Annotated in this window: 40 protein-coding genes, 1 tRNA gene, 1 rRNA gene and 3 pseudogenes; 31 read left to right on the top strand and 14 right to left on the bottom strand. The window is 60.5% G+C overall.

What is annotated here, in order from left to right; translation table 11 throughout:
* Nucleotides 1-137 precede the first annotated feature (137 nt).
* From rrf to ACWNZ1_RS29090, 3 genes are all read left to right on the top strand, one after another.
* Nucleotides 138-253, top strand: a 5S ribosomal RNA gene (gene rrf, locus ACWNZ1_RS29100).
* Nucleotides 254-437: 184 nt separating this feature from the next.
* Entirely contained in the window at nucleotides 438-1,073 is a 636-nt protein-coding gene (locus tag ACWNZ1_RS29095) for an NADH:ubiquinone oxidoreductase subunit N (protein ID WP_256454012.1), read from the top strand.
* A 155-nt stretch (nucleotides 1,074-1,228) separates the two neighbouring features.
* Entirely contained in the window at nucleotides 1,229-2,734 is a 1,506-nt protein-coding gene (locus tag ACWNZ1_RS29090; protein ID WP_135843077.1) for a YdgA family protein, read from the top strand.
* A gap of 65 nt (nucleotides 2,735-2,799) precedes the next feature.
* On the opposite strand, the gene ACWNZ1_RS29085 is transcribed toward ACWNZ1_RS29090, so the two are convergent.
* A complete protein-coding gene (locus tag ACWNZ1_RS29085) occupies nucleotides 2,800-4,005 on the bottom strand; it encodes an ISL3 family transposase (RefSeq protein WP_256453422.1) in 1,206 nt (401 codons plus the stop codon).
* Nucleotides 4,006-4,295: 290 nt separating this feature from the next.
* On the opposite strand from ACWNZ1_RS29085, the gene pgaA reads away from it, so the two are divergent.
* The 7 genes from pgaA (at nucleotide 4,296) to ACWNZ1_RS29050 (ending at nucleotide 13,126) form a co-directional block, all read left to right on the top strand.
* Entirely contained in the window at nucleotides 4,296-6,776 is a 2,481-nt protein-coding gene (gene pgaA, locus ACWNZ1_RS29080; RefSeq protein ID WP_265072566.1) for a poly-beta-1,6 N-acetyl-D-glucosamine export porin PgaA, read from the top strand.
* 12 nt (nucleotides 6,777-6,788) lie between these two features.
* A complete protein-coding gene (pgaB, locus tag ACWNZ1_RS29075) occupies nucleotides 6,789-8,786 on the top strand; it encodes a poly-beta-1,6-N-acetyl-D-glucosamine N-deacetylase PgaB (RefSeq protein ID WP_256454015.1) in 1,998 nt (665 codons plus the stop codon).
* Nucleotide 8,787: 1 nt separating this feature from the next.
* A complete protein-coding gene (gene pgaC / locus ACWNZ1_RS29070; protein WP_135843080.1) occupies nucleotides 8,788-10,143 on the top strand; it encodes a poly-beta-1,6-N-acetyl-D-glucosamine synthase in 1,356 nt (451 codons plus the stop codon).
* Nucleotides 10,140-10,688, top strand: coding sequence for a poly-beta-1,6-N-acetyl-D-glucosamine biosynthesis protein PgaD (gene pgaD, locus ACWNZ1_RS29065; RefSeq protein WP_456028026.1), 549 nt, complete (start codon nucleotides 10,140-10,142; stop codon nucleotides 10,686-10,688). Before pgaC ends, pgaD begins: the two co-directional genes overlap by 4 nt.
* Before the next feature lie 184 nt (nucleotides 10,689-10,872).
* Nucleotides 10,873-11,433 carry a YbhB/YbcL family Raf kinase inhibitor-like protein gene (locus ACWNZ1_RS29060; RefSeq protein ID WP_135843082.1) on the top strand — a complete coding sequence of 187 codons (561 nt, stop codon included), beginning with the start codon at nucleotides 10,873-10,875 and terminating at the stop codon, nucleotides 11,431-11,433.
* Nucleotides 11,434-11,599: 166 nt separating this feature from the next.
* On the top strand, nucleotides 11,600-11,773 hold the full coding sequence (locus tag ACWNZ1_RS29055) for a hypothetical protein (RefSeq protein ID WP_456028025.1): 174 nt from the start codon (nucleotides 11,600-11,602) through the stop codon (nucleotides 11,771-11,773).
* Nucleotides 11,774-11,812: 39 nt separating this feature from the next.
* On the top strand, nucleotides 11,813-13,126 hold the full coding sequence (locus ACWNZ1_RS29050; RefSeq protein WP_135843083.1) for an MFS transporter: 1,314 nt from the start codon (nucleotides 11,813-11,815) through the stop codon (nucleotides 13,124-13,126).
* A 9-nt stretch (nucleotides 13,127-13,135) separates the two neighbouring features.
* Here ACWNZ1_RS29050 and ACWNZ1_RS29045 read toward each other — a convergent pair whose 3' ends face one another.
* The gene (locus ACWNZ1_RS29045; RefSeq protein WP_456028027.1) at nucleotides 13,136-13,291 is read right to left on the bottom strand and encodes a hypothetical protein; all 156 of its coding nucleotides are present in this window, start codon (nucleotides 13,289-13,291) and stop codon (nucleotides 13,136-13,138) included.
* On the opposite strand from ACWNZ1_RS29045, the pseudogene ACWNZ1_RS29040 reads away from it, so the two are divergent.
* The 5 genes and pseudogenes from ACWNZ1_RS29040 to ACWNZ1_RS29020 form a co-directional block, all read left to right on the top strand.
* Nucleotides 13,220-13,452, top strand: a pseudogene (locus tag ACWNZ1_RS29040) (zinc-binding dehydrogenase); the annotation flags it as partial. The gene ACWNZ1_RS29045 and the pseudogene ACWNZ1_RS29040 sit on opposite strands and share 72 nt — an antisense overlap.
* Nucleotides 13,453-13,554: 102 nt before the next feature.
* Complete coding sequence (locus ACWNZ1_RS29035) at nucleotides 13,555-14,136, top strand: hypothetical protein (RefSeq protein ID WP_135843084.1); 582 nt, start codon at nucleotides 13,555-13,557, stop codon at nucleotides 14,134-14,136.
* A gap of 176 nt (nucleotides 14,137-14,312) precedes the next feature.
* Nucleotides 14,313-15,986, top strand: a complete 1,674-nt coding sequence (locus ACWNZ1_RS29030; RefSeq protein ID WP_256454018.1) for a vWA domain-containing protein — start codon at nucleotides 14,313-14,315, stop codon at nucleotides 15,984-15,986.
* 168 nt (nucleotides 15,987-16,154) lie between these two features.
* On the top strand, nucleotides 16,155-16,727 hold the full coding sequence (locus tag ACWNZ1_RS29025; protein ID WP_135843086.1) for an RNA polymerase sigma factor: 573 nt from the start codon (nucleotides 16,155-16,157) through the stop codon (nucleotides 16,725-16,727).
* A complete protein-coding gene (locus ACWNZ1_RS29020) occupies nucleotides 16,724-17,341 on the top strand; it encodes a hypothetical protein (protein ID WP_135843087.1) in 618 nt (205 codons plus the stop codon). The genes ACWNZ1_RS29025 and ACWNZ1_RS29020 overlap by 4 nt, the downstream gene beginning before the upstream one ends.
* 61 nt (nucleotides 17,342-17,402) lie before the next feature.
* Here the strand turns inward: ACWNZ1_RS29020 and ACWNZ1_RS29015 are convergent.
* A tRNA-Arg gene (locus tag ACWNZ1_RS29015) sits at nucleotides 17,403-17,479 on the bottom strand.
* A 349-nt stretch (nucleotides 17,480-17,828) separates the two neighbouring features.
* Between ACWNZ1_RS29015 and gabD the strand changes: the two genes are divergently transcribed.
* The 3 genes from gabD to ACWNZ1_RS29000 all read left to right on the top strand — a co-directional run bounded on the left by gabD (nucleotide 17,829) and on the right by ACWNZ1_RS29000 (nucleotide 22,082).
* On the top strand, nucleotides 17,829-19,271 hold the full coding sequence (gabD, locus tag ACWNZ1_RS29010) for an NADP-dependent succinate-semialdehyde dehydrogenase (RefSeq protein WP_135843088.1): 1,443 nt from the start codon (nucleotides 17,829-17,831) through the stop codon (nucleotides 19,269-19,271).
* Between the two features lie 171 nt (nucleotides 19,272-19,442).
* Nucleotides 19,443-20,720 carry a 4-aminobutyrate--2-oxoglutarate transaminase gene (gene gabT / locus ACWNZ1_RS29005; RefSeq protein ID WP_135843089.1) on the top strand — a complete coding sequence of 426 codons (1,278 nt, stop codon included), beginning with the start codon at nucleotides 19,443-19,445 and terminating at the stop codon, nucleotides 20,718-20,720.
* 144 nt (nucleotides 20,721-20,864) lie between these two features.
* Nucleotides 20,865-22,082, top strand: a complete 1,218-nt coding sequence (locus tag ACWNZ1_RS29000; RefSeq protein ID WP_265072574.1) for a response regulator — start codon at nucleotides 20,865-20,867, stop codon at nucleotides 22,080-22,082.
* A gap of 71 nt (nucleotides 22,083-22,153) precedes the next feature.
* Here the strand turns inward: ACWNZ1_RS29000 and ACWNZ1_RS28995 are convergent, their stop codons facing one another.
* Nucleotides 22,154-23,143, bottom strand: coding sequence for a GGDEF domain-containing protein (locus ACWNZ1_RS28995; RefSeq protein ID WP_135843091.1), 990 nt, complete (start codon nucleotides 23,141-23,143; stop codon nucleotides 22,154-22,156).
* 197 nt (nucleotides 23,144-23,340) lie between these two features.
* Nucleotides 23,341-24,525 carry a delta-9 fatty acid desaturase DesA gene (desA, locus tag ACWNZ1_RS28990; protein WP_135843092.1) on the bottom strand — a complete coding sequence of 395 codons (1,185 nt, stop codon included), beginning with the start codon at nucleotides 24,523-24,525 and terminating at the stop codon, nucleotides 23,341-23,343.
* A gap of 146 nt (nucleotides 24,526-24,671) precedes the next feature.
* Between desA and dibA the strand changes: the two genes are divergently transcribed.
* The 6 genes from dibA to ACWNZ1_RS28960 all read left to right on the top strand — a co-directional run bounded on the left by dibA (nucleotide 24,672) and on the right by ACWNZ1_RS28960 (nucleotide 31,342).
* Nucleotides 24,672-26,579, top strand: a complete 1,908-nt coding sequence (gene dibA / locus ACWNZ1_RS28985) for a phosphodiesterase DibA (protein ID WP_256454020.1) — start codon at nucleotides 24,672-24,674, stop codon at nucleotides 26,577-26,579.
* A gap of 542 nt (nucleotides 26,580-27,121) precedes the next feature.
* Nucleotides 27,122-27,304 carry a sulfur starvation response protein OscA gene (gene oscA, locus ACWNZ1_RS28980; protein ID WP_003186967.1) on the top strand — a complete coding sequence of 61 codons (183 nt, stop codon included), beginning with the start codon at nucleotides 27,122-27,124 and terminating at the stop codon, nucleotides 27,302-27,304.
* A 138-nt stretch (nucleotides 27,305-27,442) separates the two neighbouring features.
* Entirely contained in the window at nucleotides 27,443-28,456 is a 1,014-nt protein-coding gene (locus ACWNZ1_RS28975; RefSeq protein WP_456028024.1) for a sulfate ABC transporter substrate-binding protein, read from the top strand.
* Between the two features lie 192 nt (nucleotides 28,457-28,648).
* Complete coding sequence (gene cysT, locus ACWNZ1_RS28970) at nucleotides 28,649-29,467, top strand: sulfate ABC transporter permease subunit CysT (RefSeq protein WP_013692011.1); 819 nt, start codon at nucleotides 28,649-28,651, stop codon at nucleotides 29,465-29,467.
* Nucleotides 29,468-29,479: 12 nt separating this feature from the next.
* Nucleotides 29,480-30,349 carry a sulfate ABC transporter permease subunit CysW gene (gene cysW / locus ACWNZ1_RS28965; RefSeq protein ID WP_256454022.1) on the top strand — a complete coding sequence of 290 codons (870 nt, stop codon included), beginning with the start codon at nucleotides 29,480-29,482 and terminating at the stop codon, nucleotides 30,347-30,349.
* A gap of 3 nt (nucleotides 30,350-30,352) precedes the next feature.
* Nucleotides 30,353-31,342: a sulfate/molybdate ABC transporter ATP-binding protein gene (locus ACWNZ1_RS28960; protein ID WP_135843096.1), complete on the top strand. Its 990-nt coding sequence runs from the start codon at nucleotides 30,353-30,355 to the stop codon at nucleotides 31,340-31,342.
* A gap of 106 nt (nucleotides 31,343-31,448) precedes the next feature.
* Here the strand turns inward: ACWNZ1_RS28960 and ACWNZ1_RS28955 are convergent, their stop codons facing one another.
* Nucleotides 31,449-31,973, bottom strand: a complete 525-nt coding sequence (locus ACWNZ1_RS28955) for an Mpo1 family 2-hydroxy fatty acid dioxygenase (protein WP_280944592.1) — start codon at nucleotides 31,971-31,973, stop codon at nucleotides 31,449-31,451.
* Nucleotides 31,974-32,060: 87 nt separating this feature from the next.
* Here ACWNZ1_RS28955 and ACWNZ1_RS28950 point away from each other — a divergent pair, with 87 nt between their 5' ends.
* Nucleotides 32,061-32,747, top strand: coding sequence for a Crp/Fnr family transcriptional regulator (locus ACWNZ1_RS28950; RefSeq protein WP_135843098.1), 687 nt, complete (start codon nucleotides 32,061-32,063; stop codon nucleotides 32,745-32,747).
* Between the two features lie 149 nt (nucleotides 32,748-32,896).
* Here ACWNZ1_RS28950 and ACWNZ1_RS28945 read toward each other — a convergent pair whose 3' ends face one another.
* Nucleotides 32,897-33,901: an AraC family transcriptional regulator gene (locus ACWNZ1_RS28945; protein WP_135843099.1), complete on the bottom strand. Its 1,005-nt coding sequence runs from the start codon at nucleotides 33,899-33,901 to the stop codon at nucleotides 32,897-32,899.
* A 100-nt stretch (nucleotides 33,902-34,001) separates the two neighbouring features.
* Between ACWNZ1_RS28945 and ACWNZ1_RS28940 the strand changes: the two genes are divergently transcribed.
* The 3 genes and pseudogenes from ACWNZ1_RS28940 (at nucleotide 34,002) to ACWNZ1_RS28930 (ending at nucleotide 37,317) form a co-directional block, all read left to right on the top strand.
* The gene (locus tag ACWNZ1_RS28940) at nucleotides 34,002-35,075 is read left to right on the top strand and encodes a fatty acid desaturase (RefSeq protein WP_256454025.1); all 1,074 of its coding nucleotides are present in this window, start codon (nucleotides 34,002-34,004) and stop codon (nucleotides 35,073-35,075) included.
* Between the two features lie 361 nt (nucleotides 35,076-35,436).
* Nucleotides 35,437-36,414, top strand: a pseudogene (locus tag ACWNZ1_RS28935) (cache domain-containing protein); the annotation flags it as partial.
* A gap of 117 nt (nucleotides 36,415-36,531) precedes the next feature.
* Nucleotides 36,532-37,317 carry a methyl-accepting chemotaxis protein gene (locus ACWNZ1_RS28930; protein WP_406550197.1) on the top strand — a complete coding sequence of 262 codons (786 nt, stop codon included), beginning with the start codon at nucleotides 36,532-36,534 and terminating at the stop codon, nucleotides 37,315-37,317.
* 252 nt (nucleotides 37,318-37,569) lie between these two features.
* On the opposite strand, the gene ACWNZ1_RS28925 is transcribed toward ACWNZ1_RS28930, so the two are convergent.
* The 5 genes from ACWNZ1_RS28925 to ACWNZ1_RS28905 all read right to left on the bottom strand — a co-directional run bounded on the left by ACWNZ1_RS28925 (nucleotide 37,570) and on the right by ACWNZ1_RS28905 (nucleotide 44,586).
* On the bottom strand, nucleotides 37,570-38,034 hold the full coding sequence (locus tag ACWNZ1_RS28925) for an SRPBCC family protein (protein WP_456028023.1): 465 nt from the start codon (nucleotides 38,032-38,034) through the stop codon (nucleotides 37,570-37,572).
* A 32-nt stretch (nucleotides 38,035-38,066) separates the two neighbouring features.
* Entirely contained in the window at nucleotides 38,067-41,492 is a 3,426-nt protein-coding gene (locus tag ACWNZ1_RS28920) for an amino acid adenylation domain-containing protein (protein ID WP_256454027.1), read from the bottom strand.
* A gap of 10 nt (nucleotides 41,493-41,502) precedes the next feature.
* A complete protein-coding gene (locus tag ACWNZ1_RS28915; RefSeq protein ID WP_135843104.1) occupies nucleotides 41,503-42,435 on the bottom strand; it encodes a diiron oxygenase in 933 nt (310 codons plus the stop codon).
* Complete coding sequence (locus ACWNZ1_RS28910; protein ID WP_135843105.1) at nucleotides 42,432-43,208, bottom strand: DUF3050 domain-containing protein; 777 nt, start codon at nucleotides 43,206-43,208, stop codon at nucleotides 42,432-42,434. Before ACWNZ1_RS28910 ends, ACWNZ1_RS28915 begins: the two co-directional genes overlap by 4 nt.
* A gap of 685 nt (nucleotides 43,209-43,893) precedes the next feature.
* Nucleotides 43,894-44,586, bottom strand: a complete 693-nt coding sequence (locus ACWNZ1_RS28905) for a GntR family transcriptional regulator (RefSeq protein WP_135843106.1) — start codon at nucleotides 44,584-44,586, stop codon at nucleotides 43,894-43,896.
* Nucleotides 44,587-44,859: 273 nt separating this feature from the next.
* Here ACWNZ1_RS28905 and lapG point away from each other — a divergent pair, with 273 nt between their 5' ends.
* The 3 genes from lapG to ACWNZ1_RS28890 all read left to right on the top strand — a co-directional run bounded on the left by lapG (nucleotide 44,860) and on the right by ACWNZ1_RS28890 (nucleotide 48,245).
* Complete coding sequence (lapG, locus tag ACWNZ1_RS28900) at nucleotides 44,860-45,483, top strand: cysteine protease LapG (protein WP_406550198.1); 624 nt, start codon at nucleotides 44,860-44,862, stop codon at nucleotides 45,481-45,483.
* A gap of 14 nt (nucleotides 45,484-45,497) precedes the next feature.
* A complete protein-coding gene (gene lapD / locus ACWNZ1_RS28895; RefSeq protein ID WP_256454028.1) occupies nucleotides 45,498-47,444 on the top strand; it encodes a cyclic di-GMP receptor LapD in 1,947 nt (648 codons plus the stop codon).
* A 429-nt stretch (nucleotides 47,445-47,873) separates the two neighbouring features.
* Nucleotides 47,874-48,245: a DUF6124 family protein gene (locus tag ACWNZ1_RS28890; protein ID WP_135843110.1), complete on the top strand. Its 372-nt coding sequence runs from the start codon at nucleotides 47,874-47,876 to the stop codon at nucleotides 48,243-48,245.
* 190 nt (nucleotides 48,246-48,435) lie between these two features.
* Here the strand turns inward: ACWNZ1_RS28890 and ACWNZ1_RS28885 are convergent, their stop codons facing one another.
* Complete coding sequence (locus ACWNZ1_RS28885) at nucleotides 48,436-48,774, bottom strand: hypothetical protein (protein ID WP_014335964.1); 339 nt, start codon at nucleotides 48,772-48,774, stop codon at nucleotides 48,436-48,438.
* Nucleotides 48,775-48,957: 183 nt separating this feature from the next.
* A pseudogene (locus ACWNZ1_RS28880) lies at nucleotides 48,958-55,695 on the bottom strand (LapA family giant adhesin); the annotation flags it as partial.

Raw genomic sequence — 55,695 nt, 5'->3', positions numbered from 1 at the left:
CCCCATGTGAGAGTAGGTCATCGTCAAGATTAAATTCCGAAACCCCTATCTGCTGACGCAGGTAGGGGTTTTGTTTTAAGTAGAAGTTATAGATTTTCACTGGCTCGTTGCTGTTGAACGGGCTGGTCACAGAATTTCTTGACGACCATAGAGCATTGGAACCACCTGATCCCATCCCGAACTCAGCAGTGAAACGATGCATCGCCGATGGTAGTGTGGGGTTTCCCCATGTGAGAGTAGGTCATCGTCAAGATTGAATTCCCGGAACCCCTGTCTGCTGATGCAGACAGGGGTTTTGTCGTTTTGGGCCGGTAATCGGATCGGTGCATCTGATTGCTGTCGACGCCCGGCAAACCCCGAGGCCGTTGCTATGCTGTGATAGTCGGGCTCTGGTGAATAAGCGGCCCGCGACGTCACTGGTCATGGGGATTCCAATAATGAAAAACCCTTATGCTCCCGGCTTCTGGTGCGCTACTGCAGCGTTGATGCTGCTTTCAGCCACCTATTTCTACGGCGTCATGCTCACCCACCAGATCGACAAGGCGCTACTGTTCCTGGACAGCGCAGCTGCGTTGATCGGCGTGATCTCTATCGCAATCGTGGCCTGGGCATCGCTTCAGGGCCAACGCATCAAGAAAAAACACCTTGAGCAAGGCAAGACGCTGGTCCTGATCTGGGACACCAAGGTCGCGCTGCGGCGTGTCGAAACGGTGTTTGATCGTTATTTCTGGGGCAGCTACTGGCAGCCTGGCCGCACGTTCCAGGAAGTCATGGGCGAGCTCACCGGTACCCCGCTGGAAAAAAGCCTCGAAGCACTCAAGACCCAATGCGCAGCCTTGGACAAGCAAGTCACCCAAGACGGCTGGCATTGGCTCAACAACGCCCGTGAGCTCTGCGACGTCGCCAATGCCATGGCCCGGGAGCGTTACCAACTGGACTTCTGCGATTCGCGCACAGATTCATCAGGTGCAACGGTGATCAACCGCGATTTTGAAGTGCTGGTGTACACCTGGACGGCGCGGCTGAAGACGTTCGACCACCAACTCGACGAGATTGAAGTCCAATATTCGTAGACCACCTCGCAAGAATATTCTTTTCCCCCTTTAAACATTGGGCCCGCTAGGGTGCCTGATGGTAATCTCCCTCCACTTTACGGCGTCGAGCCACACCCTTTACGGTGTCAGGGAAGACGACGGCTTTCTTCAACCATGGATCGATCGGGTCACACATGAATAAATCAGCAAGCGTACTTCTTGGAATCGTTGTGGTTATCGGTGCAGTCAGTGCAGGTGGCGCCTGGTACACCGGCACGAAGCTCGAAGGAGTGCTGCAAACCACTATTGCCGATAGCAACAAACAGATGCAAACGGCCTTGGCCGGGTCCAATAGCACCTCTTCAATCGAGCTGGTTTCCCTGGATCGTGGGACTTTCAGCAGCACCGCTCATTATCGCCTCAAGGGCGAAGGCGAGATATTTGGCGCAGAGCCAATCGAGCTGCTCTTTGTCGACAGGATCGAGCACGGCCCACTGCCATTCTCGCGTCTGGTGACGCTCAAATGGCTGCCGGTCATGGCCACGAGCCACAGCGAGCTTGAGCGCAATCCGCTGACTGAAAAGTGGTTTGCCGCCGCCAAGGACAAATCGCCGCTCAAAGGTGTGGTCAACCTGGGTTACGACAAGTCCATCAATGGCAGCTACGAGTTGCTGCCGTTGGATACCAAGCTCGATGAGCAATCCCAGCTTACCTTCTCCGGTCTGAAAATCGACTTGGCCGCCAGTGCCCAGGCCCAGAAGATCAAGGCCGACGGTTACATGGACAGCTTCAAGCTGACCACCGTCGCCGAAGACCAGACTCCGGTGCAGGTTGAGGTGAACGGCCTGACGCTGGCCAGCAACCTGAGCAAAAGCTCGTACGGTTACTACATGGGTGATAACACCCTGCTGCTGAGCAGCGTCAAGAGCACCTTTGGTGAGCCAAAATCGGTGCTGGGCCTGAAGAACTTCGAGATGAAGAACAACAGCACCGAGAACGGCACCAGCGCTTCGGGACGTGCTGATTACAAGATCGGTGAGTTGTCGTTCAACGATAAGACCATCGGTTCGGCACAAATGGCAGTCAGCCTGAAGAATCTGGACATCCCTGCCACGATGTCGCTGATGCAGGTTTACCAGACCAAACTGCAGCCTTACGAGAAAGCCGCTGCCGAAGCTGCGGCAGCTGGCGAACCAGCTCCAGAGTTGAACCTGACCGAGGCTGAAGAGGCCCAGGTCAAGGCCGATCTGGAAAAACTCCTGGCTGGCGGTCCACAAGTGGCGCTGGAAAACCTGTCGTTCAATACCACCAACGGTGAAAGCCGTGCGAGCCTGGTCGTCGATTTGGCCAAGCCGCAATCGATGGATCTGCCACCTGATGAGCTGGGTCGTCAGTTGCTCGCCCTGCTGGATTTCAACCTGAAAGTGTCCAAGCCGATGCTGGTGGATCTGATGACCGTACAGGCGCAGATGGAAGGTCAGACTGACGCCAAACTGATCGCCGATCAGGCCACCGCCACCAGCGATATGTTCAGCGCCATGGCAGTGGGTACAGAGCTGGCGACACTTGAAGGCAACGATGTGGTGACCAAACTGCATTACGCCAACAATCAGGTCGATTTCAACGGCCAGAAGATGACAGTTGAGCAATTCACCGCGTTCGTCATGAGCAAGCTTGGCGGCGGCGTCGCCGTTCAGTAACTGCTCAAGTAACGCCTAAAGCCCGACCCGTGCATTGCGCACGGGCCGGGCTTTTTTTTGGTTCTTCACGGATTGCCGGGAAAGACGCTCTTGATCTTCATGAAAAAGAATTCGCTGTCCCGGTAACCGTACGCCATTCGTTTGATGACCTTTATTCGATTGTTTATTCCTTCCAACTGACCAGTGTGCATTGGCCAGCGTACCCGGCTCACGATGCCCCGCCAGTAGCCCTTTAGTCGCTTTGCGAACTGGATCAGTGCGGGTATTTCGCTTTCTTGAGCATGACGCAGCCACTGCTTCCAGGCTGATCTCCAGTCCCAGGCATCGCTCGGCGCCCAGAGCATTTTGAGCTCGGCCTTCATCAAGTAGACCGTCATTAACGATTGGTTAGCGGCCAGCAGATCCTGTAAATGAACCTGCTGTTCCGGCTTTTTCAGGTTCTCCGGGTTACGCAATAGCAACCATCGCGCTTGCTTTATGATCTTTCGAGCGGGCTTGTCATGGCGCAATCGGTTCGCCTCGTCAACGCGAACACGATCAATCACTTCTCGGCCATATTTGGCGACCACATGGAAAAGGTCATAAATCACCCGTGCTTTTGGGCAGTGTTGGCGAACCTCCAGGTCATAAGCCGTGTTCATGTCCATCGCTACCGCTTCAATTCGGGCGCACCCTTCTGGCCCCAGCTCTTCGAAAAACGGTCTGACTGCCGCTCGGCTACGGCCTTCGCCGATCCAAAGCACTCGCCGAGTATCAGCGTCCAACACCACGCTGGCGTAGCGATGACCTTTGAATAACGCGAACTCGTCCATTATCAGGCGCCGTGGCTGGGCCTTGGGTAAGGCACTCAACGCCGCTTGCAGAGCGCGCCGCTCCAGCAACCGAACGGTGTCCCAGTGCAGCCCGAACATTTGCGCAACATGCAGTGTAGGAAGGCGTTCGCAGGCTTGAATAACGGCCTCTGCCAGCCGGCGCGTCATGCGGGCATAGCGATCCAGCCAACTGACGACCTCCATGCGCTTGCCACAATCACGGCAACTAACACGCCTGAGCTGCACGTTGAGGCGGACTGCGCGACCGAGAATCGGCAAGTCACGCACGACTCGATCGCAGTACTCATGAGTTGTTGAACAGAGCTTTTGGCTGCCACCACAGGTGGGAAATCGCGTGGCCTGGGGGATCAGATCGATTTGAAGGGCATCGCCGTCAGGTTTGATCGCAACGACAGAAAAGCCCTCCCAAAAAGGAAGGAAAGTATTAATATTGCGCATAAGAACGCCGGTTTTTTAGATGTGTTTGCTCGCACGAACATCATCCATCAAATCGGCGTTCTTGTTTCTGTGTTTCCCGGGATTCCGTGAAGAACCTTTTTTTTGCCCATCGACAACCCCGTCGCCGAAATCTGTTTCGATTCTGAAGAATTGTGGCGTTCTGAAAAATGACCTGTCCGAGAGTGCAAAACTAGGCCCATTAAAGCTTGGCCGGATTCCTTTGATCCGGCTTCCTGTTTGATGGGCAAGGGGGCACTGCGACCCGGCTGGCCATGTAAGGATGCTGACGAATGCCGCGTACTGTGGGTCCTTTTGTTCAACGTGGTTTGCGCCCGTTGTTTCGCGTCGCGCTGTGCAGCCAATTGTGTTGGCCGATGCTGGCGTTTGCCGATACTGCCTATGACCAAATGGTGATCGACGCCCGTGCAGGCCATTACACGCCTGCGCTGACCGCGTTGCGCCAGGTGCCGGCCGGCCAGGCCAGTGCCGCGCAGATCAGCGACCATCTGCAGATCGCCAGTTGGGCGGGGCTCGATGCCGAAGTCGTGCAAGTCTATGAGACCCAGGGTCGCTATCGCGACTTGCCGGTTCAGGCGCTGAGCGCAACGGCTCGCGCCTATCGCAACCTCAAGCGTTGGGATGCGGCTACCGAGCTGTATCGCCAGGCGCTGGCAATCGACCCTCGCAACCCCGACTTGCAACTTGGCTTGGTCTTGACCCAGGCGGATGCCGGCAAGCCCGATGAAGCCGTCAGCCGCGCCAAGGCCTTGGTCGCCGCCAAGCCTGACGATCCAATGCGCCGACTCGCCTTGGGCTACGCCCTGACCCGTGCGAACAGCCCCCACGAGGCGCTGTTCGAGTACGACCAGGCTTTCACCCGCGCCGGCAACAAACCCGAGGTTGCGCGGGAATATGTCATCGCCCTGCAACGTGCCCAATTGCCGGAGCCGGCCCTGCGCCTGGCGCGTCTACAGCCGGGGCTGATTGACCCTGGAATGCGTCGGCGGCTGGAAGGCGACGTGGCGGCCGAACGGGTACGCCTGACCGATATGGCGAGCCGCAGCGAAACGGAACGCTTCATCATTGCAGACCGCGCCTTGGCCGATTACGACAAGCTACTCACCACCTGGAGCCCAGTGGCTGAGGCCCATGATGACGTGCTCCGTTGGCGCATCGATCGCCTGGGTGCCCTCAACGCTCGCGCCCGTCGCGCTGAAGTGATTGCCGAGTACCAGAAGCTGATCGCCGAGGGCGTGAGCATTCCAACTTATGCCCTGCGCTGGGTGGCCTCTTCCTACTTGGAACAGCGGGAGCCGGAGATCGCTGTCGATCTGTACCGCCGGGTATTGACGGCGCCCGATGCTGATCCTGCGGACCGCTTCGAAGACAGCACGGCGCTCTACTACGCGCTGCTGGAAAGTGAAAAATCCGAAGAGGCCCGTGTGCTGGCCGAAGACCTGGCAAAAGCCCAGCCACCACGCGTCGAGCTCAAGGGCCTGCCGATCGGCAACCCCAACGACGAGTGGATGGACGCCCAACAACTCGCCGCCCAGGCCGGTACATACGGCGCCGACCTGCCTTCCGCCGAAGCGCGCCTGGACACCCTGGTCAATCAAGGCCCTGGCAACATCGGCCTGCGCCTGGCCCAGGCCGATCTGTACCAGGCCCGTGACTGGCCGCGTCGTTCGGAAAGCCTGCTCAAGGAAGTCGAAGCCACGACGCCGCGCGACCGTGGCCTGGAAGTCGCCCAAGCCCGTGCCGCCATGGATTTGCAGGAGTGGCGGCAGATGGATGCTCTGGTCGATGACGTGGTCGCCCGCTACCCGGAAAACGCCCATGTCAAACGCCTGCAACGCCAGCGCGAAGTGCATGACATGGCCGAACTGCGCATCGAAGCCTATACCGGCAAGAGCTACGGCGGCGGCAGCGGTGACGCTGGCGCGGTCACTGGCAGTCGGGATTTTGGCATTGAAACGCTGCTCTACAGCCCACCCATTAACGAAGACTGGCGACTGTTCGGCGGCGCTGGCTACGCCACTGGCGATTTCGAGGAAGGCACCGGTCATCACCGTTGGCAGCGCCTTGGTGTCGAGCGCCGCACCCGTGACATGACTCTGGAAGCCGAGGTCTCCAACCACTCGTATGGTTCCGGTGACAAACAGGGCGCGCGCCTGGCCGTGGCCCGAGACATTAATGACCACTGGCAATACGGCGGTAGCCTGGATTACCTCTCGGCCGAAACCCCGTTGCGGGCGCTCAACAGCGGCATCCGTGCCAATGGCGGCAGCGGTTTTGTTCGCTGGCGTGCCAATGAAAGTCGCGAGTGGCGACTGGCTGTCAGCCCGTCCCATTTCAGCGATGGCAACAATCGTCTCGAGGCCGTGGTTACCGGTCGCGAGGGCATCTACAGCGCTCCGCGCCTGCAAGTGGAGTTGGGCCTGGAAGTGGCGACCAGCCGTAACAGCGGTTCCAACGAAGTGCCTTACTTCAATCCCAAGTCGGACTTCACCGTCATGCCGACCGTGAACGCCAACCACGTGTTGTACCGCCGCTACGAAACCACCTGGAGCCAGCAGTTCCAAGTGGGGGCCGGTACCTACAGCCAGCGCGACCACAGTACCGGCGCCATGGGTTTGCTCGGCTACGGCCAGCGTTTCATCTGGAACGACGTGCTGGAGGCAGGCGCCGCACTGAGCTGGCTCAACCGCCCTTACGACGGCGACCGCGAAAGCGACCTGCGCCTGCTTGTCGACCTCACTTACCGCTTCTAGAAGAGTTTGAAGATGCCCGTCATTTCGCGATTCATCCTTCTGCTGGGGGTCTTGCTGATCAGCGCTTGTGCCCAGCAAGCCCCGGCGTTCACATCGCCTTCGCAACGGCCGCTGGCGGCCAACGATGCTCCGTGGCCGAAGAACCATGTGCTCGGTATTGCCTACCACGATGTCGAGGACCGTGACCCGGACCAGGCGCTGGTGGCTGTGCGCACCGAACGTTTGATCGAACAGCTGGCGTGGCTGCGGGAAAATAACTATCAGCCGGTCACCGTGGACCAAATCATCACCGCTCGCAACGGCGGCCCGGAACTGCCACCGCGTGCGGTGCTGCTGAGTTTCGACGACGGTTACTCGAGCTTCTACACCCGGGTCATGCCGATTCTGCGCGCCTATAACTGGCCGGCGATATTGGCGCCGGTCGGTAGTTGGGTCGATACGCCGCTGAACCAACCGGTGGATTTTGCCGGGGTGCCGCGCAAGCGTTCCGAGTTTTTGACCTGGGAGCAGATTCGCGAGGTTTCGAAATCGGGCCTGGTAGAAATCGCCGCCCACACCGACGCCAATCACAAAGGTGTACTGGCCAACCCGCAAGGCAACCTGCAACCGGCGGCGACGACCCGGCGCTACGATCCCGCCACCGGTCGCTATGAAAGCGAAGCTGATTTCCAGGCTCGCCAGCGCAAGGACGTGGTGGCCATTTCCGAGAAAATCCGCAAGGTCGCCGGCTACAGTCCGCGGGTTTGGGTCTGGCCCTACGGTGCCGCCGATGGCACCGCGTTGCAGGTGATCGGCAGCGAAGGTTATCAAATGGCCCTGACCCTGGAAGATGGCCTGGACAGCCTCAATAACCTGATGAGCGGCCCACGTTTTCTGGTGGCCTCCGATCCGGATGGTGCGCACTTCGCCGAGAGCGTCGTCGGCGTGCAGACGATGGACCCGTTGCGGGTGGTCCATGTCGACCTGGACTACGTCTACGACCCGGACCCCGTGCAGCAAGAGGCCAACGTCGGCAAACTGGTCCAGCGCATCTACGACCTGGGCGCCAATACCGTATTCCTGCAAGCGTTCGCCGATCCGAAAGGCGACGGCCTGGTGCGCTCGCTGTATTTCCCCAACCGTCACTTGCCGGTACGGGCCGATCTGTTTGACCGAGTCGCGTGGCAGTTGAAAACCCGAGCCAACACCAAGGTTTTCGCTTGGATGCCCGTGCTCAGTTTTGCCCTCGATTCGAAGCTGCCGCGCGTACAGCGCTGGGATCCGGAAACCGGCAAGACGGGCATCGCCCCGGATCAATATGTACGTCTGTCGCCCTTCGACCCGAACGTACGGCGGGTCATCGGTGAGGTTTATGAAGACCTGGCGCGGATGAGCTCGATTGACGGCGTCCTGTACCATGACGACGCGGTGTTCTCCGACTTCGAAGATGCCGGCCCCGCCGCGTTGAAAGTCTATGCCGCCAACGGCTTGCCGACGTCCATCGCCGCCTTGCGCGATGACCCGGCGACGATGCAACGCTGGACTCGCTTCAAGAGCCGCTACCTGATCGACTTTACCCGTGAACTCACCGCCAAGGTCCGGGCGATTCGCGGTCCGCAGGTGCAAACGGCGCGCAATATCTTTGCCGAGCCGATGCTCAATCCTGAAAGCGAAGCCTGGTTCGCCCAGAACCTGGACGACTTCCTCGGCGCCTACAACTGGACGGCCCCGATGGCCATGCCGTTGATGGAAAACCAGACCCTCCAGCAATCCGGTCCCTGGCTTGAGCGCCTGGTCGCCACCGTCAAGGCCCGCCCCGGTGCCCTCAAGCGCACGGTGTTCGAATTGCAGGCCCGCGACTGGCACAGCCAACCGGCCCGCGACATCGACGGCGAACAATTGGCTGACTGGATGGGGCGTCTCAAGCGCCAGGGCGTGACCAGTTTCGGCTACTACCCGGACAACTTCATCGAAGACCAGCCCGCGGTGAAAGCCGTGCGGCCGGCGCTCTCCAACAAGTGGAATCCTTGACATGTTCGACAGACTGCTCGCCCTGCTGGTGCTGGCGATTGTCCTTGGCGTGCCCCTGGGCCTGATCTTCCTGGTCACTGGGCAATTCCTGATGGACTTCGTGTTCTTTTACCCGCTGTTCATGTCCGGGCTGTGGATCGCTGGCGGCCTGTATTTCTGGCTGCACTGGGAGCGCCATTGGCCGTGGAAGGACGACACCCTGCCGCCGCCCTTGGCCGGCGAGCCGCTGATCAGCATCCTGATTCCGTGCTTCAACGAGGGCGACAACGTCGCCGACACCATTCACGCGGCGCTGGGCCAGCATTACCCGAACATCGAAGTCATCGCCATCAACGACGGCTCAAAAGACAACACCGCCCAGATGCTCGACCAACTGGCGGCTGAAGACCCGCGCCTGCGCGTGCTGCACCTGGCGGAAAACCAGGGCAAGGCCGTGGCCCTGCGCATGGGGGCCATCGCGGCGCGCAGTGAATACCTGGTGTGCATCGATGGTGACGCGTTGCTGGCGCCCAATACCTGCGCCTACCTGGTAGCTCCGATGCTCGATAACGCCCGCCTTGGCGCGGTAACCGGCAACCCGCGCATCCGCACCCGTTCTACCCTGGTGGGCCGGGTCCAGGTCGGCGAGTTCTCCTCGATCATCGGCCTGATCAAGCGCACCCAGCGGGTCTTCGGGCGGATCTTCACCGTTTCCGGGGTGATCGTCGCGTTCCGTCGTACCGCCCTGCACCGGGTCGGCTACTGGAGCCCGGACATGATCACCGAAGACATCGACATCAGTTGGAAGCTGCAACTGGACCACTGGAGCATCTTCTACGAACCCCGCGCACTGTGCTGGATCCTCATGCCCGAAACCCTGCGCGGCCTGTGGCGGCAACGGCTGCGCTGGGCCCAGGGCGGCGCCGAGGTGCTGTTCAAGAATATCCGTGGCATCTGGCAATACCGCCACCGCTACTTGTGGCCGTTACTGTTCGAATATTGCCTGTCCACCGGTTGGGCGTTCACGTTCCTGCTGTCGGTGATTTTCTGGGGCGCTGGCAAATTCGTGGAAATGCCGGCGGCCATCGCGGTCGACCACCTCATGCCGCCGGCCTTCACCGGGTTGTTGCTGGCGGTGGTGTGCCTGCTGCAGTTCGCGGTGAGCATCCTGATTGATCGCCGCTACGAAAAAGGCCTGTGGCACATCATGTTCTGGGTGGTCTGGTACCCGTTGGTGTTCTGGTTGATCAGCCTGTTCACCACCCTGGTGAGCTTTCCAAAGGTGCTGTTCGGCCAGCACCAGCAGCGTGCGCGTTGGGTCAGCCCGGATCGCGGCATCAAACCGTTAGACGATGAAGAAGAGGAAGTGATCCGATGAAAATTATCAGGACCCGGCAAAGACCTTTTCTGGTGGTCATTGACGTTCTCTTCACTGTGCTGGCGTGGGTTGGGTTGGTGTATTTGTTGGTCAATGGCTTGTGGCCGCTGTTCGACAGTCAGGCAGGCGCGCATCTGGGGGGATCGCTGCTCGACACCCTGGGGACCTTGCAGATCTACGGCTGGATCGCCTTGGTCAACGCGGTCCTCCTGATTACTTGGGCACGTTATCAGCAGCGCAAAAGCCGCAGCTTTGCCCAGCGCCGGTTGCCGGCACCGGTGGTGGACGATCAAGGCTTGAGCGACAGTTTCAAATTGACCGACGAGCGCCTGGACACCTTGCGCCAGCCTGGTTCGAAGATCATCCACAACAATCAGGATGGCGACATCAGCCACGTCGTGGCGCATTTCCATCTGCTGAGCCCGGAGTTGCAACCGCCGCCTCTCGCTCCACTGGAGCGCCCCCGGGTGATTCACCTGCCGGCCGATCGTGGGAGCGAGCTTGCTCGCGATGGCGGAGTGTCAGCCAGCATAGATGCCGGTTGAACCGACGCCATCGCGAGCAAGCTCGCTCCCACAGTGGATTGGGGTTGTTGGACAGATTGGGGGCACATGTGGCGCTGTCGGGGAAAGTGGAGCGAAGTTCATCATAATTGTCACTGCAACCGGGTGGGTGCTGCGGCTATAGTTCGCAAGCCGTCCATGGCCTGATCCGCATAAGGTGCCCGGTATGACCCGATTGAACTCTCTCACCCCCTGGCTGGCGGCCGTCGCCCTGATGCTATGCGCACAAGGCGCTGTCCAGGCCGAGGAGCGTTTCACCCTCAGCATTCCCGGCGTGTCGGACGACCGCCTCTTCACCGCAGCGGCGGCCAGTGACGCCAACACGTGTGGTGGCAAGAACATTTCCCCGGCCCTGAGTTGGAACGCCGGCCCGCCCGGCACCCTCAGCTACGCCATTGTCATGTTGGACCCGGACGGCCAAAGGGGTCAGGGCGTCGATCACTGGGTCCATTACGGTATCAAGGCCACCACACGGCAGATTCCGACGGGTGCAGGTACCAAGCCGACGCTGGAAGGCATGAGCGGTATCAACAGCAAGAACACGCGCGGCTATATCGGCCCTTGCCCGCCCATTGGCGACAGCGCGCATCATTACCTGATTCAGCTCTTCGCCTTGGACCTGCCTCCTGAAGCGTTGCCCGCCGGCCTTACGCGCGCCCAATTGATGGAAAAGATCAACGGCCACGTGCTGCGCAACAGCAGCGTCGTGCGGCGCTACCACCGCTAAGCCAGTCATCAAAAACGCCTGTTTAGACTGGGGATATGGTCTACACCCTGTGGCGAGGGAGCTTGCTCCCGTTGGGTTGCACAGCAACCCTCCCACCACAAAATTGGCATCGCGCGCCAAAAGCGAGCACTATCGAGCCCCTGTTCACTCATGCCGGAGGATGGCGATGACGCAGAAACCCGACGGCATCGCCCGCCTCCTGAACTGCCCCACCAAGGGCGATGAGATACGCCGGGCTATCGCCCAGAGCCGCAAGGATTTCCTGCCTGCTGACAAGGCCGAAGACGCCGAGCCAGGCCAACCACCGGCTGAGCCCGTGGACAACGGTCGCGACGGCTGAGCTGTCGCCCTCTCTCAACTCCATTTTTCAAATCTGCCTATGACTGCCACCACTCATCTGCCAGGCGACCGATTCAGTCGGTCCGATTACAAAACCCTGGGCCTCGCGGCCTTGGGAGGCGCGCTGGAGATTTACGATTTCATCATCTTCGTCTTCTTCGCCCTGACCCTCAGCCAGTTGTTCTTCCCGCCGGAAATGCCCGATTGGTTGCGCTTGCTACAAAGCTTCGGGATTTTCGCCACTGGCTACCTGGCTCGGCCCTTGGGCGGCATTCTCATGGCGCATTTTGCCGATCGCCTGGGACGCAAGCGGGTGTTCAGCCTGAGCATCCTGATGATGGCCTTGCCCTGCCTGCTCATCGGCGTCATGCCGACTTACGCGCAAATCGGCTATTTCGCCCCGTTGCTGTTGCTGGCGTTGCGCATCCTGCAGGGCGCGGCGGTGGGCGGGGAGGTCCCCAGTGCCTGGGTGTTCGTGGCCGAACATGCGCCGCTGCATCATCGCGGCTACGCCCTCGGCTTCCTCCAGGCCGGCCTGACCTTCGGCTACTTGCTGGGTGCCCTGACCGCCACAGCGCTGGCACGAATCTATACGCCGACGGAAATTCTTGATTACGCCTGGCGCTTCCCATTCCTGCTGGGCGGCGTCTTCGGGGTGATTGGTGTCTGGCTGCGCCGCTGGCTGAGCGAAACGCCGATTTTCATGGCCCTGCAAGCCAATCGCGACGGCGCGGCGGAACTGCCGCTGCGCACGGTCCTGCGGGACCACCGGCACGCTTTGCTGCCCGCCGCCATCCTCACCTGCGTGCTGACCTCCGCCGTGGTGGTGTTTGTGGTCATCACCCCGACCGTGATGCAAAAAAGCTTCGGCATGACCCCCAGCCATACCTTCGCCCTGAGCAGCCTGGGCATCGTCTTCCTGAACATCGGTTGCGTGCTGGCCGGCCTCATCGTCGACCGCATCGGCGCCTGGCGTACCGTCATGCTCTACAGCCTGTTGCTGCCGGTGGGCATCGCCGTGCTCTATGCGAGCCTGATCAGCGGCGGCGCCTGGCTGGGCCTGGCCTACGCCGTGGCCGGCCTGGGTTGCGGGGTGGTCGGCGCGGTGCCTTCGGTGATGGTCAGCCTGTTCCCGCCGAAAATCCGCGTGTCCGGCATCTCGTTTACCTACAACATCGCCTACGCCTTGTGGGCGAGCATGACGCCGTTGATGCTGATTGCGCTGGTGCCGTGGAGCCCGTGGGTGTGCGTGGGGTATTGCGTGGTGATGGGGGCGGTGGGTGTGGGGGCGGCGGCGTATTTTCCAGGACGGCATACGAGGGCTTCGCAGCGTTCGTTGGCGTGTGAATCCTGATCCGGCCCTTCAAAGACGCTCACGAAGAAAGTCCACAAAGGCCCGGGTTGGTGCCGAGCGGCGCCGGTCCTGGCTGAACACGGCGCCGCGTTGTTTCGAGGAGCGAGTTATTCCGGGGTATTCACCTTGATGCCGCTGCTGACCGGCAAAGGACGTGAGCATCATGGCCAGATCCTGCGGGAAGCGGCGGCTCTGGTTGAGGCGGGACAACTGCGGATCAAGGTGGACAGCGCCGGTTTGGCCTGGGGGAAGTCAATGAGGGGTTTGCCCAGGTAGCCGAAGGGCATGGTGCGGGGAAAACGATGGTGGACATTGGGGTTGAGTAAGACGAGACCGCATTGCTTAAGGCCAAACAACTTGAGGGCGCGTTCAAACCCCGTAGAATGTAGCCGCCATTATGCCGCAGCATCTCAAGGACGAATTCAAACATGCGAGTTTTTACCCTCTTCCTGGCCCTCTGCCTTATGGCAGGTTGCGCTTCCAAGCCCGATTACTACATTTCCCCTGCGCCGGTGGTGATCCCCGAGACCGCCACTTATTGGATCGACACGTTCAACGTTGAAGTCGTAGGCAAAAACGAACGCTTTCTTCCCGACGAAAAAGTCCGAGACCAGTTGCACACCGACCTGATCGTCCGCCTGCTCGACGGCAATCGCTATGCATCCAGCAAGGAAACCGCTGACTATCTGCTGGACGTCAACGCCGTCTATGCGCGCCGGATTCAAGACACCCAAGGTGGCTTCATGAGCAAGATCGTTGCCGATGGTACGTATCTGGCCAGTGTCGATTTCAATTATGAGGTCAAGGTGAAGAAGACGGGTGTCGAAGTGTTGCACTTCGCCCAAGCCCGCAAGGGGCTGATGCCAGGTGGTACGATCGGGCAACTCGAGGTCATGAGAGGCATGGCGGGCGCCCTGACGAACAGAGGAAATTCCGATGTCGAAGACTATTACACCGGCCAGTTGAGCCGCTTCATCGCCGACGATCTGCAGGGCATTCCGTCCCGCTAGCAATGCCTGCTGCAACGTGCTGACGATTGCTCCAATCACGGTAACGGCCTGGCCACTTTGGGGTGGCCAGTCCTGTCTTTTCAGCGCATCAAAAAAATTTCTTGGTTGTTAACCCGAACCGAGTGAGTCTTGCGTCTGACCCTGTGAACGGATCATTCATTCACGAGGTTCAGCCCATGTCCCGTCCACTTCCCTTTATGCGTCCTGCTGCCCAGGGCTTCGCCGTGACTTTGCTGGTGGCGTTGGCCGGTTGTGGGTTGTCTTCGTCCCGCGAGGCTGCCAAGTCGGCCGAACCGGTCGCCGTAGCGCCCAGCGTTGTACCGCAAGGCGAGATCGTCGAAATGCACTCGTCGGCGGTCAAGCGCATGGCCAAGCCGACATTGATGCCCGCCCCAAGGGTGGCGAACGATGCCGTCGCCGCGGGTTACCGTGACGAGCCGCGTGAGCAGTACGAAAAACTGCCGGACAACCCGATTCACAGCGTGGCTGAAACGCCGGTCTCGACCTTTAGCGTGGATGTCGATACCGGCAGCTATGCCAATGTGCGACGTTTGCTCAATCAAGGCAGCCTGCCGCCCGAAGGTGCCGTGCGATTGGAGGAAATGGTCAACTACTTCCCTTACCACTACGCGCTGCCCACCGATGGCTCGCCCTTTGGCGTGACCACCGAAGTGGCCCCGTCGCCATGGAACCCGCACGCCCGCTTGCTGCGCATTGGCATCAAGGCGAGTGACCGCGCCGTGGCGGACCTAGCGCCGGCCAACCTGGTATTCCTGGTGGACGTTTCCGGTTCCATGGACCGTCGCGAAGGCCTGCCGCTGGTCAAGAGCACCCTGAAGCTGCTGGTGGATCAATTGCGTGACCAGGACCGGGTGTCGCTGGTGGTGTATGCCGGCGAGTCCCGGGTGGTGCTCAAGCCCACTTCGGGCCGCGATAAGGTGAAGATCCGCAACGCCATTGATCAACTCGATGCCGGGGGTTCTACCGCAGGGGCGTCGGGTATCGAACTGGCTTATCAAATGGCTCGGGAGAGCTTTATCGACAAGGGCATCAATCGCATCCTGCTGGCCACCGATGGCGACTTCAACGTGGGTGTCAGCGATTTCGACAGCCTCAAGCAGATGGCCGTGGATCAGCGTAAAAGCGGTGTATCCCTGACGACGCTGGGCTTTGGTGTGGATAACTACAATGAACACCTGATGGAGCAACTGGCCGACGCCGGTGATGGCAACTACGCCTACATCGACAACCTGCTCGAAGCGCGCAAGGTGCTGGTGGACCAACTCAGCTCGACTCTGGCGGTGGTGGCGCGGGATGTGAAGTTGCAGGTGGAGTTCAACCCTGCCCAGGTCAGCGAATATCGCCTGCTGGGTTATGAGAACCGCGCGCTCAAGCGTGAGGATTTCAACAACGATAAGGTCGATGCGGGTGAGATTGGCGCCGGGCACACGGTGACCGCGTTGTATGAAGTTGTTCCGAAAGGTGAGCAGGGCTGGTTGGAACCGTTGCGTTATGCCAATACGCCTAAGCCGGACGGCAAGTCAGGAGAGTTGGCGATGTTGCGCGTACGCTACAAGCCTGCAGAAGGTGGTAGCAGCCGATTGATCGAGCATCCCATCGCCAGCGCTCCAAACGATGCCAAGGCCAGCGATGACTTGCGCTTCGCCGCCGCCGTGGCTGCTTTCGCCCAGCAGCTCAAGGGTGATGGGCGTTACACTGGAGCAATGAGCTTGAAGGACACCGCACAATTGGCTCGCTCCGCCCGAGGTGATGACCCGTTTGGTTTGCGTGCCGAATTTGTGCAATTGGTCGAGCTGGCGCAGAGCCTGAAACCCACGGTCAAACAGTGATTCTGAACACAACGGGATCAACTGTGGGAGCTGGCTCGCCCGCGAAGGCGGCCTGTCAGGCAAGGAAGTGCGGTCTGACACGCCGCCTTCGCGGGCAAGTCCGGCTCCCACAGAGTCATCCGCAATCCGCAGGACCGTGTTCAACACCGAAAGGAGTTCGCCACCCCCATGCCCGCTCCGCTTGATCCTCCCAGCGATGAATCGCTGCTGGCCCGCTACCGCGACGGCGACGGGGCTTCTTTTGAGGTCCTGTACGCACGCCATCGACTGGGGCTTTACCGGTTCCTCGTGTCCTTGAGCAACAAAGCCGAACTGGCTGAAGAAGTGTTTCAGGAGACCTGGCTCAGCCTGATCCGCAGCGCTACCCAGCCACAAGGCCGGGCGAGTTTTCGCACCTGGCTGTTCCAGATTGCCCGCAACCGCTTGATCGATCACTGGCGCAAACACGGGGTCCACAACCCGTTGCACGACAGTTACGACGAGCAGCTTCACGTCCAGCCCGACGACACCAGCAGCCCTGAGCAACAGTTGAGCCTTAGCCGCGACCAGGCTCGTCTCGAGGCCGCGTTGCAGGCCTTGCCCGAGGATCAGCGGGAGGTCTTCCTGCTGCGCCTGCACGGCGACCTGGAGCTACCGCAGATCGCCGCCTTGACCGGCGTCCCGTTGGAAACGGTCAAAAGCCGCTTGCGTTACGCCCAGCAGAAGTTGCATCGACTGCTGGCCGAGGAGGTACCCGCATGATTGATACCAAACACACCCCGGATCCCGACGACGAAATGCTCATCGAGCATTTCCGCCAACACGCCAGCGGCGAACCGCCCGCGTCCCTGGACGCTTTCATCCTGGCTGCCGCCCATCGCGAAGCGCCAACGCCCGTCCCAAGCTTGTGGACGCGCTGGCTGCAAGCCTGCCAACGGCCGCGTTGGCAAATGGCATTCGCCACGGTCGCCGGTGTGGCGCTGATGATTGGTCTGGTAGTGCGTTCACCCGTGTCCCACGACGAGCTGGCCTCACCCGCCTCGATGGAGTTTTCCGCCGATCGGCAAGAACCCGCCGTTGCCGCTGCACCGCCGCCGGCCATGCCCGCTCCCGCACCGATAGCCCGTATGGCGCCCCAGGGCGAACTGGCCCGAGCCCCGGAAAGCACTGACCAGGCCCTTGCGCAAAAGCCCGCGGCGAAAATGAGCAAAAGCGCGCCCGTTGCCCTGCCATCGTTGGAGCAGGAACTACTGGAAATCCTGCGGTTGCGCCAGGCGGGTGATGCCAAGGCCGCTGATGAGAAGCTGCTGGCGCTGCATAAGCGTTTCCCCAAGGAGGATTTGCCGGCGCGGTTGGAGGCGTTGCAAAAGCGTTGAGTGAGACAGCGCCCACAAAAAAGCCCCAGGTCTTGCGACCTGGGGCTTTTGATTCTGCAAATGGTGCACCAGGCGGGATTCGAACCCACGACCCCTGCCTTCGGAGGGCAGTACTCTATCCAGCTGAGCTACTGGTGCGACGCGGGCGCCATGATACTCATATGCATGGCGGGCGTCCATGCTGCTGAATCGCCTGCGTTTTTGGGCCGCTCGCTGGGTGTTGGCTACGCTGATCAGAAAAAACGGACAAATTCGTATTTTTCGTTCTTTTTTTCGAACAGCCTATTGTCCTTCACCCCCATCGGCCCTAGGATTCGTTTGAGATTTCAAACGCTCTTGTCTGGGTGCTGAACCGCACGTCTGTGCTTATGTGCGATATTTCTGTGCTTCAGCCCGGTGGATGATTTCCCTGACGGCAGCCCCTGAGGCGCCTTTCTACAAATCTAATTCGCTCCGCGCGTGCGCGGTGCTGTTAAGGAAAGTCGACATGCAGCTTAAAGACACCCTGTTGTTCCGCCAACAAGCCTTTATCGATGGCGCTTGGGTCGATGCGGACAATGGTCAGACAATCAAGGTCACCAACCCGGCAACGGGCGAAGTGCTGGGCACTGTGCCGAAGATGGGCGCCGCCGAAACCCGTCGGGCGATTGAAGCCGCCGACAAGGCGCTGCCGGCCTGGCGTGCGCTGACGGCCAAGGAGCGCGCGAACAAGCTGCGCCGCTGGTACGAATTGCTGATCGAGAACCAGGACGACCTCGGTCGCCTGATGACCCTGGAACAAGGCAAGCCACTGGCCGAAGCCAAGGGCGAAATCGTCTACGCAGCGTCGTTCATCGAATGGTTCGCCGAAGAAGCCAAGCGCATCTACGGTGATGTAATTCCCGGCCACCAGCCCGACAAGCGCCTGATCGTGATCAAGCAGCCAATCGGCGTGACCGCTGCCATTACCCCATGGAACTTCCCGGCCGCGATGATCACCCGCAAGGCCGGCCCGGCCCTGGCCGCCGGTTGCACCATGGTCATCAAACCGGCTTCGCAGACGCCGTTCTCGGCCCTGGCCCTGGTTGAGCTGGCGCACCGTGCGGGCATCCCGCAAGGCGTGCTGAGCGTGGTCACTGGCAGTGCCGGCGACATCGGCGGCGAGCTGACCAGTAACCCGATCGTGCGCAAGCTGTCGTTCACCGGCTCGACTGAGATCGGTCGCCAGCTGATGGCCGAATGCGCCAAGGACATCAAGAAAGTCTCCCTGGAACTGGGCGGCAACGCGCCGTTCATTGTGTTCGACGATGCGGACCTGGATAAGGCCGTCGAAGGCGCGATCATTTCCAAGTACCGCAACAACGGCCAGACCTGCGTCTGCGCCAACCGCCTGTACATCCAGGATTCGGTGTACGACGCGTTCGCTGAGAAACTGAAAGTGGCGGTGGCCAAGCTCAAGATCGGCAACGGTCTGGAAGACGGCACCACTACCGGCCCGTTGATCGATGGCAAAGCGGTTGCCAAGGTGCAAGAGCACATTGCCGATGCGGTCAGCAAAGGCGCGACCGTGCTGTCGGGCGGCAAGGCGATGGAAGGCAACTTCTTCGAGCCGACCATCCTCACCAACGTGCCATCGAACGCCGCCGTGGCGAAGGAAGAAACCTTCGGCCCGCTGGCGCCGCTGTTCCGCTTCAAAGACGAAGCCGAAGTGATCGCGATGTCCAACGACACCGAGTTCGGCCTGGCCTCGTACTTCTATGCCCGTGACCTGGGCCGTGTGTTCCGTGTGGCTGAAGCCCTGGAATACGGCATGGTCGGCGTCAACACCGGTTTGATCTCCAACGAAGTCGCGCCGTTTGGCGGCATCAAGGCCTCGGGCCTGGGCCGTGAAGGCTCCAAGTACGGCATCGAGGACTACCTGGAAATCAAATACCTCTGCCTGGGTATCTGATCCGCTTCAAGCGCAAAGGGCACGAGAGCGCTGTCCCTTTGCGTGTTTCACCCGTTCTGTTTCTTGTGGCCGGAACGCTGCGGCAGTCGATCATCACATGCTGTCGCAGTTGCCTCCCGGCCATGTATTCCTTGAACCACGCCGACCGATGAGCGGCGAATGAGGACTGTAATGAGCAAGACTAACGCTGACTTGATGGCCCGCCGTACCGCTGCTGTTCCCCGTGGCGTCGGCCAGATTCACCCGATCTTCGCTGAATCGGCGAAGAACGCCACGGTAACCGATGTCGAAGGCCGTGAATTCATCGACTTCGCTGGCGGCATCGCTGTGCTGAACACCGGCCACCTGCACCCGAAAATCATCGCTGCCGTGACCGCACAACTGAACAAGCTGACCCACACCTGCTTCCAGGTCCTGGCCTACGAGCCGTACGTGGAGCTGTGCGAAAAAATCAACGCCAAGGTGCCGGGTGATTTCGCCAAGAAAACCCTGCTGGTGACCACCGGTTCCGAAGCGGTGGAAAACGCCGTGAAAATCGCTCGCGCCGCCACGGGCCGTGCCGGTGTGATTGCCTTCACCGGCGCTTACCACGGTCGTACCATGATGACCCTGGGCCTGACCGGTAAAGTCGTGCCGTACTCGGCCGGCATGGGTCTGATGCCTGGCGGTATCTTCCGCGCCCTGTACCCGAACGAACTGCACGGCGTGAGCATCGACGATTCCATCGCCAGCATCGAGCGCATTTTCAAGAACGACGCCGAGCCCCGTGACATCGCCGCAATCATCATCGAGCCAGTGCAGGGCGAGGGTGGTTTCTATGTGGCGCCCAAAGAATTCATGAAGCGCCTGCGCGCGCTGTGCGACCAGCACGGCATCCTCTTGATCGCTGACGAAGTGCAGACCGGCGCCGGTCGTACCGGCACCTTCTTCGCCATGGAGCAGATGGGCGTTGCCGCCGACCTGACCACCTTCGCCAAATCCATTGCCGGCGGCTTCCCGTTGGCTGGTGTTTGCGGCAAGGCCGAGTACATGGATGCCATCGCGCCGGGTGGCCTGGGCGGCACCTACGCCGGCAGCCCGATTGCTTGCGCGGCTGCCCTGGCGGTGATGGAAGTCTTCGAGGAAGAGCACCTGCTGGACCGCTGCAAGGCGGTGGGGGAGCGTCTGGTTACCGGCCTCAAGGCCATCCAGAAGAAGTACCCGGTGATCGGTGAAGTCCGAGCTCTGGGCGCGATGATTGCGGTGGAGCTGTTCGAAGACGGCGACTCCCACAAGCCGAACGCCGCAGCGGTGGCTCAGATCGTGGCCAAGGCGCGCGACAAGGGCTTGATCCTGCTGTCCTGCGGCACCTACGGTAACGTTCTACGGGTGCTGGTGCCGCTGACCTCGCCGGACGAGCAACTGGACAAAGGCCTGGCAATCATCGAAGAGTGCTTCTCCGAGCTCTGATTTACGAACTCTGATTGTGCGCTGATTCACAAAAAACCCGCTTCGGCGGGTTTTTTCATATCCGCAGGCATATCCCGCAGGTTTGAGCTGTCTGGAATGGCCTTCATTGGCTAAGGTGCATGTATGGCAAGGGAGCGATGCTGCATGGCTGCTGTGGTTTTACCCGCTGTACCGCGTGTGCTGATTGCCGAGGCCGACCCGGCGTCCCGGGAGCTGCTTGAGCAAGTGTTGTCGGGCGTGCGTTGCGATGCCCGAGTGGATACCTGCGGTGAGGGGCAACAGGCCCTGGATTTGCTGGCGCATAACTCGTACGACCTGGTCATCGCCGATTGGGAGCTGCCGGGTGTTGATGGCCTGGCGATCCTGCGTGGTCTTCGCCAACAGCATCGCACCCCGCCGTTGCCATTCATCCTGATGAGTCGGCGTAACGACAGCGCCAGTGTGCGTGAGGTCGTGCCACTGGCGCCGATGGCGTATTTGACCAAACCCTTGAACCGCGAAAGCCTGACCCAGCGTTTGCAAGGGTTGCTGTTGAGTGGCAGTGAAGAAACCTCCCACGACGTGCCGGTCCCAGGGCCGGGGCTGACCCTGGTAGCGTTTCTGGAGCGTCGGCGTGAGCTGTCCGAAGGCGCGCCGCTGATGACCGATGTGCAGGTGGCGGTCAAGCGCTGCCTGAACCCCACGGGTCTGGATCTGAAGCTGCTGGAAGAGGAGATTCGCACCGACCCGCAAATCTCTGGGGTGCTGATTGCGGCGGCCAACAATGCTGCCCAGCATCAGGGTGGCGGCCCGGTGCAGACCGTAGCCCAGGCGCTGCACCAGCTCGGCACGGGGCAGAGCATGAACCTGATCCTCGGCCTGACTCTCAAGCGCTGCGCCCGGCTCAGCGTTCCGTGCCTGGCGGACTATGCCAAGCGCTACTGGGAATTGTCCCTGCACACCGCCGAGTACGCCCGAATCCTGGCTCGGCTGCTGGATCTGGAGCCGGAACGCTGTTATTGCGCCGGGTTGTTACACCGCCTGGGCGACCTGGCGCTGCTGCGTTGCCTGGAGGAGTGGACGCAGGCGGGTGGCGAGCTGGATGAGTGGGAGGAAGTAGGAAATTCCCTCGATCAATACGGCGCCGGTTTCGGCTCGGCGCTGCGCACCCGTTGGCGCCTGCCGCTGGAGCTGCGTGAGTTGATCGCGGCAGCCTACAGCCTGGGTGGTGGGGTTTACTCTCGCGAGGCACTGGTGATGAACATGGCGGCGCAGATGGCTCACCTGACCGAGCATGAAGGGCTTGAAGAGCTGGCCCGGGGGCGCACGGCGCGTTTGCTGAAGATCGGTTTGCCGGAGTTGATGCGATTGCGCAGGAAGTAGCGTCGCTGACTAACTCCCACAGGAATTTGGGTATGACTGGAGTTTTGCTGACTCCTTAGCGCGGAGATTGCTCAAGCCGCAATGATGCGATTCTTACCCTGGCGCTTGGCTTCATACATGGCCGCATCGGCCCGGGCGAACAGGCTGTCGAGGGTCTGGTCTTCGACGGTGATGCTGGTCAGGCCCTGGCTCACGGTAATGCCGAAGTTCTGCTCGCCGCAGCGAAAATTCAAGCGCTGGATTTCCCGTTGCAGACGCTCGGCCACTTGCAGCGCCATGTCCGGGGCACAACCGGGGAACACGGCGGCGAATTCTTCGCCGCCGATCCGCCCAAACAGATCACCGCGCCTGAGCACGGAGCGTCCGCTTTCGGCGATTTTCTGCAGCACGGTATCGCCTTCCTGGTGGCCGTAGGTGTCGTTGATCACCTTGAAGTCATCGATGTCCAGCAGTAGGAACGCCATAGGCATCCCCTGTAGCCGTGCCTGCTCGAACTCTCGGTGGGCGCACTCGAAGAAATGGCGTCGATTGCTGCTCTGGGTCAGCACGTCAGTGGTTGCCAGTCGCTGCAGTTCACTTTCCAGCAGCTTCTTTTCGGTGATGTCTTCGGCGATGCCCACCACAATCACCGGTTGCCCTGGCTCGGCCTTGCGGTTGATGAAGCATTTGTCGCTCAGCCAGCGGATCTGGCCATCAGCGGCGATGATGCGGTATTCGCGATCTTCGACGGCGCCTTTGACCAGCACTTCGGCCAGGCTGCGTTCGGCGTACTCTTGGTCATCCGGGTAGATTGCGTCGCGCCATTCGTTGAAATCGGCCATGACCAGGCCAGCAGGCCGGCCAAAGATCCGCTCGTAGGCGGGGCTGACGTACAGCACTTGCCGGGTTTCCCAGTTGAACGCCCACAGCACGGCATTGACACTGACCAGCAGTGAGCTGAACAGCTGCTCACGCTCGCTCAGGCGTGCGACTTCGCCCTGGGCGTGCATCAGCGCCATGAGGGTCTGGGCCGCTTCGGGCCAATGAGGTTGGGATGAATCCTGTAGGTTCTTGTCGACCATCGGCACAAATCTCAAAGAACGTGCACTGCTGTGGATTTGCACGCGCTCACTCCAAAGCCCGCCTGGATGGCGAAGTGCTCATTGAGATAGGGGATTTGAGGCGAAGTTCCTTTTCAGGCGACGAAGGGCGGGGCCTGGCAACATTTAACAGGGGGCGTGCAGCAAAGAAAAACCCCGCCGGAGGCGGGGTTTGGTTATCAGGCCGTGGCGGGCCGCAGCGAGTAGGTCTTGAGCTGGTCGGCGAAGTCCCGCAGGGACTGGATGCCGCTGGCCTCGGCTTCGTGGACCCATTCCTTGATGGCGGCAAGCATGTCATGGCCGTTGCTGCTGGTCTTGACCCAGATCTGTTGCAAGGCCAGGCGTTTTTCGTAGATCACCTTCAGCGCCTGACTGTGTTCCAGCATGTTCTGGATGCGCGCGTGGTGACGGTCATCCAGCAGGCTGGTTTCCCGCGACAGCAAGCGTTTGGCCCGGTGGAACTGATGGCGCACCGAGTGATCGACCTTCTCCAGTTCCTGTTTGACCAGCGGTGCGATGACCAGCCGGCGATATTGGGCCATGATCTGGAAACGGTTGTTGAGGATCGCCATGGCGGTGTCCATGTCCAGATGGCCCTTGCCTTCGACCCGGTGGGCGATCGGCGCGACCCGCTGGACCTTGGCCAGGCGCAGGAAACTGAACACCTGGATCCAGGCCCAGCCCAGGTCGAACTCCCATTTGCGTACCGACAGCTTGGCCGAGTTGGGGTAGGTGTGGTGGTTGTTATGCAGCTCTTCGCCACCGATCAGGATGCCCCAGGGCACCAGGTTGGTCGCCGCGTCGCGGCATTCGAAGTTGCGGTAGCCCACGGCATGGCCCAGGCCATTGACCACGCCGGCGGCCCAGACGGGAATCCACATCATCTGGATGGCCCAGATGGTGATGCCGATGGTGCCGAACAGCAGCAGGTCGATGGCGCCCATGATCGCCACACCCAGCAGTGGGAAGCGGCTGTAGAGGTTGCGCTCGATCCAATCCTCAGGGCAGTTCTTGCCGTAGATGCGCAGGGTTTCCGGATTCTCCGCCTCGGCGCGATACAGCTCGGCACCTTTGCGCAGTACGGTGGACAAGCCTTTGATCACCGGGCTGTGGGGGTCGTCGACGGTTTCGCATTTGGCGTGATGCTTGCGGTGGATAGCGGTCCATTCGCGGGTGTTCTGTGCCGTGGTCAGCCACAGCCAGAAGCGGAAGAAATGTTTGAGGCCGGCATTGAGCTCAAGGGAGCGATGCGCCGAATAACGGTGCAAGTACACCGTGACGCCAATGATTGTGACGTGGGTCATCAGCAGGGTGACTGCCACCAGTGACCAGGGCGACAAGCCAAGAAAACCTTCGTACCACATAGGCTGTAGGACCCTCGATAAAGATAGAAACTGCCGTTGCATTATCACCGGCCCGACAGATAAAACCAGTCGCCCTTTCAGATAAAAGTGGCAGGATGTTTCTTCCTCTATAATTCCCGCCTCTTCATAGGGACATGGATGGCCGAATGACTGTCTACCGCCGCATCGCTCTGCGCACAGCGCTGCTTTATCTCTTGCTGTCAGTCGTCTGGCTGCAGCTGGTTGGTTATTTATTGAGCAGTTTCTTCGATCAATCCGCCGACCGACTTCGCTGGTTGCTGATCAACGGTTATGCCTGGGTGCTGGTCAGCGCCGGGTTGATCTTCCTGACCCGAGTGCGGATGTCCCGGTTTTTCGGGCCGGGCGAGCACAGCGCCGATCGCGAGCGCCTGCGCCAGGCCGCCGCCGTCTTCGATTGCACCCGCGAAGGGGTGTTGGTGACGGACCGCAACGGCCTGATCGTGCACGTTAACCGGGCCTTTATGGCGATTACCGGTTACGGTCGGGACGAAGTGCTGGGCCAGCGACCCAATCTGTTCAAGTCCGGTCGTCATGGGCCGGATTTCTATCGCGACATGTTTGTCGCCTTGGACAGCCTGGGTGAGTGGAGCGGCGAGATCTGGAACCGGCGTAAAAGCGGCGAGATCTACCCTCAGTGGCAGACGATCCGCGTCGTTCGCGACGACAACGGCCAGGTCAGTCATTACGTCGCGGTGTTTTCGGATATCAGCGCAATCAAGGATTCCGAGCACGAACTGGCGCACCTGGCCCATCACGATCCGCTGACAGGCTTGCCCAACCGCCTGCTGTTTTCTGATCGCACGGAACAGGCCCTGGCGTCGGCACAGCTCCACAAACGTGGCTGCGCGCTGCTGTTGGTGGACTTGGATCACTTCAAAAACATCAACGACAGCCTGGGGCACAACGTCGGTGATGAGTTACTCAAAGGTGTGGCCGAGCGGTTTCGCGGGCTCTTTGCCCCAGGTGTGACCCTGGCCCGGCTGGGGGGCGACGAATTTGCCGTGCTGGTGGAAAACTGTGCGCAGCCCGGGCAGGCGGCAGTGTTGGCGCGGCGCATCCTCGACGCCCTGAAGGAGCCGTTGCGGCTCGATCAGCAGTCGTTGTTCATCAACGCCAGCATCGGCATCAGTCTGTTTCCCGGTGATGCCCTCAGCGCCGGGCAGTTGCTGCGCAACGCCGATTCGGCGCTGTTCAAGGCCAAGAGTGCCGGGCGCGACGGTTACGCCTTGTACACCGAAGAGCTCACCGTCCACGCTCAGCAACGCGTCGAGATCGCCTCCGAACTACGCCTGGCCCTTCAGCAGCAGCAATTGCGGGTTCATTACCAACCGGTGTACGACCTGGCGAGCAGCCGCCTGATCGGTGTCGAGGCATTGGTGCGGTGGGAGCATCCCACGCGCGGGTTGGTTTCGCCCGCCGAGTTCATTCCCATCGCCGAGCGCGTCGGGCTGATTGCCCAGATCGATGCCTGGGTCATGGACCAGGCCTGTCGGCAGATGTGTCGGTGGCAGCAGGCTGGAGTGGCGTTGTCGTTCGTCGCGGTCAACGTCTCCAGCCGACTGTTCGCCCATCGCGAGTTGTACGAGCAGGTCGCCAAGGTGCTGCACGACACGGGCCTGGACCCTGCGTGCCTGGAGTTGGAGGTGACCGAAAGCGCTGTGATGGAAGACCCGGAGGTGGCGCTGGAACAGATGCATCGCCTACGGGAGTTGGGCGTACGGCTGGCGATCGACGATTTCGGCACGGGTTATTCGTCGTTATTGCGGCTCAAGCGCTTGCCGGTGCAGAAGCTCAAGATCGATCAGGGCTTTGTCGCCGGGTTGCCTTGGGATGAGGACGACGCGGCGATTGTCCGAGTGATTATCGCCCTGGCACACAGCATGGGCATGCAGGTGCATGCCGAAGGCATCGAGCAGCGCGAGCAGGCGGCATTTTTGCTTGAACAGGCGTGTGAACTCGGGCAGGGCTACTGGTTTGGCCGGCCGGTGGCCGCGCAGCAACTGGATTGGGACCGTGCGCCGGCCATTGCCTGATCACCCGTTGAATTGATGTTGACTGATGCTCGGGTAGAAACCGGAGACATCCTTTATAGGTGTGAAATACGGTCAGGAGGTGCCTGACCATGCCCTGGACCGCTTGCACGTAATGGAGGGGGGCAGCTGTGTACGAGTGTGCAAGACCGAGTCACCTACCCAAACTCGGTAGATCCGAAGATCTCCCGAACACAGCCGTCATAGAACACGGGCGCGAATGGCTAGAAGCATTCTGGGTGGGTGTTTACTCGGACTTGCACGTCCGTGTCACCGTTTTTTGCGATGATGAACCAAGGTTAGCGGCAGAAAACCAGGGTGCCTAGTTCATGAACAGCCCAGCGTTTTGAAGGAAATATCCGAGGGTTTGGCAGGGGAAAAGCCCCCCAATTACCCCTGCCGTAGGACGCCAGATACTTTATGTTATTTTGGTTATATAAAAATTCTTAAATAGTCTTTTTAAGAATATCTGCGCTTATCTAATATTGCTCCCACGCCGCAAGCAGTGCCGCCCACTGCCAGGCATTCATTCAAGGAGCAGCAGCATGAGCGCATCCCTACGTAGCGTTGATGGCCAGGACGAAGCAACCATCTTGCGCGAGATCCAGAGCGCACTGCGCGATCTGCGCTTTGGCGCGGTGGAAATCACCGTGCACAACGCGCAAGTGGTTCAGATCGAACGCAAGGAAAAATTCCGGTTGCAGCAGCCGAGCCATAAGCCGTCTTGAAAAAGCCAAAAGATCGCAGCCTTCGGCAACTCCTACGGGGGGCTGAGGGTAGGAGCTGCCGAAGGCTGCGATCTTTTTCTATGAGCCAGATGAATTTCCAGAAGCCATAAGAACACCAGAATTCCAGGAGCTTTCACCATGTCGTCAATTCGCCGTTATGCCTTGGCCGCCCTGGCCAGTGCTGTTTTTGCAGGTTCCGCGGTTGCCAAGGATTACGAGTTGCTTAACGTGTCCTACGACCCGACCCGCGAGCTGTATCAGGATTACAACGCCGAATTCGCCAGTTTCTGGAAGAAGGCGCACCCGGACGATAACGTGAAGATCCAACAGTCCCATGGCGGCTCGGGCAAACAAGGTCGAGCGGTGATCGATGGTCTGCGGGCCGACGTGGTGACCCTGGCCCTGGCCGGTGACATCGACGAAATCGCCAAGCTGGGCAAGTCCCTGCCGGTGGACTGGCAAACGCGCTTGCCGGAGGCCAGCACGCCTTACACCTCGACCATCGTATTTCTGGTGCGCAAGGGCAATCCCAAGGGCATCAAGGATTGGGGCGATCTGATCAAGAATGACGTATCGGTCATCACCCCGAACCCGAAGACCTCCGGCGGCGCTCGTTGGAACTTCCTCGCGGCCTGGGCCTATGGCCTCAAGGCCAACGGTGGTGACGAAGCCAAGGCCAAGGAATACGTGCAAGCGCTGTTCAAGCATGTGCCGATCCTCGACACCGGCGCCCGCGGCTCGACCATTACTTTCGTCAACAACGGTCAGGGCGACGTGTTGCTGGCCTGGGAAAACGAAGCGTTCCTGGCGCTGAAAGAAGATGGCGGCGCGGACAAGTTCGACATCGTTGTGCCGTCGCTGTCGATTCTGGCCGAACCGCCGGTGGCGGTGGTGGACAAGAACGCCGAGAAGAAGGGCAACCTGGAGATCGCCGAAGCCTACCTCAAGCACCTGTACAGTCCGGCCGGCCAGGAAATCGCCGCGAAGAACTTCTATCGTCCACGTGACAAGGACGTGGCCGCCAAGTACTCCCGGCAGTTCCCGAAACTGGAGCTGGTGACCATCGACAAAGACTTCGGTGGCTGGAAAACCGCCCAGCCGAAGTTCTTCAATGATGGTGGCGTGTTCGACCAGATCTATCAGGCGCAGTAAGCTGAAATAGAGCGCAATTCATGTGGGAGCGGGCTTGCTCGCGAAGGCGGTACAGTCAGTATCAATGTTGCCTGACATACCGCTTTCGCGAGCAAGCCCGCTCCCACAGGTTACGCACCCTAACGGGCTGGCATTTGCTAACAGGTCCCGATTTACCATCGGGGCTTTGCGAGTTCTCAACCAAGGACCTTTATGTCGCGTCGCATATCCCCCGTCATACCCGGCTTCGGGCTGACGCTGGGCTACACCCTGGTGTACCTCAGTCTGATTGTGCTCATACCGCTGGCGGCGATGTTCGTGCATGCCGCTCAACTCACCTGGGAACAGTTCTGGGCGATCATCTCGGCGCCGCGGGTGCTGGCTGCCTTGAAGCTCAGTTTCGGCACCGCGCTGTACGCCGCGATCATCAACGGCGTGATCGGTACGCTGTTGGCCTGGGTGCTGGTGCGCTACACCTTCCCCGGTCGCAAGATCATCGATGCGATGATCGACCTGCCGTTCGCCTTGCCCACCGCCGTGGCGGGTATTGCGCTGACGGCGTTGTATGCGCCGACCGGCCTGGTCGGCCAGTTCGCCACCGACCTGGGGTTCAAGATCGCCTATACGCCGCTGGGCATCACCCTGGCGCTGACCTTTGTGACACTACCCTTCGTGGTGCGCACGGTGCAGCCGGTGCTGGCCGATATTCCCCGTGAAGTCGAAGAGGCCGCCGCTTGCCTCGGTGCCAAGCCGTGGCAAGTGTTCCGCCACATCCTCGTGCCAGCGCTGTTGCCGGCCTGGTTGACCGGTTTCGCCCTGGCCTTTGCCCGTGGCGTGGGCGAGTACGGCTCGGTAATTTTCATCGCCGGCAACATGCCGATGAAAACCGAGATCCTGCCGCTGCTGATCATGGTCAAGCTCGATCAATACGACTACACCGGCGCCACCTCCATCGGCGTGCTGATGCTGGTGGTTTCCTTCGTCCTGTTGCTGCTGATCAACCTGCTGCAGCGGCGCATCGAAACCCCATAAGGAGGCGCGAACATGTCCCAATCGTCTATTTCCGCGGCCTCCACCAACGCCGCTCGCCGCGGCAGTGCAACTTCGCGGGGCGTCCTGATCGGCCTCGGCTGGCTGATTTTTGCGCTGTTCCTGCTGCTGCCGTTGTTCATCGTGGTGTCCCAGGGCCTGAAGCTCGGCCTGGGGGCGTTCTTTACCGCGATCTTTGAACCCGACGCGCTGTCGGCGCTGAAGCTCACGGTGGTTGCGGTGCTGATCTCGGTGCCCCTGAACCTGGTGTTCGGTGTCAGCGCCGCGTGGTGCGTGAGCAAATATTCATTCCGTGGCAAGAGCATGCTGGTGACGCTGATCGACCTGCCGTTCTCGGTGTCGCCAGTGATCGCCGGCCTGGTCTATGTGCTGATGTTCGGCGCCCAGGGCCTGTTCGGGCCGTGGCTGTCGGATCACGACATCCAGATTGTGTTTGCGCTGCCGGGCATCGTGTTGGCGACGATCTTCGTCACCGTGCCATTCGTGGCCCGTGAGCTGATCCCGCTGATGCAGGAGCAGGGCACCCAGGAAGAAGAGGCTGCGCGCCTGTTGGGTGCCAATGGCTGGCAGATGTTCTGGCATATCACCGTGCCGAACATCAAGTGGGGGCTGATCTATGGCGTGGTGCTGTGTACCGCCCGGGCCATGGGCGAGTTCGGTGCGGTGTCGGTGGTGTCCGGGCACATTCGTGGGGTGACCAACACCCTGCCGCTGCACGTCGAGATCCTCTACAACGAATACAACCATGTGGCCGCGTTCGCTGTGGCGAGCCTGTTGCTGATCCTGGCGCTCTTCATCCTGCTGCTCAAGCAGTGGAGCGAAAACCGAATCAACCGCCTGCGCGCCAGCGCCGCGGAGGAATAAGTCATGTCGATCGAAGTCCGTAATGTCAGCAAGAATTTTCACGCCTTCAAGGCCCTGGACAACATCAGCCTGGACATCCAGAGCGGCGAGTTGGTGGCGCTGCTGGGCCCGTCGGGTTGCGGCAAGACCACCTTGCTGCGGATCATCGCCGGCCTCGAAACCCCGGACCAGGGCAACATCGTGTTCCACGGCGAGGACGTTTCCGGCCACGACGTGCGTGATCGCAACGTCGGTTTCGTGTTCCAGCACTACGCCCTGTTCCGCCACATGACGGTGTTCGATAACGTTGCCTTCGGCTTGCGCATGAAGCCCAAGAACCAGCGCCCGAACGAAAGCCAGATCGCGACCAAGGTCCACGAACTGCTGAACATGGTGCAACTGGACTGGCTCGCCGACCGTTACCCGGAGCAACTGTCCGGTGGCCAGCGCCAGCGTATTGCCCTGGCCCGTGCCCTGGCGGTTGAGCCCAAGGTGTTGCTGCTGGACGAACCCTTCGGCGCCCTCGACGCCAAGGTCCGCAAGGAACTGCGTCGTTGGCTGGCGCGGCTGCACGAGGACATCAACCTGACCTCGGTGTTCGTGACCCACGACCAGGAAGAAGCCATGGAAGTCGCCGACCGGATCGTGGTGATGAACAAAGGCGTGATCGAGCAGATCGGCTCACCGGGGGATGTGTATGAAAACCCGGCCAGCGACTTCGTGTATCACTTCCTCGGCGACTCGAACCGCCTGCACTTGGGTGAGGATCGGCATGTGCTGTTCCGCCCCCATGAAGTTTCGCTGTCGCGTTCGGAACTGGAGGATCACCACGCCGCCGAAGTGCGCGACATCCGACCGCTGGGCGCCACCACCCGGGTGACCTTGAAGGTCGAAGGCCAAAGCGAATTGATTGAAGCCGAAGTGGTGAAGGATCACGACAGCCTGGTGGGCCTGGCGAAGGGCGAGACACTGTTCTTCAAGCCGAAGGTCTGGCAGAAGGTCGCCAACCTCTAAGATCACAAGCATCGCGAGCAAGCTCGCTCCCACAGGGGATTTGTGAACGGCGCAGATCTATTGTGGGAGCGAGCACGCTCCCACAGAGGTTCGCATTGCGTTGTTTTCAGGCCGCCGATCGTCGGTTGCGCACGGCCATCGGCCCTGCGCGTTCTTCAATGGCCCGCTTCAGTTCGCTTCTGAGCCCCAGCAGAAAACCCGCTTCAACCACCACAAACAACGGCCCGACAATCAGCCCGGTGAGGTCGTCTACGAACGCTGGTTTGCGGCCTTCGTAATAGTGCCCGACAAACTGGATCACCCAACCCACCACAAACATCCCCAGGCCACTGCCCAGCCACACCGAGGTGCTTTGCCCGGCCAGCGTCTGGCCCAGCCATACCGCCAGGCCCAGCAGCACCGTCATGAGTACACCCAGGCGCAACTCCAGGCGCAGATAGAACCAGGCACTCGCTGCCGCCACCAACAACGCCGGAGACAACAGGATCGCGCCCATCGGCCAACCCGGCCGAGACAGCAGCACGGCGACGGCGACGAAAATCAGCGGAATGCCAATGAAGTGGCTGGCGATGTTGCGTGGATCGCGGTGGTAGGCGGCATATTGACTGAGATGATCGACGAGGCTTTTCATTGTTGTTCCTCCTGAGGTGATGCCTGCATGATGCCCAGGTTCAATGAGTTGTTCTGTCAGTTAGCCGACACTTGTCCCGGAGTTTCCATGAATTCGCGTCCCTGGCACTCGCACCTGATGGCCGGTCACTGGTACCGCCATTTGCCTGTTGAGTTACAGAATAGTCTGCTGGGGATGTCGCGGGTACTGCGCCTGTTGCCGGGGGATCGACTGTTCCAGCGTGGCGATCCACCTTGCGGGATCTACGCCGTGCTGGAAGGCGCGGTACGGGTCGGTGCGGTGAACGAGCAGGGCAAGGAGGCGCTGCTAAGCGTGGTCGAGGCGCCCCACTGGTTCGGTGAAATCTGCCTGTTCGATGGCCAGCCGCGGACCCATGATGCGCAGGGGGTAGGTCAATGCACCCTGCTGCACTTGCCTCAGGCGCCGCTGCTGGCATTTCTGCAGGAGCAACCGCTCTACTGGCGGCATCTCGCGTTGCTGATGAGCCACAAACTGCGCCTGGCCTTCACCAACCTCGAACACCTGAGCCTGATGCCCGCCCCCGCACGCGTGGCCCATCGCCTGTTGATGATCGCCGAAGGCTACGGCGAAATCGAGCCGGCGCGCCGGGTCTTGCAGCTGCCCCAGGAACAACTGGCGCTGATGCTCTCGCTGTCGCGCCAGACCACCAACCAGATCCTCAAGGATTTGCAGGGCCAAGGCATTCTTCATCTCAGTTATGGCGAGATCGAAATCCTCGACATCGAGCGGCTGCGGGCGTTGACCACATTCTGAGGCCAACCTCAACCTGTGGGAGCGGGCTTGCTCGCGAAGCGGTGGGTCTGTTGGCGGTGATGTTGACTGTGCTGTCGCCTTCGCGAGCAAGCCCGCTCCCACCAGGGATTTGTGTATGCCACAGATCATTGTGAGAGCAACACAAATCCCTAGCGCAACCCATCTCGAAACTGCCCCGGCGTCATTCCGGTCCAGCGTTTGAACGCGCGGCTGAAGCTGCTGGTGTCGGCAAATCCCAACAGATAACTGACCTCGCTCAGCGAGCAATGCGGATCACGCAGGTGCAGCAGCGCCAGGTTTTCCCGGCACTCGTTGAGCAGTGCGTCGAAGCGGCAGCCTTCGTCGGCCAGGTGCCGTTGCAGGCTGCGCAGGCTCAGGTGCATGGCCTGGGCGATGCGTTCGGCGCTGGGTTCGCCTTCGGGTAATTGGGCCTCGATGGCGGCACGCACCTTGCGCTCCCAGGTCAGCGGCTTGAGTTGCGCAAGGGTGCGCTCGAGCACCGTTTCGTTGTGTTCGGCCAGCTCCGGGTTGGCGTCGTCCAAATGGCTGTCGAAATCCGTGAGGTTGAACTCCAGGCAATCCTGGGCCGCGCCGAAATACACCGGCGAGCGGAACACTTTGTGCCAGGGGCTGGGGTCCGCCGGTTCCGGGCGCCGCAGGTACACCGCCAGCGGCGCGTAGTCGCGGCCGAGGCGGTTGCGACAGGTGCGCACATAAATCGCGGCGAACGCGTCGATGGCTTCAAAGGCCGGTCCCGGACGGCCCGGGGGCACATCAAGACTGAAGCGGTAGCGGTCTTCGCCGCGGCTCAGTTGCAATGTCAGTGCATCGCTGACCACCGGGTGATAGCGCACGATCCGCTCGAACACTTCCCGCAGGCTGCCGCTGGCCACCAGGGCATAGCCCAGTGCGTGAAAGGTGGTGGGGCTGACGAAGCGCGACACCCGCAGGCCAATCGCCGGGTCGCCGCTGGCCTGCACCGCCAACGCCCACAGGCGCGTGGTACCCGAGAGCGGGTAACGGGCGTTCGGGTCGTCCATCAGTTGCGGGTCGAGGCCAGCCTCGACGCACAGGGCATGGCTATCCAGGCCCAGCGCATCGAGCTGTTTGCGCAGGGCACGGGTCCAGCTGGCGAGTGAGGTCGGTTCAGTCATGACGATTGGCGCTTGCGGTCAACAGGTTGGCGTTTACGGCTACCACCCGAGGGGACAACGCCCGGCAGGATGAGCACATCGATAACAGAGGATGTAAGCCATGCACGGCACTTGCGCAAGCCCCGAGCGATTGAATGCACAACAGCGATCCGCCCATATTCGCCAAGTGGTATTGGCCCGAGGCGAGCAATTGCGCCAGCGCTACCCGATTTTGCGCCACCAGGATGCACTGGGCGCGGGCATCCTGGTGTTCGCCCTGGCCGGGATGATCGGTTCGGCGCTGCTCTACATCAACGGCCATCTCGCCGGGTGGGCGTGCCTGCTGCTCAACGCTTTTTTCGCCTCCCTGACCCACGAGCTGGAACACGACCTGATCCACAGCATGTATTTCCGCAAGCAGCGCCTGCCCCACAACCTGATGATGGGCCTGGTGTGGCTGGCGCGGCCCAGCACCATCAACCCGTGGATCCGTCGCCACCTGCACCTTAACCATCACAAGGTCTCCGGCAGCGAGGCCGACATGGAGGAACGGGCCATCACCAACGGCGAGCCTTGGGGGCTGGCGCGGTTGCTGATGGTCGGCGACAACGTGATGTCGGCTTTCATCCGCCTGCTGCGGGCCAAGACCTGGGCGCACAAGCGCAGCATCCTCAAGCGCACGCTGAAGGTGTACTTCCCGCTGGCGCTGCTGCACTGGGGCGCCTGGTATGTGTTCCTCGGTTTTCATGGGGCCAACGGTGTCGCCAGCCTGCTGGGTACTTCCATCGCCTGGTCGCCAACCACGTTGTCGGTGATGCATGTGATCGACATCGCGGCGGTGGTGATCATCGGCCCGAACGTGCTGCGGACTTTTTGCCTGCACTTCATCAGTTCGAACATGCACTACTACGGCGACATCGAGCCGGGCAACGTCATCCAGCAAACCCAAGTGCTCAACCCGTGGTGGCTGTGGCCGTTGCAGGCGTTCTGCTTCAACTTCGGCAGCAGCCACGGAGTCCATCACTTCGTGGTGAAGGAACCGTTCTATATCCGTCAATTGACGGTGCCGGTGGCCCATAAAGTGATGCGTGAAATGGGCGTGCGGTTCAATGATTTTGGAACGTTTTGGCGGGCGAACCGGTTTGTGGGCGAGAAAGGGCCGGTGAGGGAAGAGGTGGATACGGTACGGGTTTGAGACGGCTATTGAAAAAGCTCTTCGGCAAGCCTCGATATTTCAGCCAGATCTGAATCCTGTGGCGAGGGAGCAAGCCCTCGCCACAGATTGTTACAACCGGCCACGCACCTCGGCGGCCACGCCTCGTTCGCCCTTGGGGCAGTCCCTCAGGCCTCCCGGCTGCATTCCAACGCATCCCATGGAAGCGTCTAATCTTCTCCTCTCGTCGGCCAACATCATAAAGCCCTAATTTTTTCCAACGGCGTGCCGACAGATTGGTATGCGTGCACCAAAGTGGAGCGGGTCAAAAGCCTGCTCGCGCTTTACATGAAATGTTGCAACCGGAATGCACCCCCACTCCCTGCATAAGAAGCCTAACTAAATGAATCTAAAGTTCAGCCACAAAATCCTTCTTGCCGCCTCCGGTGTCGTGGTTCTGGCTTTCGCCCTCTTTACGCTCTACAACGACTATTTGCAGCGCAATACCATCGGCCGTAGCCTCGAGTCCTCCATCGAGCAATCCGGTGACTTGACGGCCAGTAGCATCCAGAACTGGATGAGTGGCCGGATACTGGTGCTGGAAAACCTGGCGCAGAACATCGCGCATCAAGGCACCGGTGCCGATCTGCCGGGGCTTGTCGACCAGCCGGCGCTGACGTCGAACTTCCAGTTCACTTACGTAGGCCAGGCCAGTGGTGTCTTCACCCAACGCCCTGACGCAAAAATGCCTGATGGCTACGATCCGCGTCAGCGCCCTTGGTACAAACAGGCCGTCACCGCCGACAAAACCATGCTGACTCCGCCATACCTGGCGGCGGTCGGCGGCCTGGTGGTGACCATCGCCTTGCCGGTGAAGCACAACGGCGAATTGCTCGGCGTGGTGGGCGGCGACCTGAGCCTGGAAACCCTGGTGAAAATCATCAACTCGGTGGATTTCGGTGGCATCGGCCATGCCTTCCTGGTCAGCGGCGACGGTCAGGTGATCGTCAGCCCGGACAAAGACCAGGTGATGAAGAACCTCAAGGACATCTACCCCGGTACGCCAGTGCGCATCGGCAAAGGCATCCAGGAGGTTGCGCTGAATGGGCAGGACCGCATTCTTTCGTTCACCCCGGTCACTGGCCTGCCGAACGCTGAGTGGTACATCGGCCTGTCGATCGACAAGGCAAAAGCCTACGCACCGCTGAGCCAGTTCCGTACGTCTGCGTTGATTGCGATGTTTGTCGCGGTGGCGGCCATTGCGTTGCTGCTGAGCATGTTGATCCAAGTATTGATGCGTCCGTTGACCACCATGGGTCGGGCCATGCAGGACATCGCCCAGGGCGAGGGCGACCTGACTCGCCGCCTGGTGGTGCAGGGCAAGGATGAGTTCGCGGTATTGGGTGGCTCGTTCAACCAGTTCGTGGAGCGGATTCACGCCTCGATTTCCGAAGTGTCTTCGGCGACACGGCAGGTGCATGACCTGTCGCAGCGGGTGATGACTTCGTCGAACGCCTCGCTCATCGGCTCGGATGAACAGAGCGCTCGCACCAACAGCGTGGCCGCGGCCATCAACCAATTGGGCGCTGCGACCCAGGAAATCGCCCGCAACGCCGCCGATGCCTCGCAACAGGCCAGCGGCGCCAGCGAGCAGGCCGATGATGGTCGTCAGGTGGTGGAAAAAACCATCCACGCGATGACCGAGCTGTCGCAGAAGATCAGTCTCTCGTGCACCCAGATCGAAACCCTGAACGCCAGCACCGACAACATCGGGCACATCCTGGACGTGATCAAAGGCATCTCCCAGCAAACCAACCTGCTGGCCCTGAACGCTGCCATTGAAGCGGCCCGGGCCGGTGAAGCCGGCCGTGGTTTTGCGGTGGTGGCCGATGAAGTGCGTAACCTGGCGCATCGCACCCAGGAGTCGGCGGAAGAAATCCACAAGATGATCACCTCGCTGCAGGTCGGTTCCCGCGAAGCGGTGACCACGATGAACGCCAGCCAGTTGTCCAGTGAGGAAAGCGTGGAAGTGGCCAATCAGGCCGGTCTGCGGCTGGTCAGCGTGACGCAGCGCATCGGCGAAATCGATGGGATGAACCAGTCGGTGGCCGCGGCGACCGAAGAACAGACCGCGGTGGTGGAAACCCTCAATATGGACGTCAGCCACATCAACCTGTTGAACCAGCAAAGCGTGGCCAACCTCAATGAAACCCTGAAGGATTGCGATGCCTTGTCGCAACAGGCCAATCGGTTGAAGCAACTGGTGGATAGCTTCAAGATCTGAGGCCTCAGCCGACATCACCGCAAGTTGAGCCACCGCCATCGCGAGCAAGCTCGCTCCCACAGGGGATTGGCGGTGGACCTGGGTTTCGCGTCCACTTCTGCGTCCACAGGGGATGGGTGGTGAGCCTGGATCTTGGGTTCACTCCAACTCAATGTGGGAGCGAGCTTGCTCGCGATGGCGGCAGTCCAGTCAAATTACTGCAAGCTGACCCACCGCTTTCGCGAGCAAGCTCGCTCCCACAAGGGAGGGGGCTTACTTGAACATCACTTGCACATTCGCCATCGCCTCATCGGCAAACCCTTGCAGGAAGTCCCTGAACCCCGACGGTGTATGGGCGTCGGTGTGGTCGGCGATGATGGTCCACGTGGCGCGGCAGCGGTTGTCGCTCAGGGGCTCGACGTGCATCGCCGCCCAGAGGTTGTCGATGCCCAAGGTGTTGTAGATCAGCGTCCAGGTCATGTGCATGGCCTGGTCGTCATGGCTATTGAGCTGTTCCACCACCAGGTTCTGGCCATCGCGGAAGAACTTCTTGCGCAGGGATCTCACGCCATTGCCGGTCATCTCAATACGTTCCAGTGCCGGGATGAATTGATCGAATCCACCAAAGTTACCCACCACTTCCCAGACGCTCGCCGCATCGCGTGCTACCTCCACCGAGGTTTCGACCTGGCAGATGTGGGGGTTCTTGATCAGGGTATCGGGTTGAAATGCATTCATGGTCTTGCTCCTTGCTTTAGGTTGGGGGTGCTTCAGATGAAATCGATGGCCTTGAGGTAATCGGCGCCGCGGCGCAGCAGGGCCGGGGATTTTTCTGGGTAGCGGGCGCCCATCTGCCGCACGCCGGCGCGGGCGTTGTCGTGACTGATCAGCGAGATGTCGCCGATGTCTTCCTCGAAGCCATTGAGATAGAAACCCAGTACGCCAAACAACGCGTTGTCGGCATCGACCCGACCCAATTGCCGTTGCCAGTCGGCGACGCTCACCAGGGAAAACTCCCGGCCGCTGTCGCGGAACGACGCCACATAAGCATCCCAGCTCAAAGGCTCGGGGTTGTGCAGGTTGAACACCGCTTGCGTCGGCTGGTAACGGCTGGCGTGGAAGGCGATGAAACGCGCCAGGAAGTCCACTGGCATCAGGTCGAAATTGAGGGACAAGTCCGGCACCTGCCCGAGCTGGATCGAGCCCTTTAGCATCAGCATCAAGCGATTTTTATGGGGCTGGCAGACCCCGGTCAGGCTGTTGAAACTGATGTTGCCGGGGCGGAACAGATTGACCCACACCCCGCGCTCGCGGGCGCGCTGCAGGATCCGTTCGCCCACCCATTTAGACAGGTTGTAGCCGTTCTTGATGTAGATCGGCGGCGTCTTGGCGGCGGGTTGTTCCAGGACCTGGCCATCGGCATCCAGGGCGCTGGACGCCGAAAGTGTGGAGACGAAATTGAAGATCTTCTTGCTGCGCCCTTCACACAGGCGCAGGCATTCAAAGATCGGCTCGACGTTGTCCCGCGCCAGGGACTCGTAGTCGAGCACATGATTGACGTGGGCAGCGTTGTGCACCAGTGCGCCGAAGGTACGGTCGATGCGGGCGTAGACGTCATCCGGCAAACCCAATTGCGGCTGGGTGATGTCGGCGTTGTAAACGCTGATGCGGCTCAGGTCCAAATGGGTCAGGCGGTTATCCTGCAAGGCTTGGGAAAAACGTTCCGCAGCGCTTTGCCCTCCAGACGCGCGCACCAGGCAGGCGACTTCGGTGGCGCCCCAGGCCAGCAACGCCTCGACGATGTGTACCCCAAGAAAACTGTTGGCGCCGGTCACCACCACCTTGTGCACATCACCGCACTGGCTGATGGGCAGCGGGTCGAGGTTGAGCTCGGCTTCTGCGTCGATGAAGGCCTGGGGGCTGAGGGTCGATGCACTGTTTTGTTCAGAGTCGTCCAGCAACTTCGCCAAGGTCATCAGCGTAGGCGCTTCGATGAAGCGATTGATCGACAGGCTGCGCCCGAAGGCTTCGCGGATGCTCAGCAGCAGTTGCGACAGCAGGATCGAATGCCCGCCGAGGTTGAAGAAGCTCTCGTCGGTGGCGATGTCTTCGACCGGCAGATCCAGAAGCTCGGCCCACAGTTTCTGCAACTGCTTTTCCAGCGCGTTCTGCGGTTGGCGCCGCTGGCTGCCGACCTGCACCTGCACCGCTGTGGCGAGCAAGGCCCGACGATCGACCTTGCCGTTGCTGGTGTAAGGCAGGCTGGGCAGTTCGACGTAGGTCGCCGGGTGCATGTAGCTGGGCAGGGTGTTTTGCACATGCTCGCGCAAGGCCTGGAGGGCGGTGCCGGGCCGGTCTTCCCGGGGGTGAACCAGGAATGCCAGGATCCGTCGGCGTTCATCGACCCCTACCGCCACTTGGCGAAACAACTGGCTGTCCCGCAGGCAATGCTCGATTTCCTCTGGCTCGACTCGAAAGCCGCGGATCTTCACCTGGTTATCGCGACGGCCACACAGTTCGATGCCGCAGTCGGTCCACTGGCCGATATCGCCGGTGCGATAAACCCGCAGTATTCGCCCGGTGGGCAGCGTCAGGTTGAGATAGCGTTTGGCGGTCAGCACCGGATCGTTCAGATAACCCAGGCCGACACCCGGCCCGGTGATGTACAGCTCACCCGGCGAGCCTTGCGGTACGGGTTGCAGCTGCTCGTCGAGAATCAGCACCCGGGCGTTGGCGATGGGCATGCCCAGGTTGCGGTTGTTGTCGCCGACGCCGAATTGCCGCGTGGTGGCCAGCACCGTGGTTTCGGTCGGGCCGTAGATGTTGTGGAACCGGCACTGTGGCGCGAGCTGTTCAATCACGAACGGCTCACAGACATCGCCGCCGGTAATCAGGTGCGCCAAACCCAACGGCGCGTCCAGCGGCATCACGCTCAGCAGCGCTGGCGGCAGGAACGCGTGAGTCACCTGCTGCGCGCCCATCAGCTCCACCAATTGTTGCGGGTCGCGGCGCTGGTCTTCGCTGGGCACCACCAGTAACGCGCCCTGGATGAAGGTCGGCAGGATATCCAGCAACGAGGCGTCAAAGTTGATGGTGGAAAATTGCAGCGCCCGACTGTCGCGCTGCAATTGGACGTAGTCGCCGTACCAGGCACAAAAATGGCCGAGGTTGCGATGACTGAGCAGCACACCCTTGGGCTGGCCGGTGGTGCCGGAGGTGTAGATCGCCACCGCCGGCTCGTCGATGCCCACCACACGACGGATCAACGAGGCCGGGATGCCAGGCTTGGGCGCAGGCAACCGATGCACATTCAGCGTCGGCAGCGCGAGGTCGCCCAGATCGCCGTCGCCGTCGTGCAGCAGTAGGTCCGCCTTGGCATTCTCCAGGATAAAGCGCCGACGTTGTGCCGGGTGCTGCGGGTCCAGCGGCAAGTACACCGCCCCACAGCCCAGCACCGCCAGGATCGCCGCGTACAGGTGCGCAGACTTGGGCAGGCATACGCCGATCACCAGTGGGTGGTCGGTTGCTTCCTGGAGCTGTGCCAACATGGCCTGCTGCAACCTCAGCGCCAGGCTGCGCAAAGTTTTGTAGTCGGTGAGCTGCCCATCAACCCACAGGGCCGGTTGTGTCGCGTCATCGAGCATGCGCTGTTCGATACTCTGCATCACCGGCACCTCGGCCGCGGCCAATAGCCAGGGCTCCGGTGGTCGGTTGAGGCAGTGTTCGAAGGCCAGCGACTCCAGCGCATCGAGCCCGTGCAGGGGCTGGTCGGCGGCGTCATCTGGTATCGTCGGCCAGTGCTCGAAGCAGGTTTCATCCCGTGACAACTGGCTGACCATCCGCGCACCGCTCTCGACCACCGCTGCCAGCGTACGCAAGCGCAAGGACTGACCATTGCCGGAGTTTTCCAGGGCGATCACTTCCCGGCACAACAGCCGCTGTGCACCGTCACGAAAAACCAATACCGGTTGTGGCAATCCCTCACCGGGCATAACTCGCAACGCCACGCGCACTTGAAGGCAGGTGCGCGCTTCAATAGCGCACGGCGCTGTGCCGTCGTCGATCAGCAAATCGACCGCACCGTGTGCTGCTGGCGATTGAGGATCCACCACACCATGGCCGTGCAGCTCAAGTTCCCGGGCCAGTTCGGTCATGGCCTGGCTTGTGCCAGGCACTGCAATTTCGAGGCGTCTCATTGAAAGGTCCTCATGGGGTCAGGTAGTCGGCGAGGGCATCGCGCACGCAGGGGGACGTGAGCATCGAGCTGCTGCGAAAAAAGCGCGTGATATTGGCCACCAAAGGGTGAAAGCGATTGACCGGGTAGGCCAGTGCGCTGGCGTCTTCACGCAGCGACTGGCGTACCGACTCGTCAACAGGCAGGTGCGCAATCAGCTCGAAATCGAACGCTTGCTGCAGGTCACTTGTCAGGTACTGGGCGATGAAACCGGGCATCAATCGTGCGATCGCCTCGTGGTCCTCGTCGGGCGCGGTGCGCCAGTAAATCTGCACCAGCCGCGTCCAGAAACCGGAATGCCGTCCTTCGTCCAGTAAGTGGTCGGCCATCAGCCCCTTGATCGAGGCCTTGACCGAATCGTCCCGGGCAAAAGCCGCCACATCGTTGGTCACGGTGTTCTCGGCAATGGCGATGCAGATCAGCTCCACGGCACTGAGCAAGTGCTCCGGCGCCTGGGCCAGGGCCGCCGGTATCGCGCGGCTGAGTTCGATCTGCGAAGGCAACGGGATCGGCGCAATACCGGTCATGTCGATGGTTTGCTGCATGAAGTCCATCGCCACCAGCGCGTGGTAATCCTCGTCCACCACCACGGTCATCGCGTCGTAACGGCAGGCGAACGGGAACTCAATGCCGAAGCTGTTCTTGGCGATACGCCGGGCGGTGTGGTCCACCAGTTCAGTCTCGAAAATCACCACGTCGTTGATGAACTTGTAGAGGCTTTGCACCAGCACAAAATCGCGCAACTGCGGGCAGTGGCTAAGAAAGGTCTGGCTGTGCACCAGTGGCTGACGGCTCATGGGGAAGATCAACTTGTCGTCGTTTTCGACCCGGCGCCGGGGCCGGGTGCGGATGGTGGCGCGGCTCTCCCAGGCGTCGGCGAACGATTGGTATTGGATGGCGTTCATGGGGTCACCTGTGCAACCGGTTGGGCCATGCTCTGGCGCAGGCCATCCCACAGCGCTGCGCGGCTGTGGACGGCGGCGAGGGCGGCGACCAACACCTCGGTTTCGCGCTGCGGGTCGCCATCGATCAGCCGGGCCAAGAGCTTTTCCGCGGCCGGGCCATGGTCTTCGGAATCGACTTCGATGTGCCGCTGCAGGTAGTAACGAAAGGTCGGCGCCTGATCCAGGCCAATGCCCCAGGCGTCGAGCATGCGCTGGAACATCTGCGGGATAACACTCTCGCGTCCATGCACGAACGCGGCGGCCACGCTGTGGGCTGGGGCGTGCAGGGCGGTGTGCAGGGTCTGGCGGACGAAACGTGCCGCCGCCGGTTCTACTTCGACGCTCTCCAGCGCTGTCTCGGGGCTGACGCCTTCCTGTTGCAGGGTGATGAACTGCTCGATGGCGCGGGTATCGGCACCGACCTCGCGCATGGCATCCAGATACAGTTCGAAATGGCTGCAATAGCCTGCTCCGGGGCGGTCATCCGATTCTTCGCCCAAGACAATTTCGTTGATCAGGCGTGCCGCGTGTGGGTCCGCCGGCGGCAGCCAGGGCAGGTGGACACAGGTCAGCTCCCGTTGCAGCCGTTTGGTCAGTGACATGAAGTCCCACACGGCAAACACATGGCTTTCCATAAAACGGCGTAGCAGATCAATTGATGTTATTTCGGAAAAAACCGGGTGTTGGCCAAGTTCGTGTTTTTTCAGAGATAGTTGTTCTTTGGTTGGCTGCATTGGAACGTCCTCATCAATGATGTTGTGCCCGGAAAGTTGCCCGTTATTTATTAAGGCGAACGGGCGCCTGAACCGGAATCCATGAATTGCTCAAGTGGCTTAAGTGCTTGCCTTTAATGCGCGTCGCCAGCCTGTGGCGCTTGATTCTTAAGCGTTGGCCGAAGGCGGGCGCGGTCGATAACAATTCGACGAATAAAAAACTAATACACAAAACAAGTAAGCGGCAAGAAGTATTTTAAATATTTAAACTGGCAAGTTTATTGGGCGCGAAAGAGACTGTTAAAACTTTTAATATAAGTTTTATTCAGGCGAAGAAGCTCCTTCCGATTTAGGGGTGTCAGAATCGAATAGTTCGAGTGAATGCCTCACTCGGAGCACTTCAGGGATCAGGGATTAAGAAGTTTGTGATTTAAGGGAGGGACACCGGTCGGACATCCGATCATCCCGCCAGTGGGCGACGCTCCTTGCGTATTGGCTTCGATTCGCCTGGTCTATCGCCAGGCGCTGACTTCTTCAGGTCTATTTTTGAATCGACAAGCGCAAGAGTGAGCCCAAATCGATGGCAGTGCCATTGAACTGATGGGACGCCGCGTCGCCGCCATGCTCAGGCGGCGCCAGGCAGGCGAGAAGTGGCGCGCAAGGATATGTAAGAAGTTTTTACGCCGGCGGGACCGTCGGCGAGGGGTCAACGATTCGACTGTTGTTCGAGATACCGGCGCATGGTGATGCAGGCTTTTTCCAGGTGGAGTTCCAGCAAGGCAATGGCTTTATCGATGTCTTTGGCTCGCGCGGCTTCAAGCAGCGCACGATGATCGTCCTGGGTCAGTTTGCCCAGGCCCATGGACGACAGATGAAAGCGCAAGAAGCGCTCTTCTTCGTTGAGCTCGTGCTCAATCAAGTCCAGCAGCCTGCTGTTGGGCGCCTTGTGGTAGAGCGACATGTGAAACAGCCGATTGAGCTTGGCGATCTGGGCGTGGTCGGTTTCGGTTTCCAACTGCTCGATGTATTGGGCTCCCAAGGCCAGGTCACTGGCGTCGAGCAGGGGAATGGACAGGCGCAAGGCGAAAGACTCCAACACCGAACGCAAGGCGTAGGTCTCGACCGCATCGTTGTTGATCAGCGGAGCCACCACGGCGCCCTTGTGCTGGACCACATTGAGCAGTGACTGCGCCTCGAGCTGGCGCAAGGCTTCGCGCACCGGCATGCGGCTCACACCGAACAGGTCGGCCAGCTCCTGCTGACGCAAGGCTGTACCGCAGGGCAGGCGCCCGTCGAGAATGGCCTCGCGCAGAGACTCTTCGATGATCGAGCGTGCCTGGGCAGCGGGGATGGGTCCGTTGACCTGGATAGTACTGAGCGGTTTGGGCTTCTGTGTCACAACAACGTACCCTGACTGGTAGTAGCGAAAATTGGATCCAAGCCAACGTTAGTTACAGATTGCCTAGCCGTCAAAGTCTCGTGGCCCCGGTTCCTGAACTAAAGTTTAGCGTGCCTGCGGTGATTGCACCCTGCCATTGTTTTTTACCGGGCCAGGCTTCACCATCCAACGAATTTCCAACGGCCCTTTTCGGACGTATTTCCCTTGGCTGCACCTTTCCCTGTTCTCAGGTCCTTGCGCTGGCTGTGTTCGGCATTGTTGCTGGCCGGCCTCATGCTGGGTGGCTTGCGGGCCGACTGGGACTTTGCGCAGATCAGCCGCCGGGCGCAAGCCTTATATGGGCCGCTGGGTGAAGGGCAGCAACGAATCGATGCCTGGCAGCAATTGTTGGCGACCCAGAAGCAGGTTCCGGAGTTGGAGCAGCTTAAGGTGGTGAATCTGTTCTTCAACAAACAGGTGCGCTACGTGGAAGACATCGACCTGTGGCGTGAGGTCGATTACTGGGAAACTCCAGTCCAGGCCTTGTGGAAAGGCGCTGGCGACTGCGAGGACTACGCCATCGCCAAGTACTTCAGCCTGCGTCATCTCGGGGTCTCCAGTGACAAGCTGCGCATCACTTACGTCAAGGCCTTGCGGCAGAACCGTGCGCACATGGTGCTCACCTATTACGCCACCCCCGATGCGATGCCGCTGGTCCTCGATAGCCTGATCGACGGCATCCAGCCAGCCAGCCAGCGAACCGATCTGCTGCCGGTCTACTCTTTCAATGCCGAAGGGCTGTGGTTGCCGGGTGCCAAGGGCAACAAAAAAGTGGGTGACACCAAACGCCTGTCCCGGTGGCAGGATGTGTTGAAAAAAATGCAGGCCGAAGGTTTTCCGGTCGAGACGACTAACTAGGAGCGCGCGCTCAGATGTCTTTGTTCAAACAGCTGTTGATCGCTATCTGTCTGTTCCTGGTGGTTGCCTTCAGTGGCAGCTTCATGGTCAGCCTGGAGAGCTCGCGGACCCAGTACGTCAACCAGTTGCGCTCCCACGCCCAGGATGCGGCCACGGCGCTGGCGCTGTCGTTGACGCCGAACATCGACGACCCGGCGATGGTGGAGCTGATGGTCAGCTCGATCTTCGACAGCGGCTATTACGCGAGCATCCGCGTGGTCGACGTGACCACCGACAAAACGCTGGTCGAGCGCACGGGCATTCCGGACGCCGGCAGCGTGCCGAAATGGTTCGTCAAACTCATTGGCCTGGAGCCGGCCGGCGGTGATGCGATTGTCAGTCGTGGCTGGGAACAGGCGGCGCGAGTTGAGGTGGTCAGCCACCCGATGTTCGCTCTCGCCAAGCTGTGGCAAAGCGCGTTGGGCAGCCTCGGTTGGTTACTGCTGTGCGGCGCCGTGAGCGCGGTGCTGGGGGCCTTGCTGCTGCGTCGCCAGCTCAAGCCGCTGGATTACATGGTGCACCAATCCCATGCCATCGCCCGTCGTGAGTTCTTGAGCCTGCCGGAACTGCCACGTACCCCTGAATTGCGCCGCGTGGTGCAGGCGATGAACCAGATGGTCGAGAAGCTCAAGGCACTGTTTCAGGAACAGGCCGAGCGCAGTGAGAAGCTGCGGGTCGAGTCCTATCAGGACAACCTCACAGGCCTGGCCAACCGGCGTTATTTCGAAATGCAGCTCAATGCCCGGGTGAGCAACCCGGAGCAGGCCAGTTCCGGTTATCTGCTGTTGCTGCGGGTCAAGGACCTGGCTGGTTTGAACCAGCGGTTGGGCGGGCAGCGTACCGACCAGTTGCTTAAAGCGGTTGGCGAACAATTGCTGCGTGAGTGCGCCCGGTATCCGGAAACCCAAAACCTGGTGACGCGCATCCGCGGTGGGGAGTTTGCTGTGCTGGCGCCCGGGTTGGTGCGTGAAGAGGCGTTGCAACTGGCGCAGAACCTTGAAGGGGCGTTGGCGAGCCTGCACGCCACTGACGCGACCGATGTGGCTTCGGTGGCCTCCATCGGATTGGCACCGTTCGTCCATGGCGACTCGCCGCAAGCGGTGCTCCAGCTCGGCGATCAGGCTCTGGCCCAAGCCGAAAGCCAGGGCGAACCGGGCTGGGCCTGCCTGGATCACAGCGCCTCGGCGAGCGTCGGCGACGATCACCATGCCTGGCACACTTTGCTCGACCAGGCCTTGAATCATCAGCGATTCGAGCTGTATTTCCAACCGGTGGTCGCCGCCCAGGACACCCAAGTGGTGCTGCATTACAAAGTGCTGTCGCGGTTGTTCGACGAGCAGGGTCAGACCATCCCTGCCGGGCGCTTCCTGCCCTGGCTGGAGCGCTTTGGCTGGACTGCGCGCCTGGACCGCTTGATGCTCGAGCAGGTGCTCAAGCAGATGGCCGGGCACGATCAATCCCTGGCGCTGAACTTGTCCTCTGCGACCCTGGCCGATCCTCAGGCGCTGAACAAGGTTTTTGAAATTCTGCGGGCGCATTCCAACCTCGGGCCGCGCCTGACGTTGGAGATTGGTGAAGAGCAACTGCCGGAGCAAGCCGTCCTGGAGCAATTGACCCGGCGTTTGCGCGAGCTTGGCTTCTCTCTGAGCCTGCAGCGTTTTGGTGGGCGGTTCAGCATGATTGGCAATTTGTCGCGGCTGGGGTTGGCTTATCTGAAGATCGATGGCAGCTATATCCGCGCGATTGATCAGGAAAGTGACAAGCGCCTGTTCATTGAAGCTATCCAGCGGGCTGCTCACAGTATTGACTTGCCGTTGATTGCCGAGCGGGTTGAGACGGAGGGGGAGTTGGCGGTGATTCGGGAGATGGGGTTGTTTGGGGTGCAGGGGCAGTTGGTGGGTGAGCCTAAGCGTTGGGAGTGAGGCTGGCTGGTGAGGCGGCCTGTGCCCTTCTGACCGTGTACATATCCATTCCTGCGGAACCGCCAGTAGCCGTTACCGCAGAAACGGATATACACCCCCTCTAAAAGTAAGGTCCTAGGAGATTTCCTTCAAGTTGTAGCGAAGTCGGTGAACTTGTCCGGCGTCAGCCCCGTGGCTAGTCTGGGTTTGTCACTGAAAAAACGGTGACACCGGCGTGCAAGCCGGTTAGAAAGACGCCCAACAATATCACCAGCCACTTATCGTGCATTCGTGCTCATGTTTTATGGCAGCTGTGTGCGGGAGACCTTCGGGTCTGCCGAGGTTTTTGGGCGTTGTCTTACTCGGTCTTGCACACTCGCACATAGCTGCCACCCTTCATTGCGTGCAAGCGATCCAGGGCGGCTCTGAATTGAATAGGAAGCCCAAACCATGTTCAAAGCTACGCCTAACCCTCCACAGCCCTCATCCAAATCCCGAGTCGAAACCCTGCAAGCAAAAAAGCTCGACGAAGCCGCCGAACGCGCCCTCGACTACTACCTCAATCCCAAACCAACCGATGAAGCCTCGGGAAAACCCCAAACCGCCCAGCTCTTCATGGTCTCCCCGGACATCGACACCGAAACCCTCCTGGCCAATGCCTCCGAAGACCTGCTGTCCATCAGCGCCATCGCCGCCGACCTGGCGGATGACGTCGACGGCTCGCGCCGCAGCGTGATCCTGGCAATCAGCCGAATGGCCGATGGGGTGCATCTGTTGGTGGAGCGGGCGATGGATCGGCTTGAAGTGCAAGCGTCGAGCTGACAGGCCTGCGGTGGATTGACGATCGCCATCGCGAGCAAGCTCGCTCCCACACTGGATCTGCGTCGAACCGACAGATCGAGATCAAAACCGATCAACTGTGGGAGCGAGCTTGCTCGCGATGACTTTCGCCCAGACAACTCGCCACAGGGATTTGTGCTCTGCCCGGAACGCGTCAATCCAGGCGGCAGGCCTAGATCAACCCCTTCTCATCATCATCGATCAACCGGCTCAGCCCGCCCAATGCTTCCCGGGCCTGGTTGCGGTCCATCAGTTTGGCCTGGGCTGCTGGCGGCAGGTCGGTGACGCGGATGACGCCTTTGCTGGTCAGCACCTGGATCAAGTCGTCGAGTACCCGGATCATCTCCAGGTCGCTCTGCTTGAGCTGCTTGAGGCTGTTTTCTACCGCCTGGTTGGCGAACCAGTCCTGGATCTCGTGGTTGTCGGCCGGCAAGGTCTCGGTGGCTTCGGCGTAGGCGGTGGCTTCTACGCGCACCAGCAGGCCTTGTGCATCGCGTTGCACATAAAACATCGGGCATCCCTCATGTATGAAGCGGCGTCATGCTGGGCAGCATAGGCCAACTGCGGGGGAGTATGAACACTTATCCCGTGGCGAGGGAGCTTGCTCCCGCTGGGGCGCGAAGCGGCCCTGTTTTTTAGGGCTGCTGCGCAGCCCAGCGGGAGCAAGCTCCCTCGCCACGGTTTTGTGTCAGGTTCAGCTGTTGTTGTGATCGACCTTGATGGTCGGGTCACTGCCGGCGATCAGCGAGTTCAGGTTGACGTTCGACCAGTTGTTGCCTTCGAGCTTGATCGTTACGTCCGGTGTGGCCGCTGCGCCGTTGGCCGCGTTGAACTGGCCGGTCGTGCTGACCTGCAGCGACGACACGCCATCGACCGTGCTGATTTTCAGGAAGTGGTCAATGGTGCTGCCGGTTTCGCCCTGCAACAGATCCCGCAGGTCGATCCGGTCGCCGTCGCTGGCCTTGAAGTCCTTGATCACGTCGGTGCCGGCGTCGCCGGACTTCCAGACAAAGGTATCGCCTCCCAGGCCGCCGATCAGGGTGTCATTGCCCGGGCCACCGATCAGTGTGTCGTTGCCAGAGCCACCCAGCAGGATGTCATTGCCCTTGCCGCCATTGAGCGTGTCGTTGCCGCCCTGGCCGAAGAGAATGTCATTGCCGGCGCCACCGAGCAGGGTGTCGTTGCCATCGTGGGCACCGGACACATCGAACGCGGTGTAGTGCTCGGTGATGTACTGGTGCACGTTGCTGGTGGTGACTTTGCTGACGTCCACACCGCTCTGCTGGGCGACGAACGCCTGGATAGCCTGATAGCCCTCGCCGGCGATGCCGTTGAAGCTCACCAGGTCGCCGAACAGGATGTCGTTGCCTTCGCCGCCGTTGACCGTGTCGGAGCCCGGCAGGGTCGCTTCGGTGTGGCCGATGATCGAGTTGGCCAGGTTGTTCGGGTCGATGTTGGTCTGCGGTGTCGAGTCCGAATCGTAGGGCTTGAGGTCGTTCAGGGTCACGTCGTTGTTCAGGCCGATGGCTTCGACCGTACTCAGGCCCTTCAACAGTGTGAAGCTTTCGCTCGAGCCTGTTGCCGAATCGACATAGTTCCAGTAATCGCCATAACCGGTGCCACCCAGGTTCGACAGTTCAAAGGTGCCATTGCCCTCGGCATGTACCTTGCCCACATAGCTATCGGTCCATTTCTTGCCGTTTTTGGTCGACAGGTACATCTCACCGTTTTCGTAGATGGTGTACTTGTGCGTGCTGTCGATCGTCTGGGTGTAGTACTTGCCGACGGTGTACTTGGAGGCGCTCAGTACGTCATCGAGTTTGACGTTGTCATACAAGGTCGGGTTGGTCTGCTCACCGGTCTGGTAGTAGGTCGGCTTACCGTCGGTAATGAAATACGTCAGGTTCTTCGCGCCGGTATTGCCCATGGCTTCGGTACTTTTGAAGAAGTTCGCCGTGGTCTTGAACACGTCTTCGTAGTTGGTGCCGCCACCGGAGGCCATCGAGTCGAGCACGCTTTTGAGCTGGTTCAACGCGTCCGGGTCGTTAAGGTTGACCGAGACAGACGTGTTCACCTGGCTGTCGAAGTCCGCCAGGAAGATGTTCACGGTCCCGGAGTTGCCGCCCATGCTCTGCTTGAGGGTGTTGAACACCGAGGTCAGCGAGTTTTTGGCCGCCGTGAGGGACGCCTCGCTCATACTGCCGGAGCTATCGACCATGAAGGCGATGTTGTAGTTGGTGCCCGGCACCACTGTCAGCCCGCCGATGTCAGCGACCACCACGTCGTTACCGTCGGTGCCGGTCACGTTGTCACTGCCGGAGGTGGCGGTGATGGCGTTGTAGGTCGTCGGGTACACGGTGACTGGGATCTGCGCCGTGCTGGTCGCCGATCCGCCGAGGGCTTCGGTGGAGGTGGAGGTCACGGTCAGGTTGAGCTGGCCGTTGTAATAGGTCGGCGGGGTCAGGGTCAGGCTGCCCAGGTTCCAGCCACTGACCGACGCTTCGCCGTTGCTGCCCACGGTCGCGAAGTGGCCCGCGCCGTCGCTCAGCACACTGCCTTCCGGCATGCCGCCAATTTTCACGCTCAGGCTTTCGGAGCCGTCGGTGTCAGTCAGGGCGGTAGTGATTTTCGACAGGTGCACGCTGGTGCCTTCGGCGCCTTCGTTGAGCTTGAAGCCGTCGTAATAACCTTCGCCGTTGGTACCGTGCAAATCGGAGACCGTCACGCCAGCGTTCGTCAGGTCGGTCACGCTGGTGTACAACGGCACGCCGGCGCCGTTCAGGTCGACCGGTGTGCTGCCGTTGACCGACAGGTTCACGTCATAGCTGCCCGGACCGGTCTGGTTGTGGTGGTAGATGTCCAGGGTGTAGTAGCCGCTGGAGGTCGGGGTGAACGAGCCGTTCAACTTGCCGCCCGCGCCCCAGGTGATGGCCGCCACGTCCTTGCCGCCGATGGTCACCAGCAGGCTGTCGTCGCCGGTACCGCTGAAGGTGTAGGTCTTGCCGGCTTCGAGGAAGATCAGGCCCGAGGTTTTCGACGCTGTGCCCGGGTTGACGTTGCTGTCGGACTGCACGTTGGTCACGGTGCCGCTGCTGTTCGGCGTGCCGGCGGCATCGATCACCGATTTAAGGGTGCCGGATGGCGCACCGCTGCCATCGGTGCCCAGGCCCGACAGGCCGGTCCAGACCTCCTTGATCAAACCGGTGGAGCTCACGGCGTTGCCGGCCACGTTGAGGGTCGGTGCGTCGGCGACTGGGGTGATGTCGATTTTCACAGTGCCGGTATTGCCCAGTGCCTGGCCATCGGTTGGCTGGAATTTGACCTGTGCGTAGTCGGCCTGGTTGTTGCCCGTGCTGCTGCCAACATAACCATTGGCGCCGGACTCGTTGGCGTCCGGAGTGAAGCGCAGCTTGCCGGCGTCGATGTCAGCCTTGGTGAAGGTCTGGTTGTTGGCCACGTCCTTCCAGGTTGCACCGTCCAGGTACTGCAATTTGCCATCGGCCGGCAGCTCGGTGATTTTCACACCCAGGCTGGCGGCGGCATTGTCCACGTCGCTGACGCCGAAGGTCGACCAGCCGAGGACCAGAGAAGTGTCTTCGGTACCGGTCACGGCGCCGCCAGTGGCAACCGGCGCATCATTGACCCCGACCACGTTCACCGTGGTGGTGGCGGTGTTGGAGTAGTTGCTGCCATCGGTCACCGTCACGGTGATGATGCGCGGCACGGTGCTCGGATCTTCGCTGTTGTTAATGAAGCTGATGTTCTTGATCTGCTGCATGTAGTCGGCCAGCGTCGCGTTGCCCGACAGCGTCAGCGTGACTTTGCCATCGGTGCTGTTGGCGTTGATGCTGATGCCGTTGACGCTGTTGCCCAGGTTCAGCGCATCGCCGGGCTGACGGTTGGTCAGCACGATGGTGGCGCCGGTCAGCATGGTGCTGTCCGGGTCGGTGATTTTCAGGTCGGTGTCGCCGATGGACACGCCCGGGCCAGTGGTGCCTTCGGTGAAGGTCACCTGATAATCGGCGCCGGACTTGCCGCTGGAGTTGTTGGCGTCCAGGTCGAGCACTGGCGGCGCATCGTTGTCGATGATCGAGGTGCTGACGCTGCCGTTGGTGCCGCTGACAGCCAACTGCTCGAAGTTGCCACCGGTGGCCGAGTCAATCTTGACCACGAAGTTTTCCGTGCCTTCGGTGATCTTGTCATCCAGTGTTGCCACGTCAAAGGTGGCACTGGTGGCGTTGGCCGGGACCTTCACGGTGTACACCCCGGTGAAATCCGTGCCGTCGGCGGCGGTACCGCTGTAGACGATTTTGACCGTCACCTCGGTTTGCGCCGGATTCGTCAGGCTGACTGTGTACGTGGCGGCTTGGCCTTCGGTGACCGAGGTGCTGCCGGAGATGCTGACGGTGGTGGTGTTGACGGTGTCGGTGACATCGGTGACCGCTGGCGTGGTGCTTGGCACCAGGTTTTCGAAGTTACCGCCAGTGGCGTTATCAATGCTGACTTCAACCTTGCCGGCGTCTTTGTAGACGTCGTCAGTCGGTGCATCAACGCTGACGCTACCCGTGGTGGCGCCGGCAGCGATGTTGATCACGGCACCGTTGCTCAGGGTTACGGTGACTGGAGTGCCGGCGGCATTGGTCAGGGTTGCGGTGTAGGTGATCTGACCACCTTCGGCGACAGTATCGGTTGCCGACAGAGTCAGGCCCGTGGAGTCTTGGACATCAGTGACCGAGGTTTCAGCCGGTGTTTGATCTGCAACCAGGTTCTCGTAATTACCGCCCTGAGCGTCATCGATTTTCACGCTCAGGTTATCGCCGCCAGCGAGGGCGTCGTTTGGTGTGACGAAGTTGACCGAACCGCTGCTCGAACCGACCGGAATGGTAATGCTCTGGCCGTTCGACAGAGTGACGACCAACGGAGCACCGGTGACCGGAGCATTGACCGAAGCGGTGTAAACGACTGTACCGCCTTCAGCCACAGTCGAGGTCGCGGTCAGCGAAACGGTGCTGGTGTCGATGGTGTCAGTGACGTCGGTGACGGCTGGCGTAGTGCTTGGCACCAGGTTCTCGAAGTTACCGCCAGTGGCGTTATCAATGCTGACTTCGACCTTGCCGGCATCTTTGTAGACGTCGTCAGTCGGTGCATCAACGCTGACACTGCCCGTGGTGGCGCCAGCAGCGATGTTGATCACGGCGCCATTGCTCAAGGTTACGGTCACTGGCGAACCAGCGGCATTGGTCAGGGTTGCGGTATAGGTGATCTGACCGCCTTCGGCGACAGTATCGGTTGCCGACAGAGTCAGGCCAGTGCTGTCCTGAACATCGGTCACTGAAGTGTCGGCAGGCGTGCCGTCGATTTCCAGTTTTTCGTAGTTACCGCCCTGAGCGTCATCGATCTTCACGCTCAAGTTATCGCCGCCAGCAAGGGCGTCGTTTGGCGTAACGAAGTTGACCGAGCCGCTGCTCGAACCAACCGGGATGGTGATGCTCTGGCCGTTGCTCAAGGTCACAACGAGTGGAGCACCGGTAACCGGAGCATTGACCGAAGCGGTGTAAACGACTGTACCGCCTTCAGCCACAGTCGAGGTCGCGGTCAGCGAAACGGTGCTGGTGTCGATGGTGTCAGTGACGTCGGTGACGGCTGGCGTAGTGCTTGGCACCAGGTTCTCGAAGTTACCGCCAGTGGCGTTATCAATGCTGACTTCAACTTTGCCGGCGTCTTTGTAGACGTCATCAGTCGGTGCATCGACGCTGACGCTACCCGTGGTGGCGCCGGCGGCGATGTTGATCACCGCGCCATTGCTCAGGGTTACGGTCACTGGCGAACCAGCGGCATTGGTCAGGGTTGCAGTGTAGGTAATCTGACCGCCTTCGGCGACGGTGTCAGTTGCACTCAAGGTCAGAGCGGTGCTGTCCTGAACATCGGTGACCGAGGTTTCAGCCGGTGTTTGATCTGCAACCAGGTTCTCGTAATTACCGCCCTGAGCATCGTCAATCTTCACGCTCAGGTTATCGCCGCCAGTAAGGGCGTCGTTTGGTGTGACGAAGTTGACCGAGCCGCTGCTCGAACCGACAGGGATGGTGATGCTCTGGCCGTTCGACAAAGTAACGACCAGCGGAGCACCGGTGACCGGAGCATTGACCGAAGCGGTGTAAACGACGGTACCACCTTCAGCCACAGTCGAGGTCGCGGTCAGCGAAACGGTGCTGGTGTCGATGGTGTCGGTGACGTCGGTGACCGCTGGCGTGGTGTTTGGCACCAGGTTTTCGAAGTTGCCACCAGTGGCGTTATCAATGCTGACTTCAACTTTGCCGGCATCTTTGTAGACGTCGTCAGTCGGTGCATCAACGCTGACGCTGCCTGTGGTGGCACCGGCGGCGATGTTGATCACCGCGCCATTGCTCAAGGTTACGGTCACTGGCGAACCAGCGGCATTGGTCAGGGTTGCGGTATAGGTGATCTGACCGCCTTCGGCGACGGTGTCAGTCGCTGACAGAGTCAGGCCAGTGGAGTCCTGGACATCGGTCACGGAAGTGTCGGCAGGCGTACCGTCGATTTCCAGTTTTTCGTAGTTGCCGCCCTGAGCGTCATCGATTTTCACGCTCAGGTTATCGCCGCCAGCGAGGGCGTCGTTTGGTGTGACGAAGTTGACCGAACCGCTGCTCGAACCGACCGGAATGGTAATGCTCTGGCCGTTCGACAGAGTGACGACCAACGGAGCACCGGTGACCGGAGCATTGACCGAAGCGGTGTAAACGACTGTACCGCCTTCAGCCACAGTCGAGGTCGCGGTCAGCGAAACGGTGCTGGTGTCGATGGTGTCAGTGACATCAGTAACCGCTGGCGTGGTGCTAGGTACGAGGTTCTCGAAGTTACCGCCAGTGGCGTTATCAATGCTGACTTCAACTTTGCCGGCATCTTTGTAGACGTCGTCAGTCGGTGCATCAACGCTGACGCTGCCTGTGGTGGCACCGGCGGCGATGTTGATCACCGCGCCATTGCTCAAGGTTACGGTCACTGGCGAACCAGCGGCATTGGTCAGGGTTGCGGTATAGGTGATCTGACCGCCTTCGGCGACGGTGTCAGTCGCTGACAGAGTCAGGCCAGTGGAGTCCTGGACATCGGTCACGGAAGTGTCGGCAGGCGTACCGTCGATTTCCAGTTTTTCGTAGTTGCCGCCCTGAGCATCGTCAATCTTCACGCTCAGGTTATCGCCGCCAGCAAGGGCGTCGTTTGGCGTAACGAAGTTGACCGAGCCGCTGCTCGAACCAACCGGGATGGTGATGCTCTGGCCGTTGCTCAAGGTCACAACGAGTGGAGCACCGGTAACCGGAGCATTGACCGAAGCGGTGTAAACGACTGTACCGCCTTCAGCCACAGTCGAGGTCGCGGTCAGCGAAACGGTGCTGGTGTCGATGGTGTCAGTGAC

The sequence above is a fragment of the Pseudomonas sp. CFBP 5748 genome (assembly GCF_053850495.1).
The sequence above is the reverse complement of the archived record's forward strand: the minus strand, read 5'-3'. Positions and strand labels throughout refer to the sequence as shown.

Coding starts and splice junctions, on each gene's coding strand:
- ACWNZ1_RS28960 (WP_135843096.1), top strand. CDS start 30,353: ATGTCGATCGAAGTCCGTAATGTCAGCAAGAATTTTCACGCCTTCAAG.
- ACWNZ1_RS28925 (WP_456028023.1), bottom strand. CDS start 38,034: ATGAATGCATTTCAACCCGATACCCTGATCAAGAACCCCCACATCTGC.
- ACWNZ1_RS29055 (WP_456028025.1), top strand. CDS start 11,600: ATGACGCAGAAACCCGACGGCATCGCCCGCCTCCTGAACTGCCCCACC.
- ACWNZ1_RS28950 (WP_135843098.1), top strand. CDS start 32,061: ATGAATTCGCGTCCCTGGCACTCGCACCTGATGGCCGGTCACTGGTAC.
- pgaB (WP_256454015.1), top strand. CDS start 6,789: ATGCCCGTCATTTCGCGATTCATCCTTCTGCTGGGGGTCTTGCTGATC.
- pgaC (WP_135843080.1), top strand. CDS start 8,788: ATGTTCGACAGACTGCTCGCCCTGCTGGTGCTGGCGATTGTCCTTGGC.
- cysT (WP_013692011.1), top strand. CDS start 28,649: ATGTCGCGTCGCATATCCCCCGTCATACCCGGCTTCGGGCTGACGCTG.
- cysW (WP_256454022.1), top strand. CDS start 29,480: ATGTCCCAATCGTCTATTTCCGCGGCCTCCACCAACGCCGCTCGCCGC.
- ACWNZ1_RS29090 (WP_135843077.1), top strand. CDS start 1,229: ATGAATAAATCAGCAAGCGTACTTCTTGGAATCGTTGTGGTTATCGGT.
- gabT (WP_135843089.1), top strand. CDS start 19,443: ATGAGCAAGACTAACGCTGACTTGATGGCCCGCCGTACCGCTGCTGTT.
- ACWNZ1_RS28885 (WP_014335964.1), bottom strand. CDS start 48,774: ATGTTTTATGTGCAACGCGATGCACAAGGCCTGCTGGTGCGCGTAGAA.
- pgaA (WP_265072566.1), top strand. CDS start 4,296: ATGCCGCGTACTGTGGGTCCTTTTGTTCAACGTGGTTTGCGCCCGTTG.
- ACWNZ1_RS28940 (WP_256454025.1), top strand. CDS start 34,002: ATGCACGGCACTTGCGCAAGCCCCGAGCGATTGAATGCACAACAGCGA.
- ACWNZ1_RS29095 (WP_256454012.1), top strand. CDS start 438: ATGAAAAACCCTTATGCTCCCGGCTTCTGGTGCGCTACTGCAGCGTTG.
- ACWNZ1_RS29050 (WP_135843083.1), top strand. CDS start 11,813: ATGACTGCCACCACTCATCTGCCAGGCGACCGATTCAGTCGGTCCGAT.
- ACWNZ1_RS28890 (WP_135843110.1), top strand. CDS start 47,874: ATGTTCAAAGCTACGCCTAACCCTCCACAGCCCTCATCCAAATCCCGA.
- ACWNZ1_RS29085 (WP_256453422.1), bottom strand. CDS start 4,005: ATGCGCAATATTAATACTTTCCTTCCTTTTTGGGAGGGCTTTTCTGTC.
- ACWNZ1_RS29020 (WP_135843087.1), top strand. CDS start 16,724: ATGATTGATACCAAACACACCCCGGATCCCGACGACGAAATGCTCATC.
- ACWNZ1_RS28930 (WP_406550197.1), top strand. CDS start 36,532: ATGACTTCGTCGAACGCCTCGCTCATCGGCTCGGATGAACAGAGCGCT.
- ACWNZ1_RS29000 (WP_265072574.1), top strand. CDS start 20,865: ATGGCTGCTGTGGTTTTACCCGCTGTACCGCGTGTGCTGATTGCCGAG.
- ACWNZ1_RS28915 (WP_135843104.1), bottom strand. CDS start 42,435: ATGAACGCCATCCAATACCAATCGTTCGCCGACGCCTGGGAGAGCCGC.
- ACWNZ1_RS29060 (WP_135843082.1), top strand. CDS start 10,873: ATGACCCGATTGAACTCTCTCACCCCCTGGCTGGCGGCCGTCGCCCTG.
- lapG (WP_406550198.1), top strand. CDS start 44,860: ATGCTGGGTGGCTTGCGGGCCGACTGGGACTTTGCGCAGATCAGCCGC.
- ACWNZ1_RS28975 (WP_456028024.1), top strand. CDS start 27,443: ATGTCGTCAATTCGCCGTTATGCCTTGGCCGCCCTGGCCAGTGCTGTT.
- ACWNZ1_RS28995 (WP_135843091.1), bottom strand. CDS start 23,143: ATGGTCGACAAGAACCTACAGGATTCATCCCAACCTCATTGGCCCGAA.
- ACWNZ1_RS28920 (WP_256454027.1), bottom strand. CDS start 41,492: ATGAGACGCCTCGAAATTGCAGTGCCTGGCACAAGCCAGGCCATGACC.
- dibA (WP_256454020.1), top strand. CDS start 24,672: ATGACTGTCTACCGCCGCATCGCTCTGCGCACAGCGCTGCTTTATCTC.
- ACWNZ1_RS28955 (WP_280944592.1), bottom strand. CDS start 31,973: ATGAAAAGCCTCGTCGATCATCTCAGTCAATATGCCGCCTACCACCGC.
- ACWNZ1_RS29035 (WP_135843084.1), top strand. CDS start 13,555: ATGCGAGTTTTTACCCTCTTCCTGGCCCTCTGCCTTATGGCAGGTTGC.
- pgaD (WP_456028026.1), top strand. CDS start 10,140: ATGAAAATTATCAGGACCCGGCAAAGACCTTTTCTGGTGGTCATTGAC.
- ACWNZ1_RS29025 (WP_135843086.1), top strand. CDS start 16,155: ATGCCCGCTCCGCTTGATCCTCCCAGCGATGAATCGCTGCTGGCCCGC.
- lapD (WP_256454028.1), top strand. CDS start 45,498: ATGTCTTTGTTCAAACAGCTGTTGATCGCTATCTGTCTGTTCCTGGTG.
- gabD (WP_135843088.1), top strand. CDS start 17,829: ATGCAGCTTAAAGACACCCTGTTGTTCCGCCAACAAGCCTTTATCGAT.
- ACWNZ1_RS28910 (WP_135843105.1), bottom strand. CDS start 43,208: ATGCAGCCAACCAAAGAACAACTATCTCTGAAAAAACACGAACTTGGC.
- ACWNZ1_RS29045 (WP_456028027.1), bottom strand. CDS start 13,291: ATGATGCTCACGTCCTTTGCCGGTCAGCAGCGGCATCAAGGTGAATAC.
- oscA (WP_003186967.1), top strand. CDS start 27,122: ATGAGCGCATCCCTACGTAGCGTTGATGGCCAGGACGAAGCAACCATC.
- ACWNZ1_RS29030 (WP_256454018.1), top strand. CDS start 14,313: ATGTCCCGTCCACTTCCCTTTATGCGTCCTGCTGCCCAGGGCTTCGCC.
- ACWNZ1_RS28945 (WP_135843099.1), bottom strand. CDS start 33,901: ATGACTGAACCGACCTCACTCGCCAGCTGGACCCGTGCCCTGCGCAAA.
- desA (WP_135843092.1), bottom strand. CDS start 24,525: ATGTGGTACGAAGGTTTTCTTGGCTTGTCGCCCTGGTCACTGGTGGCA.